Annotated in this window: 52 protein-coding genes and 1 tRNA gene (2 of these 53 only partly in view); 27 read left to right on the top strand and 26 right to left on the bottom strand. The window is 62.8% G+C overall.

The window, feature by feature from the left end; translation table 11 throughout:
* The 4 genes from AC5J09_RS25875 to ftsE form a co-directional block, all read right to left on the bottom strand.
* Positions 1–717, bottom strand: partial view of a lysophospholipid acyltransferase family protein gene (locus AC5J09_RS25875; RefSeq protein WP_494298856.1) — the 5' portion only. The gene continues 66 nt to the left of window position 1, outside the view; 717 of the gene's 783 nt are visible here — the first part of the coding sequence; it begins with the start codon at positions 715–717; its stop codon lies off the left edge, out of view.
* 102 nt (positions 718–819) lie between these two features.
* Positions 820–1,518: a YdcF family protein gene (locus tag AC5J09_RS25870; protein ID WP_018096913.1), complete on the bottom strand. Its 699-nt coding sequence runs from the start codon at positions 1,516–1,518 to the stop codon at positions 820–822.
* A gap of 105 nt (positions 1,519–1,623) precedes the next feature.
* Positions 1,624–2,640: a cell division protein FtsX gene (locus AC5J09_RS25865; protein WP_100674184.1), complete on the bottom strand. Its 1,017-nt coding sequence runs from the start codon at positions 2,638–2,640 to the stop codon at positions 1,624–1,626.
* Positions 2,633–3,256 carry a cell division ATP-binding protein FtsE gene (gene ftsE / locus AC5J09_RS25860; protein WP_234704940.1) on the bottom strand — a complete coding sequence of 208 codons (624 nt, stop codon included), beginning with the start codon at positions 3,254–3,256 and terminating at the stop codon, positions 2,633–2,635. The genes AC5J09_RS25865 and ftsE overlap by 8 nt, the downstream gene beginning before the upstream one ends.
* Positions 3,257–3,681: 425 nt before the next feature.
* Between ftsE and AC5J09_RS25855 the strand changes: the two genes are divergently transcribed.
* The 3 genes from AC5J09_RS25855 to AC5J09_RS25845 all read left to right on the top strand — a co-directional run bounded on the left by AC5J09_RS25855 (position 3,682) and on the right by AC5J09_RS25845 (position 5,284).
* Positions 3,682–4,092, top strand: a complete 411-nt coding sequence (locus tag AC5J09_RS25855; RefSeq protein ID WP_494298855.1) for a hypothetical protein — start codon at positions 3,682–3,684, stop codon at positions 4,090–4,092.
* Between the two features lie 63 nt (positions 4,093–4,155).
* Positions 4,156–4,701, top strand: a complete 546-nt coding sequence (gene hpt / locus AC5J09_RS25850; protein WP_100674186.1) for a hypoxanthine phosphoribosyltransferase — start codon at positions 4,156–4,158, stop codon at positions 4,699–4,701.
* Between the two features lie 223 nt (positions 4,702–4,924).
* Positions 4,925–5,284 (top strand): response regulator, encoded by a 360-nt coding sequence (locus AC5J09_RS25845; protein ID WP_026168803.1) that lies wholly within the window; start codon positions 4,925–4,927, stop codon positions 5,282–5,284.
* An 80-nt stretch (positions 5,285–5,364) separates the two neighbouring features.
* On the opposite strand, the gene AC5J09_RS25840 is transcribed toward AC5J09_RS25845, so the two are convergent.
* The 4 genes from AC5J09_RS25840 to argH all read right to left on the bottom strand — a co-directional run bounded on the left by AC5J09_RS25840 (position 5,365) and on the right by argH (position 11,237).
* The gene (locus AC5J09_RS25840; protein WP_494298854.1) at positions 5,365–8,013 is read right to left on the bottom strand and encodes a TIGR02302 family protein; all 2,649 of its coding nucleotides are present in this window, start codon (positions 8,011–8,013) and stop codon (positions 5,365–5,367) included.
* A gap of 141 nt (positions 8,014–8,154) precedes the next feature.
* Positions 8,155–9,423: a diaminopimelate decarboxylase gene (gene lysA, locus AC5J09_RS25835; protein WP_324762259.1), complete on the bottom strand. Its 1,269-nt coding sequence runs from the start codon at positions 9,421–9,423 to the stop codon at positions 8,155–8,157.
* Positions 9,424–9,437: 14 nt separating this feature from the next.
* Positions 9,438–9,638 carry an LPS translocon maturation chaperone LptM gene (gene lptM, locus AC5J09_RS25830; RefSeq protein ID WP_198516870.1) on the bottom strand — a complete coding sequence of 67 codons (201 nt, stop codon included), beginning with the start codon at positions 9,636–9,638 and terminating at the stop codon, positions 9,438–9,440.
* A 195-nt stretch (positions 9,639–9,833) separates the two neighbouring features.
* Entirely contained in the window at positions 9,834–11,237 is a 1,404-nt protein-coding gene (gene argH, locus AC5J09_RS25825) for an argininosuccinate lyase (RefSeq protein ID WP_379938032.1), read from the bottom strand.
* A 25-nt stretch (positions 11,238–11,262) separates the two neighbouring features.
* Here argH and tlpA point away from each other — a divergent pair, with 25 nt between their 5' ends.
* On the top strand, positions 11,263–11,937 hold the full coding sequence (gene tlpA / locus AC5J09_RS25820; protein WP_275597417.1) for a thiol:disulfide interchange protein TlpA: 675 nt from the start codon (positions 11,263–11,265) through the stop codon (positions 11,935–11,937).
* 37 nt (positions 11,938–11,974) lie between these two features.
* Here tlpA and AC5J09_RS25815 read toward each other — a convergent pair whose 3' ends face one another.
* From AC5J09_RS25815 to AC5J09_RS25785, 7 genes are all read right to left on the bottom strand, one after another.
* Positions 11,975–12,847, bottom strand: a complete 873-nt coding sequence (locus AC5J09_RS25815) for a 3-hydroxybutyryl-CoA dehydrogenase (protein WP_010970098.1) — start codon at positions 12,845–12,847, stop codon at positions 11,975–11,977.
* A gap of 143 nt (positions 12,848–12,990) precedes the next feature.
* Positions 12,991–13,932, bottom strand: coding sequence for an electron transfer flavoprotein subunit alpha/FixB family protein (locus AC5J09_RS25810; protein ID WP_127708909.1), 942 nt, complete (start codon positions 13,930–13,932; stop codon positions 12,991–12,993).
* A gap of 116 nt (positions 13,933–14,048) precedes the next feature.
* The gene (locus AC5J09_RS25805) at positions 14,049–14,798 is read right to left on the bottom strand and encodes an electron transfer flavoprotein subunit beta/FixA family protein (protein WP_494298853.1); all 750 of its coding nucleotides are present in this window, start codon (positions 14,796–14,798) and stop codon (positions 14,049–14,051) included.
* A gap of 300 nt (positions 14,799–15,098) precedes the next feature.
* A complete protein-coding gene (locus tag AC5J09_RS25800) occupies positions 15,099–15,890 on the bottom strand; it encodes a rhomboid family intramembrane serine protease (RefSeq protein ID WP_494298852.1) in 792 nt (263 codons plus the stop codon).
* A gap of 38 nt (positions 15,891–15,928) precedes the next feature.
* Positions 15,929–16,507 carry a cob(I)yrinic acid a,c-diamide adenosyltransferase gene (locus tag AC5J09_RS25795; RefSeq protein ID WP_018096927.1) on the bottom strand — a complete coding sequence of 193 codons (579 nt, stop codon included), beginning with the start codon at positions 16,505–16,507 and terminating at the stop codon, positions 15,929–15,931.
* 17 nt (positions 16,508–16,524) lie between these two features.
* Positions 16,525–16,728, bottom strand: coding sequence for a twin transmembrane helix small protein (locus AC5J09_RS25790; RefSeq protein ID WP_018096928.1), 204 nt, complete (start codon positions 16,726–16,728; stop codon positions 16,525–16,527).
* A 22-nt stretch (positions 16,729–16,750) separates the two neighbouring features.
* Positions 16,751–17,584 carry an SDR family oxidoreductase gene (locus AC5J09_RS25785; protein WP_494298851.1) on the bottom strand — a complete coding sequence of 278 codons (834 nt, stop codon included), beginning with the start codon at positions 17,582–17,584 and terminating at the stop codon, positions 16,751–16,753.
* Between the two features lie 170 nt (positions 17,585–17,754).
* Here AC5J09_RS25785 and AC5J09_RS25780 point away from each other — a divergent pair, with 170 nt between their 5' ends.
* A complete protein-coding gene (locus AC5J09_RS25780; protein ID WP_018096930.1) occupies positions 17,755–18,630 on the top strand; it encodes a YihY/virulence factor BrkB family protein in 876 nt (291 codons plus the stop codon).
* Between the two features lie 18 nt (positions 18,631–18,648).
* Here the strand turns inward: AC5J09_RS25780 and gluQRS are convergent, their stop codons facing one another.
* Complete coding sequence (gene gluQRS / locus AC5J09_RS25775; protein ID WP_324762252.1) at positions 18,649–19,542, bottom strand: tRNA glutamyl-Q(34) synthetase GluQRS; 894 nt, start codon at positions 19,540–19,542, stop codon at positions 18,649–18,651.
* A 154-nt stretch (positions 19,543–19,696) separates the two neighbouring features.
* Between gluQRS and AC5J09_RS25770 the strand changes: the two genes are divergently transcribed.
* Together AC5J09_RS25770 and AC5J09_RS25765 are read left to right on the top strand one after the other, a co-directional pair.
* Positions 19,697–20,344 carry a DNA-3-methyladenine glycosylase family protein gene (locus tag AC5J09_RS25770; RefSeq protein WP_018096932.1) on the top strand — a complete coding sequence of 216 codons (648 nt, stop codon included), beginning with the start codon at positions 19,697–19,699 and terminating at the stop codon, positions 20,342–20,344.
* Positions 20,345–20,450: 106 nt separating this feature from the next.
* Positions 20,451–21,008: an HNH endonuclease gene (locus tag AC5J09_RS25765; RefSeq protein WP_003533486.1), complete on the top strand. Its 558-nt coding sequence runs from the start codon at positions 20,451–20,453 to the stop codon at positions 21,006–21,008.
* Positions 21,009–21,010: 2 nt separating this feature from the next.
* On the opposite strand, the gene AC5J09_RS25760 is transcribed toward AC5J09_RS25765, so the two are convergent.
* Entirely contained in the window at positions 21,011–21,541 is a 531-nt protein-coding gene (locus tag AC5J09_RS25760) for a disulfide bond formation protein B (RefSeq protein ID WP_275597423.1), read from the bottom strand.
* A gap of 260 nt (positions 21,542–21,801) precedes the next feature.
* On the opposite strand from AC5J09_RS25760, the gene AC5J09_RS25755 reads away from it, so the two are divergent.
* The 3 genes from AC5J09_RS25755 (at position 21,802) to AC5J09_RS25745 (ending at position 25,708) form a co-directional block, all read left to right on the top strand.
* Positions 21,802–21,886, top strand: a tRNA-Leu gene (locus AC5J09_RS25755).
* Positions 21,887–22,296: 410 nt separating this feature from the next.
* Positions 22,297–23,913: an arylsulfatase gene (locus AC5J09_RS25750; protein WP_494298850.1), complete on the top strand. Its 1,617-nt coding sequence runs from the start codon at positions 22,297–22,299 to the stop codon at positions 23,911–23,913.
* Between the two features lie 148 nt (positions 23,914–24,061).
* Complete coding sequence (locus AC5J09_RS25745) at positions 24,062–25,708, top strand: AMP-binding protein (RefSeq protein ID WP_494298849.1); 1,647 nt, start codon at positions 24,062–24,064, stop codon at positions 25,706–25,708.
* 15 nt (positions 25,709–25,723) lie between these two features.
* Here the strand turns inward: AC5J09_RS25745 and AC5J09_RS25740 are convergent, their stop codons facing one another.
* The 4 genes from AC5J09_RS25740 to secA form a co-directional block, all read right to left on the bottom strand.
* Complete coding sequence (locus AC5J09_RS25740; RefSeq protein WP_494298848.1) at positions 25,724–26,995, bottom strand: GNAT family N-acetyltransferase; 1,272 nt, start codon at positions 26,993–26,995, stop codon at positions 25,724–25,726.
* Between the two features lie 3 nt (positions 26,996–26,998).
* Positions 26,999–28,387 (bottom strand): lipopolysaccharide biosynthesis protein, encoded by a 1,389-nt coding sequence (locus tag AC5J09_RS25735; RefSeq protein WP_494298847.1) that lies wholly within the window; start codon positions 28,385–28,387, stop codon positions 26,999–27,001.
* A 153-nt stretch (positions 28,388–28,540) separates the two neighbouring features.
* A complete protein-coding gene (gene cml / locus AC5J09_RS25730; RefSeq protein ID WP_494298846.1) occupies positions 28,541–29,740 on the bottom strand; it encodes a CmlA/FloR family chloramphenicol efflux MFS transporter in 1,200 nt (399 codons plus the stop codon).
* Positions 29,741–29,978: 238 nt separating this feature from the next.
* On the bottom strand, positions 29,979–32,690 hold the full coding sequence (gene secA / locus AC5J09_RS25725; RefSeq protein ID WP_494298845.1) for a preprotein translocase subunit SecA: 2,712 nt from the start codon (positions 32,688–32,690) through the stop codon (positions 29,979–29,981).
* Positions 32,691–32,933: 243 nt separating this feature from the next.
* On the opposite strand from secA, the gene AC5J09_RS25720 reads away from it, so the two are divergent.
* From AC5J09_RS25720 to AC5J09_RS25695, 6 genes are all read left to right on the top strand, one after another.
* Positions 32,934–33,788 (top strand): peptidylprolyl isomerase, encoded by an 855-nt coding sequence (locus AC5J09_RS25720; RefSeq protein ID WP_100674204.1) that lies wholly within the window; start codon positions 32,934–32,936, stop codon positions 33,786–33,788.
* A gap of 160 nt (positions 33,789–33,948) precedes the next feature.
* Positions 33,949–35,190 carry a bifunctional glutamate N-acetyltransferase/amino-acid acetyltransferase ArgJ gene (argJ, locus tag AC5J09_RS25715; protein WP_494298844.1) on the top strand — a complete coding sequence of 414 codons (1,242 nt, stop codon included), beginning with the start codon at positions 33,949–33,951 and terminating at the stop codon, positions 35,188–35,190.
* A gap of 73 nt (positions 35,191–35,263) precedes the next feature.
* Positions 35,264–36,082 (top strand): GNAT family N-acetyltransferase, encoded by an 819-nt coding sequence (locus AC5J09_RS25710; RefSeq protein WP_275597429.1) that lies wholly within the window; start codon positions 35,264–35,266, stop codon positions 36,080–36,082.
* Positions 36,083–36,087: 5 nt separating this feature from the next.
* Positions 36,088–36,495, top strand: coding sequence for an 8-oxo-dGTP diphosphatase MutT (gene mutT, locus AC5J09_RS25705; protein WP_100674206.1), 408 nt, complete (start codon positions 36,088–36,090; stop codon positions 36,493–36,495).
* Between the two features lie 263 nt (positions 36,496–36,758).
* Positions 36,759–37,079, top strand: coding sequence for a hypothetical protein (locus AC5J09_RS25700; RefSeq protein WP_275597430.1), 321 nt, complete (start codon positions 36,759–36,761; stop codon positions 37,077–37,079).
* A gap of 186 nt (positions 37,080–37,265) precedes the next feature.
* Positions 37,266–37,439 carry a Flp family type IVb pilin gene (locus AC5J09_RS25695; protein WP_127708887.1) on the top strand — a complete coding sequence of 58 codons (174 nt, stop codon included), beginning with the start codon at positions 37,266–37,268 and terminating at the stop codon, positions 37,437–37,439.
* Between the two features lie 111 nt (positions 37,440–37,550).
* On the opposite strand, the gene AC5J09_RS25690 is transcribed toward AC5J09_RS25695, so the two are convergent.
* Positions 37,551–38,447, bottom strand: coding sequence for a methyltransferase domain-containing protein (locus AC5J09_RS25690; RefSeq protein WP_018096958.1), 897 nt, complete (start codon positions 38,445–38,447; stop codon positions 37,551–37,553).
* 194 nt (positions 38,448–38,641) lie between these two features.
* Between AC5J09_RS25690 and AC5J09_RS25685 the strand changes: the two genes are divergently transcribed.
* The 4 genes from AC5J09_RS25685 (at position 38,642) to AC5J09_RS25670 (ending at position 41,074) form a co-directional block, all read left to right on the top strand.
* A complete protein-coding gene (locus AC5J09_RS25685) occupies positions 38,642–39,388 on the top strand; it encodes a ComF family protein (protein ID WP_018096959.1) in 747 nt (248 codons plus the stop codon).
* A gap of 20 nt (positions 39,389–39,408) precedes the next feature.
* The gene (gene grxC, locus AC5J09_RS25680; protein ID WP_026168806.1) at positions 39,409–39,693 is read left to right on the top strand and encodes a glutaredoxin 3; all 285 of its coding nucleotides are present in this window, start codon (positions 39,409–39,411) and stop codon (positions 39,691–39,693) included.
* Between the two features lie 98 nt (positions 39,694–39,791).
* Positions 39,792–40,649, top strand: a complete 858-nt coding sequence (locus tag AC5J09_RS25675; protein WP_324762239.1) for a carbon-nitrogen hydrolase family protein — start codon at positions 39,792–39,794, stop codon at positions 40,647–40,649.
* Positions 40,646–41,074: a DUF1178 family protein gene (locus AC5J09_RS25670; protein ID WP_018096962.1), complete on the top strand. Its 429-nt coding sequence runs from the start codon at positions 40,646–40,648 to the stop codon at positions 41,072–41,074. The genes AC5J09_RS25675 and AC5J09_RS25670 overlap by 4 nt, the downstream gene beginning before the upstream one ends.
* Positions 41,075–41,086: 12 nt before the next feature.
* Here AC5J09_RS25670 and ubiG read toward each other — a convergent pair whose 3' ends face one another.
* The 3 genes from ubiG to AC5J09_RS25655 all read right to left on the bottom strand — a co-directional run bounded on the left by ubiG (position 41,087) and on the right by AC5J09_RS25655 (position 42,912).
* Entirely contained in the window at positions 41,087–41,833 is a 747-nt protein-coding gene (ubiG, locus tag AC5J09_RS25665; protein WP_494298843.1) for a bifunctional 2-polyprenyl-6-hydroxyphenol methylase/3-demethylubiquinol 3-O-methyltransferase UbiG, read from the bottom strand.
* Positions 41,834–41,940: 107 nt separating this feature from the next.
* The gene (locus AC5J09_RS25660) at positions 41,941–42,348 is read right to left on the bottom strand and encodes a DoxX family protein (RefSeq protein WP_411921858.1); all 408 of its coding nucleotides are present in this window, start codon (positions 42,346–42,348) and stop codon (positions 41,941–41,943) included.
* Positions 42,349–42,366: 18 nt separating this feature from the next.
* Positions 42,367–42,912 (bottom strand): dihydrofolate reductase family protein, encoded by a 546-nt coding sequence (locus AC5J09_RS25655; RefSeq protein ID WP_494298842.1) that lies wholly within the window; start codon positions 42,910–42,912, stop codon positions 42,367–42,369.
* 355 nt (positions 42,913–43,267) lie between these two features.
* Between AC5J09_RS25655 and AC5J09_RS25650 the strand changes: the two genes are divergently transcribed.
* The 7 genes from AC5J09_RS25650 (at position 43,268) to clpB (ending at position 54,320) form a co-directional block, all read left to right on the top strand.
* Positions 43,268–44,542, top strand: a complete 1,275-nt coding sequence (locus AC5J09_RS25650) for an aspartate kinase (RefSeq protein ID WP_003533520.1) — start codon at positions 43,268–43,270, stop codon at positions 44,540–44,542.
* A 190-nt stretch (positions 44,543–44,732) separates the two neighbouring features.
* Entirely contained in the window at positions 44,733–47,000 is a 2,268-nt protein-coding gene (gene ptsP / locus AC5J09_RS25645) for a phosphoenolpyruvate--protein phosphotransferase (protein WP_018096966.1), read from the top strand.
* Positions 47,001–47,069: 69 nt separating this feature from the next.
* Entirely contained in the window at positions 47,070–48,152 is a 1,083-nt protein-coding gene (gene prfA / locus AC5J09_RS25640; RefSeq protein ID WP_018096967.1) for a peptide chain release factor 1, read from the top strand.
* 6 nt (positions 48,153–48,158) lie between these two features.
* Positions 48,159–49,040, top strand: coding sequence for a peptide chain release factor N(5)-glutamine methyltransferase (gene prmC, locus AC5J09_RS25635; RefSeq protein ID WP_494298841.1), 882 nt, complete (start codon positions 48,159–48,161; stop codon positions 49,038–49,040).
* 333 nt (positions 49,041–49,373) lie between these two features.
* Positions 49,374–50,018 carry a DUF4167 domain-containing protein gene (locus AC5J09_RS25630; protein ID WP_324762233.1) on the top strand — a complete coding sequence of 215 codons (645 nt, stop codon included), beginning with the start codon at positions 49,374–49,376 and terminating at the stop codon, positions 50,016–50,018.
* Positions 50,019–50,101: 83 nt separating this feature from the next.
* A protein-coding gene (locus tag AC5J09_RS25625) for an IS3 family transposase (protein ID WP_494298142.1) occupies positions 50,102–51,459 on the top strand; the annotation gives its coding sequence in 2 pieces (ribosomal slippage) (positions 50,102–50,606 and positions 50,606–51,459; 1,359 coding nt in all).
* A 254-nt stretch (positions 51,460–51,713) separates the two neighbouring features.
* Complete coding sequence (gene clpB, locus AC5J09_RS25620; RefSeq protein ID WP_494298840.1) at positions 51,714–54,320, top strand: ATP-dependent chaperone ClpB; 2,607 nt, start codon at positions 51,714–51,716, stop codon at positions 54,318–54,320.
* 78 nt (positions 54,321–54,398) lie between these two features.
* On the opposite strand, the gene AC5J09_RS25615 is transcribed toward clpB, so the two are convergent.
* Positions 54,399–56,197, bottom strand: the 3' portion of a protein-coding gene (locus AC5J09_RS25615) for a M23 family metallopeptidase (protein WP_018096972.1). The gene runs 142 nt beyond the window's last position; the window shows 1,799 of its 1,941 coding nt (coding positions 143–1,941); its start codon lies off the right edge, out of view; it ends in the stop codon at positions 54,399–54,401.

Genomic DNA, 56,197 nt, shown 5'->3' with positions numbered 1-56,197 from the left:
CCGCACGGTTTCGATGAGGAGGTCGTCGCTCGCAGCCTCGGTAACTTCCACCAGCTTCGCCAGGAATGCGTCCGGAGCCAGCCCGGCCTCGATCGGCGGGAGGACACGCACCTTGAAGTGGCCAGGGAAACGGAGGAACTTGCGCCGCGGCCAGAACAGCCCCGGATGCATCGCGACGGGAACCACCGGCACCTGGAGATCCCGATAGAGCCGGGCAATGCCGTATTTGTACTCCGGCGGTGCGCCGGGCGGGCGGCGCGTCCCCTCGGGATAGATGATCAACTGACGCCCGGTCGCCATCTCGTTTTTCGTGCGGTCCATGACCTCTGTCATCGCCTTGCCGCGCGCGGCGCGGTTCACCGGAACCATGCGCTGCTTGACGATGTACCAGCCGAACAGCGGTATCCAGGTGAGTTCCCGTTTGAGAATATAGAAGGGATCGTCGAGCCAGGGCAGGAGCGCATAGGCATCCCAGAAGGACTGATGCTTCGGCGCGAAGATGTAGGCGCCCTTCGGAATGTTCTCGAGGCCCTCGATCTCGAAGGTCGTACCGACGATCTTCGCGAGCAGCCAATGGTTGCTGCGCGCCCAGTTCTTGGGCACGAACCAGGCCTTCTTGCGGGGCACAAGGAAATAGAACGGCGTCAGCACGATCATCTGCACGATCAGGTTAACGTAGAAGACCAGATTGAAGAGGATCGAACGCAGGATGATCATCAGGCAGACTCTCGGGTGCGGATGCGGGTGCGCCACGCTGCCTACACGAATATGCGGCGGAGGAAAACAGCCTCGCGACGGGAGCGCCTTTCTCCGGCGGCGCTATTGCCCGGCCGGCGCAACAGGCAAGGGCTCCGTCCTGAGGCCGTTCGTCCAGCGCGCGCCCATCACATCGCGCAGCGAGGCGACGGAGTATTTGCCGTATTCGAGCAGAATGGCCTTCAGCACGAGCGGATTGCGCAGCCAGTTGGTCGTCTTGAGATCCGAATTGACGACCGGGTAGGCAATGAATTCGGTTTCGGGCCTGGCGCGGCGCAGTTCGAGCAGGCTGCGCGGCATGTGGTAATTGTTCGTCACTACGAGGATCGTCCGATAACCTCGGTTGCGGATCCACTGCGAGGTTTCGGTGGCGTTGCCGATCGTATCGATCGCCGCACGACCGATATCGACGCAGCACTTGAACAGGTCGGCCGAACTCTGCGTATTGCGCCGGATCTGGCTTCGTGTCGTCGACGGATGAACACCGGAAATCAAGAGCCGCTTTCCGGCGCCGAGTTTCAGGAGATCGACAGCCTGGTCTATTCGCTGGAAGCCGCCGGTCAGCACGACGATCGCATCCGCTTTCGGAGTGGCAGGCGGTTGCAGCGAGGCGACGGTGTCGGCGAATTGCAGGAAGCCGGCGATGAATATGGTGAGAAAGGCGAGCAGCACGAAGAAGCCGCGGCGCAGCACTTTGCGCAACAGGCTGCGGGACTGGCGACGGCGCGCGGCCCTCTCCAGCCATTTGCCCCTTTCGGCCATCCCGCTCCCGCGTAGTTCTCCCGCCTTCATGATTCTCATCACATAGCCGCAGATTGCGGCAGGGAATAGATCGATTGCGGGCAATTCATGGTCTTCCGGCCGATTTCAACCCTGAAAGGTGTCGGTCCGGCCCGGATCGGATCGAATAAGATCGATTTCGTAGATCGTCCGCATGACTGTAAGGCGCGCCGTCAAGGTCGTCAGCAGGGCAATCACGACGATAATGGCGAAGATGCCGAGATAGCCGGTGTAACCGATGGCGAAGGTACCGAACAGAGCGGTCGCCTGATCCGTTTCAGGGGTTGCAAGCGTCTGCGACTGCCAGAAGCTCGCCAGCGCAAAGGACAGCGCAGCGAGAAGGCCGCCGGCGCCGGCGCCCTTCAGACTGATTCGGAGAAAGTGCTTCTGGAATTCGGCGGCGACGAAACTCGCTTCCGCCCCGACGAAATGCAGGACCTCGACGATATGACGGTTGCCGGAAAGGGCGCCGCGGGTGGCGAAAACCACCGTCAGCACCATTGCGGAGAAGACCAGTACCAGGACGCCGGTGCCGATCATCGTGGTCGTGCTCGCCATCGCAACCAGGCGATCGACCCAGGTGCGGTGATCATCGAGAAAGGCCTGCGGGATCGTTTCGGTGAGCGCCTTTCGCATCGCGGCGAAATCGGGGGGATTGCTCTCGTCGATCGTGATGACGACGAGCCGCGGCACGGGCAGTTCGTTCAGGTCGAGTCCACCACCGAGCCACGGTTCGAGGAGGCGCGCGGTCGCAGCGCGGTCGATGATCGTGCCGCCTGTCGTGCCGTTGAAGGTCAGGGCCAGATCACGGGCGTCGGCGAGCGCCCTCTCCATGTCGAGGTTGTCGTCCGGCTTGATCTGGATGGTGATCTCGCGGGAGATCTGTGATTGCCAGCTCTGGGCGGTCGCGCGCACCATGCTGACGCCGCCGAGGGTCAGGCAGGCCAGAAAGGACATGATGGCGATGACGCACATGAGCGCGTGGCCGGAAACGTTGGCCGAAGGCACGATCGGCCCGGTCGGGCGCACGCGCATCTCGCTGCGACGCTGCTGTTGTTGCGGCGGAGGGGTAGGCTCGCTGCGGGCAACGCGGTTCTCATTCATAGATGTCGAGCCGTCCCTGTGACAGGATCATGCGCCGGGCCTCGACCTGATCCATCAAGGACAGGTCGTGCGTGGCGATCACCACCGCGGTCCCGAGCCGATTAAGTTCCATGAAGAGATTGAGCAATCGGCGCGCCATAGGCGGATCGACGTTGCCGGTCGGCTCGTCGGCAAGCAGGATCTCCGGCCGGTCGATCAGCGCCCGTGCGATGGCGGCGCGCTGCTTCTCGCCGCCGGAGAGCACGGGCGGCAGCACGTTGATGCGCTCGCCGAGTCCGACCCATTTAAGGAGTTCGAGCACGTCGGAACGGTAGCTCGACTCCTCCTTGCCGCGGACCCGGAGCGGCAGGGCGACGTTTTCATAGGTCGTCAGGTGGTCGAGCAGGCGAAAGTCCTGGAAGACGATGCCGACCCGACGGCGCAGCATCGGAAACTCCTCACGGGGAATGGAGGAAATGTTGCGGTCGAACATGCGGATGAGGCCGCGCGTCGGCTTGAGCGACAGGAAGAGGAGGCGGAGCAGCGTCGTCTTGCCGGCGCCTGACGGACCGGTGAGGAATTGGAAGGAACGGCGCGGGATATCGAATGTCAGGTCCCGGAGGATCTCCGGTCCCATGCCATAGCGCAAGCCGACGTTTTCAAAATGAATCAATGGGACAGCCCAGTCTCTCGTCACGACCCTCGCCAAATCCGCCGAAGGCCGGATTATCGCAGCTCCACCCGTCTATCAGATGCGCGACGGCCGGTGAAGCACTTGAAGCACCGCATGTCTGCCTGCACCGGCTCCGAATTCAGGAACATGCAGTAGGACGGCGCTTCTGCCAAGGCAAAACCGTGCGTGACACCATGGTTAAGCAAGGGTTAACGTTCCATGAAAAGACGCCGCTTTCGCGGCCTCGTTTTCAAAGGATTAACCATTTCGGTTTACGTCTCGTCAGGATTCGAAGCAATGCCTTGCATCCATCGCGGATGGCATGTGCATCGAGCGAAGACGTACGGCGCTGCAGGCAAGACGTCCGGCGCCGCGTTCGGGGAGCGCCCATGCAGGCATTTCGCGCAAAGACCGCGGGCATCGACCTCATTCCACCGGAGCGCGCCTCGCGTTCGAGCGCCGCTCAGCCGAGGCGGCTCGACTATATCGATGTCGAGTTCGAGACGGTTGCGCCGACCGCACGGCGCAGCCCGTATCCGGTGTTCAACGACAAGCGCCGGGCCAGCGCCCGGCCGAAGGCCGGCGCGGCGGCCGCTCCGGGAATGCGGAGTGCAGCACGGCGGATCCTGGTCACGGCCGGGACCAGGCTCGATGCGATGTCGCCCCGGCGCTTTGCCGGCCTGGCGGCCTTTCTCGGACTTACGGTTTTCCTCCTGATCGCCGGTTTCGGCGGCGACGGACGGGCCGACATGCACCCGCTGCCGATGGAGGGCGGAAAAGGCGGTGCTTCCGATCGCTGAATGTGCTAAGCGCGGCTGAAGAAGGGAAGGCCGGTGTTCTTCCTTGCGAATGGAGAAACCCTTATGCCCGTCGTCCGCGGCAAGAATATCGAAGTCCTCTACAGCGCCGAAACCATTGCGGCGAGAAATCAGGAAATGGCCGGCGATATCGTTCGCGGGCCGCACAAGGATCTCCTGGTCATCTCGATCCTGAAGGGCTCCTTCATCTTCGCGGCCGATCTGATCCGCGCCATGCATGCGGCAGGCCTTGCTCCGGAGGTCGAGTTCATCACGCTTTCGAGCTACGGAACCGGGACCGAATCCAAGGGCGTCAAGATCACCAAGGATATCGACAGCGACGTGCGTGACCGCGACGTGCTCCTCATCGACGACATTTTGGAGTCCGGCCGCACCCTGCGTTTCGCCAAGGAACTGCTCCTGGAGCGCGGCGCACGAAACGTCACGATCGCTGTATTGCTCGACAAGCGGGTGAAGCGCCGCGTCGATCTCGAAGCGGATTATGTCGGCTTCGAATGCCCGGATCATTTCGTGGTCGGCTACGGAATGGATGTGGCCTACGCGTTCCGCGAACTGCCGTTCGTCGGGGTTGTGACCGGCGACGCGACGTAACCGGACGCGCCGTTTCTATCGTGGCCCCGTCACGGGGGATCGTTCCGGCGCGCTGAATGATTAAAATGCCTCCTAACGCGTTTACCGGAATCAAACGAAAAGCTGTTTGTTTGGAAGACGTATCGCGGCCGCATGAGGCGGCGGACGATACGCAGATCCAACGGAGCGTCCATGGCATCCAATCGCCGCGCCGCTCCCCGCAGAAATAATACGGGAGGCCATGATGGCGAAAATCCTGATCACCGAGGATGAAGACGGCCTGCGCTCGTTCGTCGCACGCGCGTTGCGGCTCGACGGGCACGAAACGGTTGAAGCCGGGGACGGAGCCGATGGGCTTGCCTGCCTTCGCGATCAGCCGTTCGATCTCTTGCTATCCGATATCCGGATGCCGGTCATGGACGGCATCGAGCTTGCGCATCAGGCGTCCGCCGCCTTTCCGGCATTGAAAATCCTGTTGATGACCGGCTACGCCGAGCAACGCGAGCGTGCCGACGACCTCTCCGGCAAGGTCGTCGACGTCATCGAGAAGCCATTTTCACTGCCCGACATTCGCAAGGCCGTCGCGCTCGCGCTGGCCGCCTGACGCCGATCGTAAACCTTTGATGCGGGACGCGGGAAGAGGGGCTTCGGAGAGGCCGCCCGACCCCTCGTCCCGCAGACCCATCACCGCATGTCGAGCAGCCGCTCGAGATACTGCCGCTCCAGTTCCGGCGACAGGCTGTCACCCAACTTGCGACGGATCTCTTCGAGGATCTGCCGGGCGCGCTGCGTGTCGATCTCGTCGGGCACCTTGACCTGATCGCCGAAATCGGGGCCGGCGTTCTGCTGCCGGCGGCCGAGAGGGTCACGCCCGTTCTGGCCATATTGCGGAACGCCTTGTCCGGGACCTTGTCCCTGTCCCTGGGCTTGCATCTGGTTCATCATGTCCTGCGCTCCCTCGCGCAGGGCCTGCAGAGCCCGGCCCTGGCTGCCGACCGCCTGCTCGCCCTGGCCCTTCCCGAGAGCGCCGGCGGCACCTTCCATCTCGCGCTGCGCCTGACCGAAGCCCTTGCCGGGCTTGATGCCCAAATTCTCGAGACCCTTCTGCAGGTCGCCGAGTTGCTTGCCGAGCGATTCCTGCTGCTCTCTCAATTGCTTGAGAGCTTCCTTCAATTGCTCGGCGGTCATGTCGTCCATGGGGTTGGGTTGGCCGTTGGGGTCACTCCGCTGCCCCGGATCCTGGGGCATGTCCTGTCCGAAAAGTTCCTCGTCCTCGCCTTCGAGCGGATCGCCGCGCTGCATCCGGTCGCGCAGTGCCTGGTCCAGTTTGAAAGTTTCGTCCATCAGCTGCTGTTGCCGCTGCATAAGCTCGCCGAGCTTATCCATCTGCTGCCGCATGGCGTTGTTCTGCTCGCCCATCTGCTGCTGCATGCGTCCGGCCTGGAGATTGTTCATCATTCTCTGCAGTTCGGAGAGCATCTGCCGCGCCTGATCGCGCGCGCCGGAGCGGGCCAGATTTTCGATCTGGTCCATCATCTTCTGCAGATCCTGCTGGCGCAGCACGTTGTTCATCTCGGGATTGGCGGCGACGGCGGGGTTCTTCGCGGCCTGCTCGGCGAGCGCCTGCATATATTCCTGCATCGCCTGGCGAAGCTCGTCCATCAGCCGGGCGATTTCCTCGTCCGAGGCGTTACGTTCGAGCGCGTCCGACAGCGCCTGCTGCGCGTCGCGCAGCCGCCGGTCAGCGAGCGACAGGTCACCGTCCTCGATGCCGAGCGCGATTTCCCACAGGTGGTCGGCGGCATCGCGCAGCATGTCGTCGTTCCGGGCGAGCTGCATGCGCGTGCGTGCCGATTTCAGCAGCAGGAAGTGGGTGGCGTTGGGAATCGTCTCCTCGGGATAAAGCGTCAGCGCATCGTTGAGATCGATCGCGCGCGGCAACTGGTTGGCGTCGAGCGCGAAGACCTGGCGCTGTTCTGCGACGGCAGCGGCGAGGGGTTCGAAGAAACGGCGCGCCGGCAGAACGATCTCCTGCGGCACGCTTCGTCCCTCCTGGCCGGCTGCATCACGAGCGACGAGCGTGATGCTCACGCGCTTTCCGGCAAGCGGATGCTCACTCAGATTGCGGCTCGTGGTACCCTTTGCTTCACGGGCATTGCGCCGCGGCAGATCGAGGCGATATTCAGGAGGGCCGTAGAGCGGATGGGCGTCCTTCGCGGGCTCCTCGATGGGCTTTATCTCGGCCCAGGCCTGCGCGATGCCGTAATCGTCATGGGCCAGGTAGCTGATGTCGAGCGCCGCATTGACCGTTGGACGCGGTTCGCCGTCGAAAGCGATGTCGGGCACGCTGTCCGGCGTGATCTTGAAGCTCCAGCTCTGGCCGCCGACGGAGAGCGTTCCGTCCTTGGCGATCTTGTAAACATGATTGCGGACCGCATTCGGAGTTGCCTGAGGGGTTTCCGGTTGGGCTTGCTCCGGCCTGGATGTCGTCTCCGCCTTGGCGTCCGACTGAGGGATAACCATGGGTGCATCGCCCGCGGCTGCGTAGCTGACCGGTTCCTCGGCCCCGGCGCCGGTTATCCGGACCGTCAGATCGCTGAACTGAGGTATCGTGATCTGAGGCCTCTCCTGCGGATCCTGCCCATTGTCCTCGGCCGGGGCCGTCGCGTCCTGTCGACCCGTAAGAAAGATCGGCGCGCGGCCGGTATAGGCGGGCGGTGTAACCCATGCATCGATACGGATGTCGGCCGTCGCTGCCTCTTGCTCGGGCAGGCGGAAGGCATCCGAAACCAGTCCGGCGCGATTCGAATAGGAATAGGCGAAGGCGACGCAGGCAAGGAGGACAGGGACGGCCCTCAGCGCCCACGGGTCATGCCGTGCGATATCGGGGCGCGGCAGACCGGTATCGAGTTCCCTGACCATACGCGCCATACGCGCCTGATGTTCGCGCCAGAGTGCGGCGCCGAAAGCGCCCTCCGTCGCGGGCGCATCTTCCTGCACGCGGATCGCCTGATGCGGCAGCCGGTTGCGCTCCTCCAGCATCCGGTCCGCCTCGGGCGTTTCGGGCCAGCGAATGCGGGTCAGCGGCAACAGGGAGATGAACAGCCCTATGACGAAGGCAAGTAGAAGGGCGGCATGCAGCCAGAACGGCGCAGCGCGAAAGAGGCCGACCCAGCCGGCGGAGAGAAACAGAAGAACGAGCGAGGCGGGGACGAGCATGCGCGGCAGCAGCTCTTCGGCCAGAAGAACAAAACGGGCGAGGAATCGCTTCGCCGCCAGCATCCTGGCGAACGACTGCGGTTTTGGCGTTTCATCCTGCCGGAATTGCGTCATCCGCCGAAACTTCCTTTCGATCCTTCGACCGCAGGCGGTCAATGGTCAGGATAACATTGTTTGTGGCGAAGACGAGGGCGGCCCGTAAAACAATGCGTGATCGCCGCCGGCAACCCCAATCGTGACAGCGTCCGCTCGAGGTCAGTCGAGCCAGTCCGGCACCGAGTCGAGGCCGATCAGCTCGTCGTAGCCCCGGCGCGGGCGGATCACGTGGAAACGATCGCCCTTGACGAGCACCTCGGGCACCAGCAGGCGGCTGTTATAGGTTCCCGCCTGTACGGCACCGTAGGCGCCCGCCGAGCCGATCGCGAAAAGATCGCCGGGCTTCGGCATCGCCATCTCCCGGTCGAGCGCCAGATAGTCGCCGGTCTCGCAGACCGGCCCGACGACATCGGCCTTGATGCGCGGTGCGCTGGCCGCGGAAATCCTCACCGGGCGTAACTCGTGATAGGCCTCGTAGAGCGTCGGGCGGATGAGATCGTTCATCGCTCCATCGACGATGACAAAGGTCTTGTCGCCGCCGTCCTTCACATAGACCACTTCGGTCACGAGAATGCCGGCATTGCCGACGATCAGCCGGCCCGGTTCGGTGACGATCTTGCAGTCGAGGCCCTTGAGCTGGTTCTTGACGATATCGGCATAGGCGTCCGGCAAGGGCGGCGGGTTGTTGTCTTCACGGTAGGGAATGCCGAGACCGCCGCCGATATCGACGTGCTCGATGACATGCCCGTCGGAACGCAGCGTATCGACCAGTTCGCGCAACAGCTTGAAGGCGTCATCGAAAGGCTGCAGCTCAGTGATCTGGCTGCCGATATGCATGTCGATCCCGGTCACTTCGATGCCGGGAAGCTCGGCGGCGTGAGCGTAGACGCTCCGGGCCCGCTCCCAGGAAATGCCGAACTTGTTTTCCTTCTTCCCGGTCGAGATCTTTGCATGTGTGCGGGCATCGACGTCGGGATTGATGCGGAAGGAAACCGGCGCTCGTCTGCCGGCGCGTACGGCCCTCTGGTTCAGGACCTCCAATTCCGGCTCGGATTCGACATTGAAGCAATAGATGCCTGCCTCGAGAGCAAAATCCATCTCGCGCGCGGTCTTGCCGACGCCCGAGAACATGATCCGGCTTGCCGGAACGCCCGCTGCAAGCGCGCGGCGCAGTTCACCCTCGGACACCACGTCCACGCCTGCGCCGAGACGGCCGAGCGTTTTCAGCACGGCCTGGTTCGAATTGGCCTTCATCGCATAGCAGACCATGGCGTCCACATCGGCAAAGGCTTGCGAAAAGACCCTGTAATGGCGCTCCAGCGTCGCGGTGGAATAACAGTAGAACGGCGTGCCGACGGCGCGGGCGATCTCCGTCAGGGGCACGTCTTCGGCGTAAAGAATTCCGTCGCGGTATTGGAAATGATTCACGGTCTTTCCTCGGCTCAGAGGAGGGGGTCAAGCAGGAATGGGCGGTCGTCGACGGTTTGCTTCGGCGCGACAGTACCGGCGGGCGTTTTCGTATTGATCGGTGCGGTGGCCCCCGGCCGGTCGAGGTCGCCCTTACGCCCGCAGCCGGCGAGAACCAGCCCCGGGATTGCCAGAAGAAGCGCGATTCGGGCGGCCTTCCTGAATGTCATCGTCATTTCCCTTTGCCGAAGCTGAGAGCCGATTGATCTTGGGAGCGCAGGGGCGGCAGGAACATGTTCCCTGCGCCGCTCCGGTGCGATGTCTTACCGATTTTTCAGCGCCTTGTGCACCCTGTTTCTGCGCAGGAGAGAGCAGCAGTGGAGCCGACGCATTCTGCAACGGAAACCGTTACACACTTTTCCTGAAGCGCTCTAGTTGCGCGCCCGCCACCAGGAGATCTGCTTGCGGACTTCGGAGGGCGCAGTGCCGCCGAAACTGGTGCGGCTTGCCACGGAGGCCTCGACCGTCAGGACGCCGTAGACCTTGTCCGTTATCGCGGAATTGATCGCCTGCAGCTCGGCGAGCGGGAGGTCGGCGAGGTCGCATCCTTTCTGTTCCGCAAGCGCGACGACGCGGCCGGTCACATGGTGGGCGTCGCGGAAGGGCAGGCCTGCCTCGCGCACCAGCCAGTCGGCGAGATCGGTGGCGGTCGAGTAGCCGGAGCCGGCTGCAGCCTTCATCCGGTCGGCGCGTATCGTCACGTCGCGGATCATGCCGGTCATGGCCGCGATTGCGAGTTCGAGGCTCTCGGCCGCATCGAAGACCTGTTCCTTGTCTTCCTGCATGTCCTTGGAATAGGCGAGGGGAAGACCCTTCATCACAGTGAGCAGCGCAACCAGCGAGCCGTTGACGCGCCCGGTCTTGGCGCGCACGAGCTCGGCCGCATCGGGATTCTTCTTCTGCGGCATGATCGACGAACCGGTCGAAAAGGCGTCCGACAGGCGGATGAAGCCGAATTGCGGCGTGGACCAGATGACGATTTCTTCCGCGAGCCGCGACAGGTGGGTCGCCGCGATCGCGGCGATCGACAGGAATTCGAGCGCGAAGTCGCGGTCGGAGACGGTATCGATGGAATTGCGCGTCGGTTCGCGGAAGCCTAGCGCCTTGGCGGTCATGTGCCGATCGATGGGGAAGCCGGTGCCGGCAAGCGCGGCTGCGCCGATCGGGCTTTCGTCCATGTGCTCGATCGCGTGGCGAACGCGCGCCCGGTCGCGGCCGAACATTTCCACATAGGCCATGCAGTGATGTCCGAAGGTGACCGGCTGCGCCGTTTGCAAATGGGTGAAGCCGGGCATCACCGTGTCGGCATGCTCTTCGGCGCGGTCGAGAAAGGCAGCGATGAGACCGGTCAGCGCCTTCTCGGTCTTCTGAAGCTCCTCTTTCACCCACAGGCGGAAATCGAGCGCCACCTGGTCGTTGCGCGAGCGCGCCGTGTGGAGGCGCCCGGCGGCCGGGCCGATCAGCGCCGCCAGCCGCGCCTCGATGTTCATGTGGATGTCTTCCAGGCGGCGCGAGAATTCGAATGCGCCGCTGTCGATCTCTGACAGGATCGTGTCGAGGCCGTGAACGATCTTGTCTTTGTCTTCGGCGGAAATGATGCCTTGATGCGCCAGCATCGTCGCATGCGCTATTGAGCCGCGGATGTCCTGGGCATAGAGCTTCTTGTCGAAGCCGATCGAGGCATTTATCTCCTCCATGATCGCGTCCGGGCCCGAGGCGAAGCGACCGCCCCACATCTGGTTGGAGGATTTCGTCTCGGAACTGCCGTCAGCCATCAGGATGCCCGCCTTGGAGAATGAAATGCCAGACCAGAAGAAACGCCCTCCGGCCCTTAAATTGTTCGCGCTCGCCGCCCTTCTGGGCGTGATCGCCGGTGCGGCTGCGGTATACGTGAAGGAGACGGGGTCTGGCAATGGCGGCGTCACGCCGACGGCGGATGCGAGCTGCCCGCTGGCCGGGCAAAAAGTGGCTTCGCTCACCCCGCTGATGCGCGGCCAGGTCGCGGCGATGACGCCGGCGGACAACGCGCGCCCGATCGGCGGCCTCGATTTCGCAGGTCCAGATGGCAAGCCGCTGACGCTTGCCGCCTTTGCCGGCAAGACAGTCCTGGTCAACCTCTGGGCCACCTGGTGCGTGCCTTGCCGGGAGGAGATGCCGGCGCTCAACGCCCTGCAACAGGCGCTCGGCGGCGACCGTTTCGAGGTGGTCGCAATCAACATCGACACCGGTGCCGACGACAAGCCGAAGGCATTCCTCGACGAGGTCGGCGTTCATGCGCTCGGCTACTACCGCGATGCCTCGATGGGAGTTTTCAACACGCTCAAGAAGGAGGGGCTCGCCTTCGGCCTTCCCGCTACCTTGCTTCTCGACGAAAAGGGCTGCCTTCTGGGGTCGATGAACGGGCCGGCCGTATGGGACAGCGATGACGCGAAGAACCTCATCGAAGCGGCGCTGGCTCCGCCTGCAGGAAGTTGAGCGGTCGCCGCAGGAGCCTTCCGCCTGACCTGAAAGGTCAGCGCGTCGGTACGGGCACCTCGCCCCGGTAATCGTAGAAGCCGCGGCCGGATTTGCGGCCGAGCCAACCGGCCTCGACATATTTCACCAGCAGCGGGCAGGGGCGATACTTCGAATCCGCCAGGCCGTCATGCAGCACCTGCATGATCGACAGACAGGTGTCGAGGCCGATGAAATCGGCGAGCTGCAACGGACCCATCGGATGGTTGGCGCCGAGCTTCATGGCCGTGTCGATGGCATCGACGGTGCCGACGCCTTCATAGAGCGTGTAGATAGCCTCGTTGATCATCGGCAACAGGATGCGATTGACGATGAAGGCGGGAAAATCTTCGGCGACGGTGACGGTCTTGTCGAGATGCGCGACAAATTCCTTTGCCGCCTTGAAGGTCTCTTCCTCCGTGGCGATACCGCGTACGAGCTCCACCAGCTTCATGACCGGGACCGGGTTCATGAAGTGGATGCCCATGAACCGTTCGGGACGATCGGTCGCGGAGGCGAGCCGGGTTATGGACAGGGACGATGTGTTGGTCGCCAGGATGGCATCCGGCCTCATGACCGGGCAGACCTGACCGTAGATCTTGCGCTTGACGGTTTCGTCTTCGGTGACCGCCTCGATGACGAGATCGGCCTGCGCGAGGTCGTTGATGTCGCCTGAGCCCTTGATCAGGGAAAGCGCCCGCTTGCGGTCCTCGTCGCTCATCTTGCCGGAGGAGACCTGCCGGGCAAGATTGCCGTTGATGGTGGCAAGCCCCGCCTCGATTCGGTCCGCGGCGATATCGTAGAGCTGAACCTTATATCCGGCGGCTGCCGAAACATGGGCAATGCCGCAGCCCATCTGTCCTGCGCCGATAATTCCCACCGTCTTGATCATTGAAGCGAACACCCATGTTCAACAGGTTGCGGCAATGACGCTGCCGCAAATGCAAAATTACCGGGCCGGCAGGGCCGGCCCGGTATGATTGTTAATGCCATGTCGGCGCTTTTTCCAGCTTTTTCGTGCCGGTGGCCGGTGCGTCAAAGCGCCTTCTCGAGTTCCGGCAGGACATCGAAGAGATCGGCGACGAGGCCGTAGTCGGCGACCTGGAAGATCGGCGCTTCCTCGTCCTTGTTGATGGCGACGATCACCTTGCTGTCCTTCATGCCGGCGAGGTGCTGGATCGCACCGGAAATGCCGCAGGCGATGTAGAGGTCGGGGGCGACCACCTTGCCGGTCTGGCCGACCTGCCAGTCGTTCGGCGCATAGCCGGCATCGACGGCGGCGCGCGAGGCGCCGACGGCGGCGCCGAGCTTGTCGGCAACCGGGAGGATGACTTCCTTGAACTTCTCCGAGGAGCCGAGCGCCCGGCCGCCGGAGATGATGATCTTCGCCGAGGTCAGTTCCGGCCGGTCGGAGGACGACAGCGCATCGGAAACATGGGCGGAAAGGCCGGGATTTGCCGCGGCGGCAACCGTCTCGACCGGGGCCGAGCCGCCGTCTTGAGCAGCGGCAAAGGAGGCGGTGCGCACGGTGATCACCTTCTTCGGCTCGCTCGTCTGCACCGTCTGGATGGCGTTGCCGGCATAGATCGGCCGTTTGAAGGTATCAGGCGAGACGACCTCGATGATCTCCGAAACCTGGGCGACGTCGAGAAGGGCTGCGACCCGCGGCATGACGTTCTTGCCGACCGAGGTGGCGGCGGCAACGACGGTGTCGTAATTGCCGGCGAGCGAAACGATCAGCGCGGCCAGCGGCTCGGCGAGATTGTTGGCGAGCGAGGCGTCCTCGGCGACCAGCACCTTGGCGACGCCCGAAAGCTTGGAGGCTTGCTCGGCAATCCCTTTGACGTTCTGACCGGCAACCAGCACATGCACGTCGGTTCCGGTCCCACTGGCGATCTTCGTTGCCGCCGTCAGCGCCTTCGCCGTCTGGTCGGAAAGGTGGCTGTTGTCGTGGTCAGCCAGAAGCAGAATGGCCATGGTAGAATTCTCCCTTTCGATCGAGCTCAACGATCCGTTCCGGATCGGAGCTCATGAGTCTGAAGTGGTTCATGCGTTTGCCCGGAAGCCGGTGTTCGCTTTCCGGACGCATGAACTTAAAGCACGCCGGCTTCGGTCTTGAGCTTCTCGACGAGCTCGGCGACCGTCTTCACCTTGACGCCGGCCTTGCGGCCGGAGGGCTCTTCGGTCTTCAACACCTTCAGCCGCGGGCTGGTGTCGACGCCGAAATCGGCCGGGCTCTTCTTGTCGAGCGGCTTCTTCTTCGCCTTCATGATGTTCGGCAGAGAGGCATAGCGCGGCTCGTTGAGGCGCAGATCGGTGGTGACGACCGCCGGCAGCTTCAGTTCGACCGTCTGCAGGCCGCCGTCGACCTCGCGGGTGACGTTGATCTTGCCGTCGCCGATCTCGACCTTGGAGGCAAAGGTGCCCTGGGCCCAGCCGAGCAAGGCCGACAGCATCTGGCCGGTCTGGTTGGAATCGTCGTCGATCGCCTGCTTGCCGACGATGATCAGCCCCGGCTGTTCGGCCTCGGCGACTTGCCTGACGATCTTGGCCACAGCGAGCGGCTCGACCTGGTCTTCGGTCTCGACCAGGATCGCCCGGTCGGCGCCCATGGCGAGCGCGGTCCTGAGCGTCTCTTCCGCCTTGGCCGGGCCGATCGACACGACCACCACTTCACTCGCCTTGCCGGCTTCCTTCAGCCGCAGCGCCTCTTCGACCGAGATCTCGTCGAAGGGGTTCATCGACATCTTCACATTGGCAAGCTCGACGCCCGTTCCATCCGCTTTGACCCGGATCTTGACGTTGTAGTCGACGACCCGTTTCACCGTCACAAGTATTTTCATGGATTCTTTCCCTCCAAGAACGTTCGCAGGAAAATGCGCCTTAACAAGGCGGCCTGATTGTCGGTTGGCGACATCGATACGCGTTTTTGCTCCATAGACAAGCCGTTCTTGACGCTAAATCGCGATGAACCAACGCCAATTCGATATGACCGGGCTTATTCATACTTACGTTTACGTACAGGTAAAAAAATCCGCTGGCAAGCGGAGCCGCAAGGCCGGCTTCTATCGGGCATCACCCCAAACGCAGGGCATGCAATCCCTTGAAAACTCGACCTTTATTTCTCGGGCTCCCCTCGAAAATCAACCCGGCCGGCCCCATTGCGGAGCGGGCTTCGAAGCGCCGGCGGCTGCCGGCAACGTTTCATCGGGCGCTCTCGCCCTGTGCTCCACGGCGCGTGGAGTGACGATGGTCCGATCGAACAGCGGCACACCGCGGCGTCGCAAAACGACAACGAGCAGGAGACCCGCGACGATGCCGCCGACATGCGCACTCCAGGAAACGCCGCCGCCGGGATCGGCCACGAACATGAAGAACTGCTGGCCGATCCAGAAGGCGAGCGGAATGGCGGCGGGGAGCGGCAGGGGGATGCGGAAGAGCACGAGCACCCAGACCCGCACCTTGGGGTGCAGGAGGAAATAGGCGGCAACGACGCCGGATATGGCGCCGGAAGCGCCGATCAGCGGCGCCTCCGAGGCCGGATCGAGGAGCCCATGGGCCAGCGCTCCGGCCGCCGCGCACAGAAGATAGAAAACGAGAAATCGGAAATGCCCGAGCGCGTCCTCGACATTGTCGCCGAAGACCCAGAGGAAAAGCATGTTCATGGCGAGGTGCATGAAGTCGCCATGCAGAAACGAGTAGGTGACGAAGGTGAATTCGTCCGGAACGATCACCAGCGAGGGATCGAGGGCGGCATACTCGAAGATGATCGCGGGGATATAGCCTAGCCCGAGGATCGCAGCATTGGCGAAATCCTCGGTTGCGACGGGTCCGGTAGCGAGCCAGGCAACGAAATTGATGACGATCAGCGTGATCGTCACATACTGCATTCTTATGTGCTTCAGCTCGTTCCTGTCATGCAGCGGTATGAACATGCGATCCCCGAGACGACCCGCGCCGAAACAAAAATACGTTATCTGTTGTTGCCGGGGACCCAAAGGACATCGGCGCGCCCCTTGTCATTTGCCCAGCGGGCCGCGACGAACAGGAAATCCGAAAGGCGGTTGACATAGGCAATCGCCTCCGCGCTGACGGCCTCGCCTTCCATCGATGCGAGTGCGACCATTTGCCTCTCGCCGCGCCGCGCTACGGTACGGGCCACATGGAGCGCGGCCGAAGCGGCGCTGCCGGCCGGCAGGACGAAGGAGCGCAGCGGTTCGAGGTCGGCATTCAGCCGGTCGATCTCCCGTTCGAGGCGCTCGACCTGGGCGGCGACGATGCGAAGCGGCTCGTATTCGGGCTTCTCGCCCGTATCCGGTGTGGCGAGATCGGCGCCAAGATCGAAGAGATCGTTCTGGACGCGCATGAGCATCGCGTCGAGATCTGGGATCGCATGCGTGTGCTGGCGGGCGAGGCCGACAAAGGCATTCGTCTCGTCAATGGCGCCATAGGCCTCGACCCTGAGGTCGCTTTTCAGGCGGCGCGGGCCGGAGACGAGGCCGGTGGTGCCGTTGTCGCCTGTCCGGGTGTAGATCTTGTTCAATTTCACCATGATGCTGTCGCTTTACCTCAGCTCGGACGGCCGCCGCCGGTCACCCAGAGCGTCAGCATGATCAGCACGATGGCGATGGCCTGGAACAGCACGCGGGCCTGCATGAGTTTGTTGGAGGTGTTGCCGCTGCCGCCCCTGGCCATGTTGAGCAGGCCGCGGATCAGCACGATCGCTACCAGGCCCATGACGAGCAGGGTCAGACCGGTAAGGAAGCTGTTCATGGCGTAAATCCTTGTGGTTCGGTCAGCCGAGACGACCGATGATGCGGTAGAACAGTGCCGCCGGCAGGAGCTTTTTGAGAAGCACTCCCTGCCTGGCCGGCCTTGTCACTATATAATGCGGCCTCGGACGGCGTGCCGTCAAAGCGTGTTTCAGTACGGCATAAACGGCGTCGGGCCCGAGCTTGCCGGGTGCCGGTTTGCTCTCGCCGCGCAGGCGCCGCATCTGCCGCTCGTATTCCGCACGATGGACGGAATTCTCAAGATCGATGAACCGCTCGATATAGGCGATCGCATTGGTCGTGAATTTCGAGGCGATCGGGCCGGGCTCGATCAGGCTCACGCCGATGCCGCTGCCGGCGAGCTCCATCCTCAATGTGAGCGAGAGCGCCTCGAGCGCGGACTTCGAGGCATTGTAGGCGCCGCGCCAGCGATAGGGCACGAGGCCGAGAATGGACGAGCACTGGACGATGCGGCCATGCCCGCGGGCGCGCATCGCCGGGATGACGCGCCGCGTCAGGTCGTGCCAGCCGATGACGTTGGTTTCGAGCTGGAGCCGCAAGGCCTCCGTCGGCAGATCCTCCACCGCGCCGGCCTGGCCATAGGCGCCATTGTTGAAAAGCGCATCGATTCGTCCGCCGCTCAGCGCCATCACGGCTTCCACCAGCGCGGCAATCGTCTCCGGCCGGGTATAGTCCATGATGAAGGTCTCGATGCCTTCGGCCTCCAGCGGCGCCTGATCCTCCGGCCGGCGCACGGTCGCGAAGACCCGCCAGCCGTCCCGCTGCAGCGCCCGGGCGCAATAGGCCCCGATGCCTGACGAGCAACCGGTGACGATGATTGTGGGGCGATCCGGCATCCACGCGATTCCTGTAGAAATCCAAGCCCCATTTCCCATATTCATCGTTGGGATACAATTGAATTGCAAAGGCGATGGCTGGGACCGGAACGTGACGTCAAGGCCGTTCGCAGGTACTGCGCCGGCTGGTCCTCATCAGGAGCGGGATTGGTGAAAGAGTGGGAGACGGAATGCCGGCATTCGTTCGCATCATCTGGAAGGTCGTGTTCGATGCGCTCTGGCATTTCAGCGAGGACGATGGCTGGGCGATGGCCAGTCACGTGGCGCTTTCTTCCCTTATGGCCGTCTTTCCCTTTCTGATCTTCGGCACCGCGCTCGCCAGTTTTCTGGGCGCCGATCAGTTCGCGCAGACGGCAGTCCATCTGATCTTCGACACCTGGCCGGAATCGATCGCCAAGCCGGTCGCCGACGAAGTCGTGCGCGTATTGACCATCCCGCGCGGCAGCCTGCTTACGATCTCCGTTCTTGCTGCAGCCTATTTCGCGTCGAACGGCGTCGAAGCATTGAGGATCGCGCTCAATCGCGCCTATAGGGTTGCCGAAAGCCGCTACTGGTATGTGACGCGGCTCGCGAGCCTCGGCTTCGTGCTCGGCGCCGTGCTCATTCTCGCCGCCCTCAGTCTTCTTCTGGTCGCGGTGCCTCTGGCGGTCCGCAATGCGGATCAGTGGTTCCCCTGGCTGGATACGCTGATGGCGGCGGTGGACGATTGGGGCTTGCCCCTGACGCTGACCATGCTGACGGCAGGCTTGCTCGTCGCGCATCTGTGGCTGCCGGCCGGCCACCGCAACGTCGTCGACGTCCTGCCCGGCATCTTCCTCACGCTCGTGCTGTGGTCCGTCGGCGGCTACGCCTTCGCCTCCTACATCGCCAATTTTTCCAACTACGTGACGACCTATGCCGGGCTTGCTTCCATCATGATCGTCCTGGTCTTCCTCTACATGCTTGGCGCGATCTTCATCATCGGCGCGGAAATCAACGCTGCCATTCTGAAATACAAGGTGAAGCTCATGGTCAGGCGCAGTTTCCAGGGGGGTCGAGGAGAGTAAGGCTGCGAATTTCTCTCCTCATCGTTCGCCGAGAACCATGGCCCTGACATCCGCAGGCCTGTGCCCCGAAGCCCTGAAGGAGGCGATTCCGGTGTCGCTGTTGCTTTTCGACAGTTTCCGTCCGTCCGGCCCGAGAACGAGGCGATGATGGTGATAGACCGGCTGCGGCAGGCCGAGAAGGCTTTGCAGCAGGCGATGCACCGATGTCGCGTGGTAGAGGTCGCGCCCGCGCACGACATGGGTGATCCCCTGCAGGGCATCGTCGACCACGACCGAGAGATGATAGCTCGACGGCGCATCCGAACGCGACAGGATGACGTCACCCCAGGCGGCCGGATCGGCGCCGACCGAGGCCGCTTCGCCCGAGCTCAACCCCGTTTCTCGCCAGGTGAGTGGCCCGCCGGCCCGCCGCAGGGCCTCTCCCATGTCGAGACGCCAGGCATAGGGGCGGCCGCTCGCCAGGAGAGCCGCCTGCTCGTCCGGCGTGAAGCCGCGCTCGCGGCCGGGATATAGCGGTGTCCCGTCCGGATCGCGCGGCCACGCTTGCCCCTTCGCCTCTGCCGCGGCCACCGCCGCCCTTATTTCACCGCGCGTCATCACGGCGGGATAGACGAGGCCCATCGCGTTCAAGCGCTCGAGCGCAGCGGCATAGACGCCGAGATGTTCGGATTGGCGCCGCACCGGCTCTTCCCAATCGAGACCGAGCCAGGCGAGGTCCTCGAAGATCGCCGCCTCGAATTCCGGCCGGCAGCGCGTCCGATCGATATCTTCGATCCTCAGCAGGAAACGGCCGCCCATGGCTTCCGCCATGTCGTGATTGAGGATCGCCGACAGGGCGTGGCCGAGATGCAGGAGACCGTTGGGACTCGGCGCGAAACGAAAAACCGGTTGTTCTGGTCGTGAAATCGGCATTCTTTTCCTTTGCCATGGAAGCGTTGTAAAGATCACCCGCTTTCTACAGGGCCGTGCGTCTTCCTGCGCACCAAGGGATCTGTAGCACTTTGAATTCCTGCATGCTTCGTCCGTAAATCGGAGACGATCCCGGACACATGCAGTGGGAGGATGCATGCGGATCATCCGGACGCACGAGGATATAGAGGCCGGTCTTGCCGGTCTGGTGATGCTCGATGCCCGGCTCGAACACGTCATCGACAAGGCGGGGCCGGTACCCTTGAGGCGCACCGACCCCGGTTACCGCGGCCTCGCCAACATAATCGTCTCCCAGATGGTCTCGAAGGCGAGCGCGGCGGCGATCTGGAACCGGATGGAGGCCTCGCTCGGCGAGATCACCGCAGACGCGGTGCTTGCGCTCGACGACGAAGATTGCCGACGCTTCGGCTTGTCCCGGGCCAAGGCCGATACGCTGAGAAGGGTCGCCGCTGCCGCGACCGCGGGCGAGATCGATCTCGACGCCATCTGCAACGCCGAAGCGGTGAAGGCAATTCACGAACTGACGGCGATCAAGGGCATAGGCCGTTGGACCGCCGAGGTCTATCTGCTCTTCTGCGCCGGCCATCCGGATGTGTTCCCGGCCGGCGATGTCGCCCTGCAGAATGCCATAGGCCATGCGCTGGGGCTCGAACTGCGACCGACGGCAAGCGAGGTCGATTCGCTCGCGGGCGGCTGGTCGCCATGGCGCAGTGTCGCCGCGCGGCTTTTTTGGGCCTATTATGCGCAGGAGATGCGCCGCGATGCGCTTCCCGTGACGCCTTGAAGAAAAAAAGCGGATCCTTTGCTCCCTTTTCTTTGTGGCTTCACAATCCTGTCGCAACGCGCCTAATATAGAAGAGGCAGATGCCGAATCGCTCAGGAGAATACGCTTGACGATTGCAGTCTCACCTCAGGCCCTGCCGGCGCTCGTGTTGAACGCCGACTATAGGCCGCTGAGTTATTATCCCTTGTCGCTCTGGTCCTGGCAGGACGCGATCAAGGCGGTCTTTCTCGACCGTGTGACTATCCTCGCCGAATACGAACACTCCGTCTCGTCGCCGAGTTTCTCGATGCGGCTGCCGAGCGTCGTCTGTCTCAAGAGCTATGTCCAGCCGTCACGCCACCCGGCCTTCACCCGGTTCAACGTATTCCTGCGGGACAAATTCGAGTGCCAGTATTGCGGCTCGCCGGACGACCTGACCTTCGACCACGTGGTCCCGCGTGCGCATGGCGGCCAGACCACCTGGGAAAACGTCGTCGCCGCCTGTTCTCCCTGCAACTTGCGCAAGGGCAGCAAGCTGCCGAAGCAGGCCGGCATGTTCCCGCACCAGAAGCCATATCACCCGACGGTTCAGGATCTGCACAATAACGGCCGGCTTTTCCCGCCCAACCACCTGCATGACAGCTGGATGGATTATCTCTACTGGGATGTCGAGCTGCAGCCGTAAGGTTAAGACGCCCGACCCTGAGCTGACGCCTTCAAGGCACCACGCAGAGCGATCGCCGCGAGGATCAGGCTCGCGATGACGTTCCAGCCTGCGAAAGAAAGCCCGAGCACGCGCAGCGCCGCATCCGTGCAGGAGGGTGCGTGCTTCGCATCCAGATCGCCGAGCAGGTCGCCGACATCGGAAGAAATGCCTTGCGCCGTGGTGGCGCAGGTCGAGGGGCCTTCCCAGAAGTGCCACTCGGCGCCCGCATGGTACACACCGAGGCCCGCACCGACCAGCATCAGTATGCCGACGCCGAGGAGCAGCGTGCGGGTGGTCCAGCCGGGCAGCTTCAGCACGCTGGTTGCGATGGCGAGAATTCCGAGCGGAATGCCGTAATAATAGGGATCGCGCTGAAGCAGGCACAGCGCGCAGGGGATGTAGCCCCCGATATGCTCGAAGCCGAGCGCACCGCCGACGGTCGCCGCCATGCCGATGGTGACGAGTACGGCACAAATGAGTTGCCGGCGCTGAGCGAACGAATCTGCAAACATGCACACCCCTCGGCGCACGGAGCGGCGAACATGCCGCCCGGGCGCCAGTGAAATCGAACGCCGCCTTCTTAGGCAGGATCGCCGGCTCTGTAAATCGGGTCGCATGTCCGGCCGCCTGCACGCTTTTGTGATCGTACGGAGCAGCTGGCGTGGGAGCACCCGGCCAAATTCACACGATCGGCGAAATTCGCAACTTCGCGGTTGACCGGCCCGAAATCGATCGTGTAAATCGCAAGCGCTGATATCACGCAAAGCCTCTAGCCCCATTGGCGGAATTGGTAGACGCGCTCGACTCAAAATCGAGTTCCGAAAGGAGTGCTGGTTCGACTCCGGCATGGGGCACCACAACTACTTTATAGTGTTGGTTTCATTGCGCTTTTATCTTCTGGCGTCTGATAGTCCTCGCGCCATTCGCAAAACTTCATCTTATTCTGATCTGTTTTCCGTATATTCCACCGGGATAGTCCTCGGCTCTCGACGCGACCAATAGCTGCGCCGGCGGGCCTGTATGTCTGCGATACTTTTGAAAACAGTCGAAGAGGCACCCGCACGAGGGTTGCGAATACTAACTTCGGTTGTATTTTTACGATCAACCTCCACCTCGAGCACACGCGGCGGAGGGGCTTATCCGGGTCGCAGTTTCACGTCTCCCGGTACTCGGTCCGGGTACTGCGTCGGCGTCTCACGGCGCGTAAATACCGGGCAAGCGCAAGTCGGACATCAGCAAGCCTAGAGCTTCATATCGAGGAAGTGTCATGACTAGATCGCTACTTGATCGACTTTTTTCAGCTGCAGCCGGCATCACAGTGGGACTGACGGTTATCTCCGTCGCCCATGCGCAGCAAGCGACACCCGCTACCCCACCAGACAGGCCAAATATTTTGGTAATCTTCGGAGACGACATCGGTTTGACGAACATCAGCGCCTATGCGGATGGCATCGTGGGCTACAGGACACCGAATATCGACCGCATTGCTGAGGAAGGCCTGCGCTTCACCGATTACTACGGCGAGAATAGCTGCACGGCGGGCCGGTCGACCTTCATTACCGGCCAGGCCTGCCTGCGCACGGGTCTCTGCAAGGTCGGTGCACCCGGAGCGCCCGTAGGGCTCCAGGCCGGTGACATCACCATAGCCCAGGCCTTGAAGCCGCTGGGTTATTCGACCGGCCAGTTTGGCAAAAACCACTTGGGCGACAGGGACGAGTTCCTGCCGACGAACCATGGCTTCGATGAATTTTTCGGTAATCTCTACCACCTCAATGCGGAAGAGGAGCCGGAAGCAGCAGCGTGGCCGAAGGACGATGAAGAATTCCTGAAGGTGTACAATCCCCGCGGCGTGGTGAAATCGTCGGCCGACGGGAAGATCGAAGACACCGGCGCGCTCAATCGCAAGCGCATGGAAACCATCGACGACGAAACGACCGCCGCCGCGATCGATTTCATCCGGAGGCAGGTCAAGCAAGGCAAGCCCTTCTTCACCTGGATGAACACGACACGCATGCATGCCTTCACCCATGTCCGCGAATCCATGCGCGGCCAGAGCGGCATGCCCGGCAATGAATATGCCGACGGGATGATCGAGCATGACGGCGACGTCGGCGATCTGCTCAAGGCCTTGGACGATCTCGGCGTCACGGACAACACGATCGTCGTCTACACGACCGATAATGGTCCGAACCAATGGTCATGGCCAGATGCCGCATCGACCCCGTTCCGCAGCGAGAAAGACACAAACTGGGAAGGTGCCTTCCGGGTACCGGCAATGGTCCGCTGGCCCGGGAAGATCAAGGCAGGTCAGGTCTCCAATCAGATCGTCTCCGGCCTGGACTGGTTCCCGACGCTTTTGGCGGCGGCGGGTGACCCAGACATCAAGACCCGTCTGCTGAACGGCTGGAAGCCCGAGGGGAGCACGACGACGTTCAAGAACCATCTCGATGGCTACAACCAGCTGGACTACCTTACCGGCAAGTCGGACAAGAGTGCCCGTTCCGAATTTTTCTATTTCGATGACGACGCCAACCTGGTGGCCACACGCTACGACGATTGGAAGGTGGTCTTTCATGATCAAACTGCCGGCGGAGGATTCGCTGTCTGGCAAACGCCGCTTGTGACCTGGCGCGTGCCCAAGCTGTTCAACCTGCGGATGGACCCCTATGAGCGTGCGGACCTGGTGTCCGATCAGTACAACGACTGGCTTGTAAGAAACGATTTCCTGCTGGTGAAGGGTCAATTGAAGGCTGCAGCGTTCCTGGAGAGCTTCATCAAATATCCGCCTAGCCAACGCGGAGCCAGCTTCAACCTCGAAGGTGTGCGGGCCAAAGTGGATAAGGCGATCGATCAATCGTTCAAAGACCGCGGCATCGAGCAATAACGTCGATAACCATCGAACCGGAAAGAACGCACCGACCCCGGTGCGTTCGCTTCTCCTCGAAATCCGCGCCCACGGTCGGCACCACCATTGAATTCCCCCGCGCTCAAATGCTAGCTGCATTGCAGCAAAACTCAGCTGCAGCAAGCTCATGCTCCCGAAGATCGAAGACTATGACGAACTCTACGGCGATTTCCGCTGGCGGATACCCGATACCTTCAACATCGGCGTAGCCGTCAGCGACGCCTGGGGCGCGCGGGAGCCGGAGCGCGTCTGTCTCCAGCATTTCAGCTCGGACGGCGCGCATCTTGCGTTGACCTATGGCGCCTTTGCCGCCCGTTCGTCCGCTTTTGCCGGCGGACTTGCCGCACATGGGGTGAAGCCCGGCGATCGCGTTGCCATCCTGCTGCCGCAGGGGTTCGAGGCGGCGATAGCCCATGCGGCAATCTACAAGCTGGGTGGTATCGCGCTGCCGCTTGCTCTGCTTTTCGGCGCCGAGGCGCTGGCCTACCGGCTGAAGGATGCGGGTGCGGCAGCGATCGTCACCAATCGCTTCGGCCATGAGCGGCTAACGGCGATCCGGGAAGAGCTGCCGGATTTGCGCCTGGTGGTGCTTGCCGAAGAACAGCACGAATCCGGCACCGTGCGGTTCGGTGAACTCGTGGCCCGGGAGGGCCGATTCGATCCCGCGGAAACGAAGCCGGACGATCCCGCTCTGATGATCTACACTTCGGGGACCACCGGGCCGCCGAAGGGAGCCCTGCATGGCCATCGCGTGCTGCTCGGCCATTTGCCGGGGTTCCAGTTCCATCACCACTTCCTGCCGCAGCCTGGCGACCGGATGTGGACGCCTGCCGACTGGGCCTGGGCGGGCGGTCTCCTGAACGCTCTGCTGCCGTCGCTTTTCTTCGGCGTGCCCGTGGTGTCCTCGCCGGCGCAGAAATTCGATGCGCATACCGCGTTCCGGATCATGGAGGAAATGGATGTGCGCAACGCCTTCATCCCGCCGACGGCGCTCAGGCTCCTCAAATCCGTCGAGCGGCCGCGCGATCGCTACGCGCTCAAGCTGCGCACCGTCGGTTCGGCCGGAGAGGCGCTCGGGCGGGAGACCTTCGAATGGGCAAGGGCGGCACTCGGCGTCGAGGTGAGCGAATTCTACGGCCAGACGGAATGCAATATCGTCATCTCCTCTGCGACCGATCTCGGCGTGGCGAAGCCCGGCTCCATGGGCAAGGCGGCACCGGGTCATCAGGTCGCGATCATCGACGGCGAGGGGCGGGTTCTGCCGCCCGGCGCGGTCGGGCAGGTGGCGATCAGGCGTCCCGATCCGGTGATGTTCCTCGGCTACTGGCGCAACGAAGAGGCGACCGAGTCCAAGTTCATCGGCGACTGGATGACGACCGGGGACCAGGGCGCCTTGGACGAAGAGGGCTATTTCACCTTTTTCGGACGTGACGACGACGTCATCACGTCGTCGGGCTATCGCATCGGCCCGGGCGAGATCGAGGATTGTCTCGCCGGGCACCCGGACGTGCAGCTCGCCGCGGCCGTCGGCAAACCGGACCCGCTCCGGACCGAGATCGTCAAGGCCTATGTCGTGCTGAAACCCGGCGTCTCTGCCGGCGACGAGACCGCGGCAGGGATCCGCGACTGGGTGAAGAACAGGCTGTCGATGCATGAATATCCGCGCGAGATCGCTTTCGTCGACAGCCTGCCTTTGACCACCTCGGGCAAGGTGATCCGCCGGCTTCTGCGCGAGAAGGCGGCGGCAGAGGCGCTCGCCGCGTCCGGCGGCTGATGTTCGGCTGAAAGATCAGCGGCCTGCCAACGCCCGGATCTTTTCACGCAGCAGCCGGGCCATGTTTCGGGTATTGCGATAAAGGTGGAGCTGCGCGGCGACCTGGCGCACGTCGCGGTCGCGGTTCTGTGCCAGCCCGATCACGAGCGTGCCCATTTCCTCTCGCTCCTGCCACAGGCGGCTCATCACCGGATGATCGGGCACGGCACAGGAGTCGGAGCGGATGATATTGGCATCGTCGAGATGCCACTCCGTGAGCTCCGCGACAAGCAGCTTGCCCGGAGAGTATTTCGCATAGCGCTCGTCATAAGCGGTCTTCCAGGCATAGGCTTCGCCGGCCATCAGCAGAACGACGATGGTCGCGATCGCCTTGCCGTCAAGATCGAGCGTGTGAATGCGGACGCTGTCGGCCTCGGCCAGATTGTTTACCGCTTCCCTTGCGAAAGCGGCGCGGAACCGGTCCATGATCATGGCGCTGCGTTCGCGGCCTTTCCAGCCGGACGCTTCGAGGACCAGGAACTCCTCCATGCGCAGGCGGATCTCATCGGGTTGGCGCGCGACATTGTAGGCCAGCGATCCCTGCTTCGCGAGATTGTTCCACTGCCGCTTCAGCTCCCTCAGGCGCTGGGGGCCCGCGGCCTCGCGCAAATAGGTGGGGCCGTCCAGCAGGCTTTCGAGCATCGGCCGGCTGAATGTATCCGTCACCGTCAGCGGCAGGTTTTCGCCGATCGCGACGGCACGGGCAAGCTGCGCAAATTTGCCGTTCAACCTGATGTCCGGAAGCACGAGCACCGGCGGCAGGCCGGCGGAAGGCGCGGCCAGCGCTTCGTAAAGATTGCTGATCGTCTCGGCCGCGTCTTCGGCATCGAGGAGGGGCGTGCCCAGCGGCCCGAATGGATTGGACCAGGCGCGAATAATGGTCGCGCCGATCGAAAAACCCGGCTTCTCTATCGAGAACGGCATGAGAAAGCGGATGCGGCTTCTCTGCTCGCTTTGGTCGCGGATGACCGCAAGCCGGATTACCCGGTCCTCGAGGCGCGGCATGGCCGGCGCGAGAAAGCGCCCGGTAAAGAAGACGTTCTGCTCGATGGCGCGATTGGAGAGAAAGTCGAGCTCCCGCTGCAGGTCGTATCCCGCTCTAGCGGGATAGACCGCGAGGTGCCGTCCGGGCCTTCCGACCATCAGTGTCCGCTCGGAACGGAACGTATCGGGCCCGGATTGCGCGAGGCTGCCAAGCAGGCGGTTGGCGCTGCCGTTCACGTCTGCGGGAAGGACATTGCCGATCATGGCTCAAATCGCCTCGTTCTTGTTGTTCATGCTCCCCGCGCCGGCAACGGCCAGCAGGGGAAAGCCGAAAGTGCGCCTTACGGCGAAATGCAGGATGGCTGCCTCCACGAACATCGCGCCGGCAGTGGCGGCAGCTGCGCCCGTCAGGCCGAAGACCGGGATGAGTGTCACGTTCAAGGCGATGTTGACTCCGAGCGCTGCCGCATAGAGCAGGACGCAGAGCTTTTGCCGCCCCGCCATCGTGAGCAGCGTTTCGGCGGGTCCGACGAAGGCCTTGGCGAGAATTCCCGTCAGCAGGATCGTCATCAAGGGGGCGCCCGCCGTGAAGGCCGGGCCAAACAGCGAAAGCAGGATGTTGCCGGCTGCGAGTACGCAGCCGCCGATCGCCAGGGACGGCCAGAAGGACCAGCGCGCGCTTTCGACGGCGATTTCAGCCAGCTGCCGGCGATCGCCTGCGGCCATTGCCGCAGAGAAACGCGGACCTGCTGCCGCCTTGACGGCGAACATCACGAAATGGACGAGTGCCATGGTCTTGGCCGCCGCAAAATAAACCGCCACATCGTCGGGATTGAGATAGAGGCCCACGATGACGACGTCGGAATTGGTGAGCAGGAACCCGAAACCGTCGACCAGAAAAATGGGAAGGGAGACGCTGAGCCACCGCCCGAGCTCGATCTTCATCGGCCCGCGCACGTAATGGCGGCCGAGCCGCCATGCCATCGTCACGAATTGTCCGAGTGTGGTGACATAGGCCGCCGCCAGCGCAGCGCCCATGGCTGTCGTCGCATCGCGCGGAAGCCCGGCAGCGATCGCGATGACCATGAAACCGAGGATCAGCAGCGGCCGCACGAGATAGGTCGGGCTCATCGCGACGATGGGCCAGCTATGCGCCCGCGCGGTGCCATCCAGTACGTCGCCGAGCGCGATCATCGGCAGAGTGAACAGGCCGAGATAGAGGGGAATCACATAGTAACTTTCGATGGCGGAGCCGAAGAGCCAGAGGCCGGCTCCGCCGACTGCGGCGAGAACGGTCGCGGAAAGCATCGCAAAGACGCGCGCCGTCGTGGTCAGACCGCGGATGTTCGCGAGCGCGGCGGTGGTATGGTATTCCGGCAGGAAGCGGATCACGGTCGCATGGAAACCGAGGCAGGACAGGTTTCCGAAGAGGACGACCAGCACCCAGACGAAAATGAAGATGCCGTATTCGAACTCGCCGACGAGGCGCGCAAGGACGATTTGCGAGACGAAGGCGATGGCTGCGCTGACGATACGGATCAGAAAGGCGATGAGCGCCACGCGCTGTGCACGGTTCCTGGGATCGTCCCCCGCAAGAAGCGACGCGAGGCCATGCAAGAGAAGAGGCAGGCGATATCTCAGCGCCGACGGCAGCATTCGTCCGGCCGATTGACATACCGCCATGAACACGAGGACACCCTGACATTACGCAATACTGGGCTTCACTTCTGTCAGATCAGCGTTAACAAAGGGTTCAGCACCCTCGCTTGAGGGCGAGGAAGCCGGGCTTTTGCCCGACTTCCTCCTCAATCATGCCTGGGCGTGCCTTCTGGACTGCAACTGCCGGCGCGCGATCAGCACGACACCGGCCATTGTCGAGGCATAGACCACGAGCGGCCATGCGCTGTCGCCGGGCAGTCCGATCACGAGCAGTGTCCCCGCCGTCCCGACGATGAGGCTTTGGACGCAGAAATAGACTGCGACCGCCGAACCCGCCATGTATCCGAACTCTTCGAGCGCGCCGTTTGCAGTTACCGATACGGCGAAGACGATGCCGACCGCCATGACCCACATCGACGCGACGAACGTCCAGGACGAAGGGGTGCCGAAGCTTTGCCCGGCGGCCAGGAGCGCCGCCCCGAGAAGCAACATGCACATGCCCCGCAGGAGGCTGCCCAAAGTTCCCCATCGGGAGACGAACCGCCTGGCAAAGCGCGCCGTGATGATCATCACGATCGCTACAGTTGCAAAGGCGAGGCTGAACTGCAGCTCCGAATATCCCGCCCTGTCGATCAGAACGCGCGGAGAGGTGGAAAAGAACACGAAAAACGTGCCCATGGCGGCGCTGAAGCCGAGGGTATAGGTCCAGAAAGCGAGGCTGCGGAAAAGGGGCCCGAATGCGCGCCGCGGCAGCGCTGCCGCCGAAGGGCGGGTTTCATGCCAGCGAGGCAGTGCCTGCACCAGCGCGATTACGGCAAATGCACCCAGCATAACGAAGATCGAGCGCCATCCGAACCTCTCCGCCAGCATGGCGCCGGCTATCGGTCCCAGAGCGGGAACGAATGCCAGAATGGAACTGAACAGGCTGTAGATAACCGTGCTTTCCGGGCGGTCGGCATAGACGTCCCGGATTGTCGCAAAGGTGGCCACCAGGGCCGCAGATGCGCCAACCGCCTGCAGGAAGCGGAAGGCGACGAATGGTATGGCGCTGGAGGATGCCGCAAGGCAGAACGACGCCGCGGCGAACAGCATCGCTCCGCCGATCAGCACAGGTCGTCGTCCGATGCGATCGGAGACGGGCCCGAAGACGATCTGGCCGAGGCCGAGCATCACCATATAGAGGCTCAGCGTGAGCTGGACCACGGCAGGACTGGTCCCGAGAATACCTGGCATCGCCGGAACGATCGGGAGATATATATCCATGGCCAGGGAGGCGAGGATATCGAAGGGCGCCATCAGCAGCAGCGCTGCCGGCAGCGAATAGCGCCAGACATGGGGCTTTGTAGGCATGGAAAGACATCCGCTCAAATGAGGAACATTCGGCGGCGGCCTGCCTTCGGCACGGGGGTCGGTTCGACAGACGCCGCAACAACAAGGAAAAGGCGTTGTTGCGGCTTACTTGTCCGAGGACTTTTGAGCTCCCATGCTACGGCTCCATGCGCATCTAGAGGTGAGGTAAGTTGCCTGCCATGTCAGTGGCAGGCAGACAATCGTTCGCGCGCCCGACCGGACGCGCAGCACCGCGCGGTCAGGCTTCGTAAATGCCGTGGCAATGCTTGTATTTCTTGCCCGAGCCGCACGGGCAGGCTTCGTTGCGTGCCACTTTGCCCCAGGTTGAAGGGTCGGCCGGATCGCGGTTCGCGGGGGCGACCGCCAGCAGCGTCTCCCCGGCCTGCGCGAAGTCGTCCTCGCCGGTCAGCGGATCGATGTGGTGCGCCTGCATCGGTGGCAGCGGCTGCGGTTCCTCGGGCGCCTCGCGGACCAGCTCGACGCGCATCAGCTGTGCCGTGACCGCCTGACGCAGATTGCCGAGCAGGGCCTGGAACAGCTCGAAAGCCTCGGACTTGTATTCCTGCAGCGGATCGCGCTGGGCGTAGCCGCGGAAGCCGATGACCGACCGCAGGTGGTCGAGGTTGACGATATGCTCGCGCCAGAGATGGTCGAGCGTCTGGAGGACGACGGAGCGCTCGACATATTGCATGATTTCGGGGCCGAAACGCTCGGCGCGCTCGGCAGCCGCCTTGTCCACTGCGGCAGTGATGCGCTCGCGGATATCGTCCTCGGCGATGCCTTCTTCGGCGACCCATTCGGCGATCGGCAGGTCGAGATTGAAATATTGCTGGACGTCTGCTTTCAGCCCCTCGGCATCCCATTTTTCGGCATAGGCCCGCTCCGGAATGCGTTTGGCAACGATTTCCTCGATCACTTCGTTGCGCATGTCGGTCACCGTATCGGTGACGCTCTCCGCGTCCATCAGTTCGATGCGCTGCTCGAAAATGACCTTGCGCTGGTCGTTGAGCACATCGTCGTATTTCAGGAGATTCTTGCGGATGTCGAAGTTGCGCGCCTCGACCTTCTTCTGGGCGCGTTCGAGCGCCTTGTTGATCCAGGGATGGACGATTGCCTCGCCTTCCTTCAGGCCGAGCTTCTGCAGCATTCCGTCCATGCGGTCGGATCCGAAGATGCGCATCAGATCGTCCTGAAGCGACAGGTAGAACTTGGAGCGGCCCGGGTCGCCCTGGCGGCCCGAGCGGCCACGCAGCTGGTTGTCGATGCGGCGGCTTTCGTGCCGTTCGGTGGCAAGAACGTAGAGCCCGCCGGCGGCGAGCGCCTTTTCCTTGAGCTTCTGAACCTCTTCCCGGATCGCCTTTTCGCGCACTTCGCGCTCCGGGCCGGGCTCGACATCGGCCAGCTCCTGCTGGATGCGCATATCGGGGTTGCCGCCGAGCTGGATGTCGGTGCCGCGGCCGGCCATGTTGGTGGCGATCGTGACCGCGCCGGGGACGCCGGCCTGCGCGACGATATAGGCTTCCTGCTCGTGGTAGCGGGCGTTCAGCACCTGGAACTTGGAGAAGCCGCTCTTCTTCAGCATATCGGCGAGAAGTTCGGATTTCTCGATGGAGGTGGTGCCGACGAGCATCGGCTGGCCGCGCTCATGTGCGGATTTGATCTCGTCGATGATCGCCTTGAATTTTTCGCCGACGGTACGATAGACCTCGTCATCCTCGTCGACGCGCTTGATCGGCAGGTTGGTCGGCACCTCGAGAACTTCGAGGCCGTAGATGTTGCCGAATTCCTCCGCTTCCGTCGCAGCCGTACCGGTCATGCCGGCAAGCTTGTCGTACATGCGGAAATAGTTCTGGAAGGTGATCGAGGCGAGCGTCTGGTTCTCGGGCTGGATCTGCACCTTCTCCTTGGCTTCGAGCGCCTGGTGCTGGCCCTCGGAGTAGCGGCGACCGGGCATCATGCGGCCGGTAAACTCGTCGATGATGACGATCTCGCCGTTGCGTACGATGTAATCCTTGTCGCGGGTGAAGAGCTTGTGGGCCTTGAGCGCGTTGTTGACGTGGTGAACGATCGCCACGTTCTCGATGTCGTAGAGCGACTCGCCCTTCAGCAGACCGGCTTCACGCAGCATGTTCTCGAGCTTCTCGGTGCCTTCCTCCGAAAAATTGGCCGAGCGCTGCTTCTCGTCGATTTCATAGTCTTCCGGCGACAGGCGCGGAATGAACTCATTGATGGTGTTGTAGAGATCGGAGCGGTCGTCGAGCGGGCCGGAGATGATGAGCGGCGTGCGCGCCTCGTCCACCAGGATCGAGTCGACCTCGTCGACGATGGCGAAGAAGTGGCCGCGCTGCACCATCTGGGAGCGCTCGTACTTCATGTTGTCGCGCAGATAGTCGAAGCCGAGCTCGTTGTTCGTCGCATAGGTGACGTCGCAGGCATAGGCGTCGCGGCGCTGTTCGTCGGAGAGACCGTGGACGATGACGCCGGTGGTCATGCCGAGGAAGCCGTAGATGCGGCCCATCATGCCCGCGTCGCGCTGGGCGAGGTAGTCGTTGACGGTGACCACATGCACGCCCTTGCCGGCGAGTGCGTTGAGATAGACCGGCAGGGTGGCGACGAGCGTCTTGCCTTCGCCGGTCTTCATTTCCGCGATGGCCCGCTCATGCAGGATCATGCCGCCGATCAGCTGGACGTCGAAGGGGCGCAGCCCGAGGACGCGGAGCGCAGCCTCGCGCACGACCGCAAAGGCCGGCACGAGAATGTCGTCCAGGGTCTTGCCGCCGGCGAGCTCACGGCGAAATTCCGCCGTCTTCGCCGCCAGGGCCTCGTCGCTCAGCGCCTTCATTTCGGCTTCGAGAGCATTGATGGCGTCCACCCGGCCCTTGTAGCCGCGGACGCGGCGATCGTTGGCGGAACCAAACAACTTGCGGGCAAAGCCGCCGAGACTGACCATGCAAATGGTCCTTTCCTTATTTGTCGCCTGGGTTTCAGGCGCGCGGTCGAAAAACCGCGTCACGCCGCGAAACGCCCGGAAACTGTTCTGGACGCGAGGTTGCGTGACAGATAAGAGGGGGGTCGGATTATGTCAACGCACTTGCACGGCCGGACGGCTACAGAACCGCCACATTCTGGTTGTTGTGCAGCCCTTGGGGCCGGAGGCAATCGCGCTGGCGGCCAATGGTGAAAGGTTAGAAACATGTCTAGATACAAGACCCTTGCGGCCGCGGCACTGGTCGCGGTGATCGCGGCGGGTGTCGCCCGCGCCGAAGGGACCGACCCGGTCATTGCCAAAGTCGGGGACCAGGAAATCCACCAGTCGGAACTTGATCTCGCAATCACGAGCCTCGATCCGCAGCTCCAGCGGATGCCTGACGAGCAGAAGCGCGCAGCAGCACTTTCGGCCGTCATCGACGTGAAGCTTCTTTTGAAGGACGCCGAGAAGGAAGGGCTTCAGAACGACGAAGCGTTCAAGCAGCGCGTCGCATTCCTGACCGAACGCGAGTTGCACAACGCCTTCTTCAAGAAGCACGTGGTCGATGCCGTAACGGCGGAAGATGTGAAGGCGCGCTACGACAAGGAAGTCGCAGCGATTCCGCCGCAGGAAGAGGTCAAGGCCCGCCATATCCTCGTCAAGACCGAAGACGAGGCGAAGGACGTCATCAAGGAACTCGACGCGGGCAAGAACTTCGCCGACCTTGCCAAGGCCAAGTCCACCGACCCGAACAAGGAAGAGGGCGGCGATCTCGGCTACTTCACCAAGGGCCGCATGGTACCTGAATTCGAGACGGCCGCCTTCGCGCTGGAAAAGGGCGCCTATACGAAGACACCGGTGAAGACGCAGTTCGGCTTCCATGTGATCCTCATCGAGGACAAGCGTCCCCAGGCTCCGCCGACGCTCGAACAGGTCGAGCCGCAGGTTCGCCAGCTCGTCATGCGTGACAAGTACCTCGAGCTTCTGAATTCCGCCAAGGAGAGCACTGCCGTCGAAATCTCCGATCCGGCGCTCAAGAAGGCCTATGACGAGGCCGGCAAGCCGCAGGAAACCAAGTAATTACGGCCGGGCGGCCTCTTAGGGAGGCGCGCCCCCGCGCGGAGGCTGAGGTCGCTCGCATTTGCTCCGCTCCGCCTTCAAAGATCCGGATGCCCGACGGCTGAATGCCGTTCGGGCATTTCGCACAACGTTCGAGGCTTCTGAAAAGCAGGTTCAATCCATGTCCGGTTCCGTCTCTCCGCTTGCTCCGAAAACCTTTGCCGAAATGCCGGCCCTTCGCGGCGTACGCATGGCGACCGCTGCCGCAGGGATCAAGTACAAGAACCGGACCGACGTGCTGATGATGCTCTTCGACCGGCCGGCATCCGTGGCGGGCGTGTTCACGCGGTCGAAGTGCCCCTCAGCTCCGGTCGACCATTGCCGGCAGAACCTGCCGGGCGGCATTGCGCGCGCCGTGGTCGTGAACTCGGGCAATGCCAACGCGTTCACCGGCAAGAAGGGCCGGGAGGCGACCAGGCTCACGGCCGAGGCAGCGGCAAAGGCCGTCGGCTGCAGCGAGGCGGAGGTCTTCCTGGCGTCGACGGGCGTCATCGGCGAGCCGCTCGACGCCACCAAGTTCGCCGGTGTTCTGGATAAACTTGCCTCGTCCGCCACCCAGGACTTCTGGTTCGAAGCGGCCAAAGCGATCATGACGACCGATACCTATCCGAAGGTTGCCACCCGCAGCGCCGAGATCGGCGGTGTCAGGGTCACGATCAACGGGATCGCCAAGGGCGCCGGGATGATCGCGCCCGACATGGCAACCATGCTCTCCTTCGTCGTCACCGATGCGGACATTGCGCCGGCGGCACTTCAGGCACTGCTTCAGGCAGGCGTCGAACCCACCTTCAATTCGGTGACGGTCGACAGCGACACGTCCACCTCCGACACGCTGATGATGTTTGCGACCGGTGCGGCGGCGGACGACGGCCAGGCTAAGGTCGAGGACGCGGCCGACCCGCGTCTCGACGGGTTCCGTGCCGCGCTCGACGATCTGCTGCGTGATCTGGCGTTGCAGGTCGTGCGCGACGGCGAGGGCGCGCGCAAGATGGTCGAGGTGACGGTCGAGGGCGCGGAAAACGATGCCGCCGCCAAACGCATCGCGCTTTCGATAGCCAATTCGCCGCTCGTCAAAACGGCGGTTGCGGGCGAGGACGCCAATTGGGGACGCGTCGTCATGGCGGTCGGCAAGTCGGGAGAGATGGCCGAGCGCGACCGGCTGGCGATCTGGTTCGGCGATATCCGAGTCGCAGTCGAGGGCGAGCGCGATCCGGCCTATTCGGAAGCGGCCGCGACTGCGGTCATGCAGGGCGAGACCATTCCGATCCGCGTCGATATCGGTCTGGGTTCGGGCCGCGCCACGGTCTATACCTGCGACCTGACCAAGGAATATGTCGAAATCAACGGCGATTACAGAAGCTGACACGGTTGAGGCGTTGAGAGCGGTTGCGACCGGACGGCCGCGCGCTCTTCCCGGCCCCGCAGCATTCAAGGCTATGGACATGACAACGAACGGCAGAGAGCCGCCCGGCAACGGGGCGGGGAACGGGGAAACGGTCGCGGTCGATTTACCGAGCGTGCGGCGTCTGGAGGCCGTCGGTTTTCGCGCCTGGCCGGCCTCGTCGGTGCAATATGACGGCAGCTGGCTTATCCGTCTGACGGCGGGGCACCCTTCCAAGCGCCTGAATTCCGTCAACCCGCTGGATCCGTCCGACTATCGCGACATAGCCATCCGCCTGGAGAAGGCGCGCCGGCTTTTTGCGCAATCCGGGCGCACCCTTACGGTTCGTCAGACGCCGCTGACGCCGCCGAAGATGATCGACCATATGGATGGCGAGGGCTGGACGTCGTTCGCGCACAGCCTGGTCCTGACGCTCGACCTGGCGGATCGCGATTTCAGCGAAGGCATCGACCACCTTCCGATCAAGGATATCGGCCGTTTCGTGGACGCCCGCATCCTGATCGGCGGGGATCCTCCGGAAGCCAAGCAGGCGCTGACCGGGATCATCAACGCCATCAAGCCCGAGTGCGGCCTGTTCCTGTTCGAGGACCGTAAGACCGGGCCGACGGCGGTGTCGCTCGTCGTCCACGACAATGATCTTGCCGGGATCATGCAGTTCGCGGTTTCCGAAGCGGTGCGCCGACGCGGCGTCGGCAGTGCTCTCCTCGACGCCTCGCTCCGTTGGGCACGTCTCAAGGGCGCAAAGAAGGCCTGGTTGCAGGTGGAGGCCGACAACCAGGCTGCGATCGAGCTCTATCGCAAGGCCGGTTTCACCGAGGTCTACCGCTATCTCTATCGAACGCCGAAGGTCTGACGGACATGCAGGGTAGGAAGATCGTGCTCGTTGCCGCCTGCGCGCTCGTCGATTCCGATGGACGCGTTCTGCTGGCGCAACGCCCGGAAGGCAAGCCTCTGGCGGGCCTGTGGGAGTTCCCGGGCGGTAAGGTCGAGAGTGGCGAGACCCCGGAGGAGACGTTGATCCGCGAGCTCGAAGAGGAGCTCGGCATCCGCACCAAAGTCGCCTGCCTCGCGCCGCTCACATTCGCGAGCCACGGCTACGACGACTTTCACCTCCTGATGCCGCTTTACATCTGCCGCCGCTACGAGGGGTTTGCCGAAGGCCGCGAAGGCCAGGCTATCAAGTGGGTGCGCCCGAAGGCGTTGCGCGACTACGCCATGCCGCCCGCCGACGAGCCGCTGATCCCGTTCCTGATGGATTTGCTCTAAGCGCACTTGCGGGAAAAGTGTGTAACGGCTTTCCGTGCGGACGTGCGTAGCTTCGAAGTTGGAGCGTCAAGAACCGCGCTGGTGGCGCGCAATCCCGCTAAATTCGATAATTCGTTAATCGAACGTTTATCACCCTTGGGCAAGATGGGGTCAGTTCCGGCGCGCGTCACCTCGACGGCGCCGTTTTCGGGCAGGTGTGGTCAGGACGAGGCTTTGGGAAGGGTGCTTCGCCCGCCGCTCTTTACGTGTTGCATGAGGCTGGGATGGTGGACGAGGATTTCTGGAGGACGGTTCAGGACAAGGATATGGTGACGAGCCAGTCCCGCCGGACAGGCGTGCTCAATCTGTCGCTGCTGTTCGGCACGGCGGTCATCGCGTTGACGCTCATCCTGACGCCGATGCTGTCGTCCAAGGGCGACAAGCGAATGCTTGCGAACACGCCGATCGACTACGACAACATCTCGACGGGCTCCATACCCTCGGGCGGTACGGCCAAGCGCTACACCGTTCGGCGCAGCGTGCTTCAGGAGATGCCGGGTGCCGTCTGCATCATCGACGCCGATGGCAGCAGGAGTGGATGCTGATCGCTGCGGAGCGCCGAAAGGCGCCGCTTGCGGTTGACCTGTGACGAGGCGACGCCTCGTTTGCCGTTGAAACGTTGCGTGCTTGCGTTGAAGCGCCGAAACGCCTCGACCTTTTGAAACGACGCACTTCCGGACGGAAACCGGTATACGCTTTTCCGGCAAGTGCTCTGAGCGGCTGGAGGACCAATGGAGACGCTGAGACGCCTGTTTCGAGACCACGACGGCGCTACGGCGGTGGAATACGGACTCCTGGCCGCGCTGATCTCGGTCGGCCTTCTCATCGGCCTGCAGAATTTCTCCGGCGCACTGCTCGGCATGCTGACCTTCGTCACCAACACGATCGAGGCGGCCTGGACCTAGAGCATTTCAACGTGTTCATAGAAACACTGAATGCTCCAACCATTTGATCCAACGCACTTCCGGACGGAAAACCGTTACACACTTTTCCTGGAAGTGCTCTAAGAGCTCAGATCACGGCTCGCCGTCATCCTTGAGTTTGTGCTCGCTCGCGCCAAGTGCGTCGGACAATCTCTGCTTCGCCGAGCCGGGTTTGAGCGGCTTCTGCTGACTCTCGTGCGGCGCCCAGCCCGAAAGATAAATGATCGAGAAGGTCGCGCGGATGCGCCCGTCCGGATCGGAGAAGCGCTGCGCGTAGATTTCTGCGGCTCTGAGAAAGAAGCGCCGCGGCATCGGCTTGCGGTTGCGCGAAGCCAGCGGGTTCGTCATGCCCATTGCGCGCAAGTCGCGGATGAGGCCGAAGAGCGAATCGTAGCGGACGGTGTACGTCTCGGTATCCGCCACCGGCAGGGCAAAGCCCGCCCGCTGCAGAAGGGCTCCCATGTCGCGCACGTCGGCGAAGGGGATTACCCGTGGGCTCGCCCCGCCCGTCAGTTCCGCCTCGGCTGCGAGAAGCGCCTCGCGCAGTTCCTGCAGCGTGCCGCTGCCGGGTATTGCGGCAAGGAACAACCCGTCGGGCTTCAGCACGCGGCGCGCCTGGATGAAGACGCCGGGCGTATCATTGGTAAGATGGAGCGACAGTGGCGACACGAGGAGACTGAGCGACGCCGGGTCGGCCGGGATACGCTCCAGAGGTGCTTCCGTCACCGGCTCGTCGGCCGAACCGAAGGCGCTGTCGGTTTCGACCCGCTCGATCGCGCCGACCTTGCCGGTCGTGGAAAGGCTGCGCGCGGCGGCACCCGTATAGCCGTGCAGCTCCATGGCCGTTTCGAACTGCCGTTCGACGACGCTTACGCGCTCGGCAAGTTCCTGTGCGACGATGTCGAGCAGGAAGCCTGCCTTCTCGTCGGCCTGGCGCAGTGCGCGCCGGCGGTGCGCCTCGACGAGGCTCTGGTCAAAGATGATTTCCACGACAGTCTCTCCGAAATCGCGGGGTGCGACAGAAACCCTACAGCGCCGCGTGTCTTGTCGGACGCGCAGAGGCCGCTGCAGCGCTTTAAAACTTGCTGCACCCTTCGTCCTCTGCTCAGTTAGGGTCTAACGCGACAGACAGCAACACGAATCAAGTCAAGCGCATGAAACGGGGCGGGCAGGAAAACCGGGCGATGGATTGGGCGGGCATGCTCCGCCGGATTGCGGCCCAGGCGGTCGATCTCGTCTTTCCGCCCGTCTGCTCGGGATGCGGCCGGCTGACCGGCCATGCCCATGCCGTCTGCGCTTCCTGCTGGGCAGGCATGCCGCTCATCGAGCGGCCCTATTGCGAGGTTCTGGGCTTGCCCTTCGCCTATGATCCTGGCGAGGGCGCGGTTTCGCCCGAGGCCATCGCCAATCCTCCGGTCTTCGACAGGCTGCGCTCGGTGGCCATTCACGAAGGAATCGTCCGCGATCTCGTGCATGGCTTGAAATACCGTGATCGCACCGACCTTGCACCCATGATGGCCGAGTGGATGATCCGCGCCGGCGACGGTGCCGTGGCAGCGGCGGACATGATCGTGCCGGTTCCGCTCCATGCGCTCCGCCTCTGGAGGCGCAAGTTCAATCAGGCGGCGGAGCTTGCACGCGTCATTGCCGAACGTTCCGCAAGAGCCTATCGACCGGATGTCCTTCGCCGCATCAAGCGCACGAGCCGCCAGGTCGGACTTGGCGCCAGGGCACGCGAGGAGAATGTCCGCGGCGCCTTCGCAGTCCCCGAAGGCGCGAAGCGGGAACTCGCGGGCAAGCGCATCGTTCTCGTAGACGACGTCTATACGACCGGAGCGACCGTTGCCGCTGCGACACGGGCGCTGAAGCGTGCGGGCGCCGGAGACGTCACGGTTTTGACCTTTGCAAGGGCCATGTCCGGTCCTATATGACAAGAAATGTCCGGCGATCGATGCCGGTGAAGGAGCAGTTGGAGACCATGGCTTCGGTCGTCATTTATACGCGTCAGTTCTGCGGCTATTGCACGAGGGCGAAGAAACTTCTGGAAAGCAAAGGCGTCGACTTCACCGAGTATGATGCCACTTATGCACCTGAACTTCGCCAGGAGATGATGGAAAAATCCAGGGGCGGCAGGACCTTCCCGCAAATCATCATCAATGATGTTCCCGTCGGCGGCTGCGACGAGCTGCATGCGCTCGATCGCGCCGGCAAGCTCGACGATATGCTCGCGGCCTGAAGTGGAATGTCACGACTGTCCTGCCCATCCGAAAAAGAGATGAGTGCTGCGATGCCGGATCGTTCTGATCCAGAGTTCCGCTTGGGAGAAAGAAAGCGATGACCTTCAAGGCTGCCGCCGTCCAGATGTGCTCCGGTGTCGATCCCGCAAGAAATGCGGAGACGATGGCGAAGCTGGTGCGCGAAGCCGCTTCGCGGGGTGCAACCTATGTCCAGACGCCGGAGATGACCGGAGCGGTCCAGCGCGACCGGACGGGTTTGCGGTCAGTGTTGAAGGATGGGGAGAACGACGTCGTCATTCGCGAGGCATCCCGACTTGCCCGCGAGCTCGGCCTCTACCTGCATGTCGGCTCGACGCCGATCGCGCGCGCGGATGGAAAGATTGCCAATCGCGGCTTCCTGTTCGGGCCTGACGGCGCGAAGATCTGTGACTACGACAAGATCCACATGTTCGACGTGGATCTGGAGAATGGCGAGAGCTGGCGCGAGAGCGCCGCCTACCATCCGGGTCATACCGCGCGTATCGCGGATCTCCCCTTCGGCAAACTCGGCTTTTCGATCTGCTACGATATCCGTTTCCCCGAGCTGTTTCGTCAGCAGGCCGTGGCCGGAGCCGAGATCATGACGGTGCCGGCTGCGTTCACGCGCCAGACCGGCGAAGCGCATTGGGAAATCCTGTTGCGCGCTCGGGCCATCGAAAACGGGCTCTTCGTTATTGCCGCCGCTCAAGCGGGCACGCACGAGGATGGCCGGGAAACCTTCGGCCACTCGATGATCATCGATCCCTGGGGCAGGGTGTTGGCCGAAGCCGCTCCGACCGGCGAGGAGATCATCGTCGCCGAGATCGATGTGGCGGCGGTGCACGCGGCGCGCGAGAAGATTCCCAACCTCAGGAACGCGCGCAGCTTCGTGTTGGATGAGGTGGTTCCGGCGGGAAAAGGAGGCGCTGCAGCGTGATCCACTACAATCTTGCCTGTGACGAAGGCCACGACTTCGAAGGCTGGTTCTCCTCGAGCGACGATTTCGACCGTCAGGTCGAGCGGCGCCTGGTCGCCTGCCCCAGTTGCGGTTCCGTTTCCGTCAGCAAGAAACTGATGGCGCCCGCCGTTTCCACGGCGCGCAAGAAGGAGGCGCGCCGCGAACTGGTGATGGATCAGGCGCAGAAGGAAGCAGTCGCCAAGCTCAAGGAACTGGTGAAATCGATCCGCGAGAACGCGGAAGACGTCGGTGAGCGCTTCCCGGACGAGGCGCGCAAGATTCATTACGGCGAAGCCGACCAGCGCGGGCTGATCGGCAAGGCGACGGCGGAAGAGGCGATTGCCCTGATAGAGGAGGGAATCGAGATCGCCCCACTGCCGGTGCTGCCGGACGACACGAACTGACGATAACAGGGCTCAGATCGGCCGTTTCGCCACGATCATGTAATTGACGTCCATATCCCTCGACAGGTTCCACTGGTTGGCCAGCGGATTGAAGAAGACGCCGGTGCGGTCGGCAATCTCCATGCCGCTTGCGGCGAGAGGCTTTTCGAGCTCCTCCGGCCGCACGAGCTTTTCATATTGGTGGGTACCGCGCGGCAGCCAGCGCAACACGTTTTCGGCCGCGAAGATCGCGAGTGCTGCCGCTTTCAGCGTGCGGTTGATGGTTGCGACGAACATCAGGCCGCCCGGGCGCACCATATGCGCGCAGGTGGTCATGAAGAATTCGACGTCCGCGACATGCTCGACCACCTCCATGTTCAAAACGACGTCGAAGCTCTCGCCGGCTTCGGCAAGGGCCTCCGCCGTTACGGCGCGATAATCGACGCTGACGCCGCTGCCGGCCGCATGCGTTTTGGCGATGCCTATGTTCTTTTCCGAGGCGTCGGCCCCCACGACGTCCGCTCCCATCCGGGCCATCGGCTCGGAAAGAAGCCCGCCGCCGCAGCCGATATCGAGGACTCGCAGCCCTTCGAGCGGCTGCCGGCTCTTCGGATCGCGGCCGAAATGCTCCGAGACCTTGTCACGGATATAGGCGAGGCGCACGGGATTGAATTTGTGCAGCGGGCGGAACTTGCCGGTCGGATCCCACCATTCGGCCGCCATGGCCGAGAAGCGGTCCACCTCGCTCTGGTCGATCGTCGTGCGCGCCGTCTCGCTCATGAGAGCCTCCTTGCCTCGTTCTTCGGTGCCGCGCGTCCTCATCGGGCGCGCAAAGCTCGCTGTAGCTCATCGATCCGATGCTGAAGTCGGACGATCGGCGGGGGATGTCAAGGGCCTGAGGCTCGCACCCGGCGAGCGTCGAGACTCCAGGCGCCTGCGCCGGCGAAAACGAGATAGAGATAGATGAAGCTGAAGAGAATTGCGGCGCTGCCCATATTGTTGGCGGGCCACATGTTCATCGGCGCATGAAAGCCCCAATAGGCGACGGCCATCATGCCCGACAGGATGAAGGCCGCCGCGCGGGTGAAGAGCCCGACGAGCACCAAAGCGCCGCCGGCGAGTTCCAGGATGCCGGCCACCAGGAGGATCGGCTTCATTTCCGGCGGCGGCAACGGATGGGTCGATGCCGGAACGTTGAAGAGCAGCACCATGCCGGCATGAACGAAGAGCAGAGCGGTCACGATCCTGAGCAGGGCGAGCGCCTGCGGCGCATAGATGGAAAGACGGTTCTCCATAGCCTCCTCCTTCGCCGATCACGCCAATTCCGGCCGGTAATGCAGGATGACGACACCGGACTTCAGAGGACGGACATGAGTAAGCTCGAGCTTCGTCCGCTCGGCAACGTTTTGAAAGAGGGGTGTGCCTTTGCCGAGCAGCACCGGATTGATGCCGAGACGGTATTCATCGACGAGCCCTTGAGCGATCAGCGTCGAAGCGAAATCGGCGCTGCCGAAGATGAAGATTGCGCCGCCTTCGCGTTCTTTCAGGCGCCTGACCTCGTCGGCGGCCTCGCCGGAAACAAGGGTCGTGTTGTTCCAGTCGGCACTTCTGAGCGTCCTGGAGAAGACGTATTTCTCGACGCCGTTCATGAAGGCGGCGATATGATCCTCCGACGAGGGCCAATAGGCGGCCATGAGTTCGTAGGTGGTGCGGCCGAAGAGCAGCGTGCCGGCCTCGAACTGCGTCTCGCGGATATAGGCGTCGAGTTCGTCTTCGAAAACGAACCAGCCGATGTCATGCCCCGGCGCCTCGAAAAACCCGTCGACACTGACCATGTCCCACATGATGACTTTGCGCATTGTCCTTCCTCCCATTGGGCGGCCACCGCCCTGCGTCTGAAGTGAGATTGACAGAACCAGTATCGAAATGCAAGTGGTTTTGAATCGACATCGGTTCCGCCTGGCCGAGAGTCATGCTCTTGGCCACCGCTTTGACGGCCATTGCACGCAGCCCGCTGATCCGCTAAGAGACGCCGCGACTTTCCGCTCCCCGAGGCGGTGACTGGCCGATGTCCGAGAAGTCTCCTTCAAGCTTTTTGATCGTCAGGCGCCGGCGGGGGCGTTTTCCTGTCGCGTCTACGGCGACGCGCGTCTTCTTGGACGCTCCAAGGTCGCCGCATCGGGCGCGCAAACATGGTGGTACGGTAGAGGCGAAATGGCACGCATCGTGATGAAATTCGGCGGGACCTCCGTCGCAGATTTGAACCGCATCCACAATGTCGCCCGCCATGTGAAACGCGAGGTCGATGCCGGCCACGAGGTTGCCGTCGTCGTTTCCGCCATGTCCGGCAAGACCAACGAGCTGGTCGGCTGGGTCGAAAACATGCCGAAGGTCGCGGGCTCGAACGCCCCGTTCTACGATGCGCGCGAATATGACGCGGTCGTCGCCTCAGGCGAACAGGTGACCTCCGGCCTGCTTGCGATCGCGCTGCAGTCGATGGGCATCAACGCCCGCTCGTGGCAGGGCTGGCAGTTGCCGATCAAGACCGACAACGCCCATGGTGCGGCCCGCATTCTCGAAATCGACGGCGCCGACGTCATCCGACGCATGGGCGAGGGTCAGGTGGCGGTCGTCGCCGGCTTCCAGGGCCTCGGCCCGGACAACCGCCTGGCGACGCTCGGCCGCGGCGGCTCGGACACCTCCGCCGTCGCGATCGCAGCCGCCGTCAAGGCCGATCGCTGCGACATCTACACCGACGTCGACGGCGTCTACACGACGGACCCGCGCATCGAGCCGAAGGCCCGGCGTTTGAAGAAGATCGCTTTCGAGGAAATGCTGGAAATGGCGTCTCTCGGCGCCAAGGTGCTGCAGGTACGCTCGGTCGAGCTCGCCATGGTGCACAAGGTACGCACATTCGTGCGTTCTTCTTTCGAAGACCCCGATGCGCCGGGCATGGGTGATCTCATGAACCCGCCCGGAACGCTGATTTGTGATGAGGATGAGATCGTGGAACAGGAAGTCGTAACCGGCATCGCCTATGCCAAGGATGAAGCACAGATCTCGCTGCGCCGCCTGGCCGACCGGCCGGGCGTTTCCGCCGCGATCTTCGGGCCGCTTGCGGAAGCCCATATCAATGTCGACATGATTGTCCAGAACATTTCGGAAGACGGCTCGAAGACCGACATGACCTTCACCGTGCCGTCCGGCGACGTCGACAAGGCCCTCAGGGTTCTGGGGGATAACAAGGAAAAGATCGGCTATGACGTCATTCAGTCGGAGTCGGGCCTCGTCAAGGTCTCGGTGATCGGCATCGGCATGCGCAGCCATGCGGGCGTCGCCGCTTCCGCGTTTCGGGCACTTGCCGACAAGGGGATCAACATCAAGGCGATCACCACCTCCGAAATCAAGATCTCCATCCTGATCGACGGACCTTACGCCGAATTGGCCGTTCGCACTTTGCATTCCGTCTACGGTCTGGATAAGAGTTAAACGGCAGGCATTTGATTTGGGATTCGCGACCCGGCGCCGCGCGTCTGAAAAGACACGGAAGACGTCGCTGTAGTGATTGGAACTGCTGCATGATCTTGTCCCCGGATCGATTTCGCTTCGAGGATGCATGCAGAGGCCGCGGCGTCCCGCATGGGCCCGGCGTTTATTCTTATTCAGGAGACCCCACGCGATGAGAGACCTTTCCGCAGGTCCGCGCGTTCTCCTCAAGCGGTTGCGCGAGCTCATGGCGGAACCGCTCGAGCCGCAGGAGCGCCTTGACCGGATCGTGCGCCAGATAGCGCAGAACATGGTTGCGGAAGTGTGCTCGGTTTACGTGCTGCGCTCCGATGGCGTGCTCGAACTTTACGCGACCGAAGGTCTGAACAAGACGGCGGTGCACCTGGCGCAACTGAAGATGGGACAGGGTCTCGTCGGCACGATCGCGGCTTCGGCGCGGCCGCTCAATCTCTCCGATGCCCAGTCGCACCCGGCCTTCACCTACCTGCCCGAGACGGGCGAAGAGATTTATCACTCTTTCCTCGGCGTTCCGATCCTGCGCACCGGCCGCGCGCTCGGCGTCCTCGTCGTGCAGAACAAGGCGCAGCGCAACTATCGCGAGGACGAGGTCGAGGCGCTGGAAACGACCGCCATGGTGCTCGCCGAGATGGTTGCGACTGGCGAGCTCAAGAAGATCACCAAGCCCGGGCTCGAGCTCGATCTGTCCCGCCCGGTGACGATCGAGGGCAACAGCTACGGCGAAGGCATAGGGCTCGGATATGTCGTCCTGCATGAGCCTCGCATCGTCGTCACGAATCTGCTTAACGAGGACACGGAGCAGGAACTGCAGCGGCTTGCGGAAGCGCTCGGGTCGCTGCGCATCTCCATCGACGACATGCTGTCGCGCCGCGACGTCTCGATGGAGGGCGAGCACCGCGCGGTTCTCGAGACCTACCGCATGTTCGCCCACGACCGCGGCTGGGTGAGAAAGCTCGAGGAGGCGATCCGCAACGGCCTGACGGCGGAAGCGGCGGTGGAGCGGGTGCAGAGCGAGACCAAGGCGCGGATGATCCGGCTGACCGATCCGTATCTGCGCGAGCGGATGCACGATTTCGACGATCTTGCGAACCGGCTGTTGCGCCAGCTTTCGGGTTATGGCGCCAAGCTTTCGGCTGCCGATTTCCCGAATGACGCGATCGTCGTCGCGCGCGCCATGGGCGCTGCGGAGTTGCTCGACTATCCGCGCGAGAACGTGCGCGGCCTCGTGCTGGAGGAGGGGGCGGTCACCAGCCATGTGGTCATCGTCGCCCGCGCCATGGGCATTCCGGTGGTCGGCCAGGCGGCAGGGGCAGTGGCGCTCGCCGAAAACCGCGATGCGATCATCGTCGACGGTGACGATGCGAAGGTGCATCTGCGGCCGATGGCCGATCTGCAGCGCGCTTACGAGGAGAAAGTGCGCTTCCGTGCGCGCAGGCAGGCGCAGTTCCGCGCTCTCCGGGATGTCGAGCCTCTGACGAAGGACGGCAAGCGCATTACGTTGCAGATGAATGCCGGGCTGCTGGTCGACTTGCCCCATCTGAACGAGGCTGGTGCCGAAGGTATCGGTCTCTTCCGGACCGAACTGCAATTCATGATCGCTTCGACCATGCCCAAGGCCGAGGAGCAGGAAGCTTTCTACCGCAATGTCATGAAGCAGACGGCGGGGAAGCCGGTCACCTTCCGGACGCTCGATATCGGCGGCGACAAGGTCGTTCCCTATTTCCGTGCCGCGGAAGAGGAGAACCCGGCGCTCGGCTGGCGCGCCATCAGGCTGTCGCTCGATCGGCCGGGTCTCCTGCGTACCCAGTTCCGGGCAATGCTGAGAGCGACGGTCGGCGCCGAGCTCAAGATGATGCTGCCGATGGTAACGGAAGTCGCGGAGCTGAAGAGCGCGCGAGAACTCCTGCAGAAGGAGATCGAGCGCCAATCGAAGCTCGGCGAACAACTGCCGCGCAAGCTGCAGTTCGGGGCGATGCTGGAAGTGCCGGCGCTGCTTTGGCAGCTCGACGAACTGATGGCCGAAGTCGATTTCGTTTCGGTCGGCTCTAACGATCTCTTCCAGTTCGCCATGGCGGTCGACCGTGGTAATGCCCGTGTTTCCGAACGTTTCGACATTCTCGGCCGGCCGTTCCTGCGGATTCTCCGGGAGATCGTGCGGGCCGGCGAGCGCAACAACACGCCCGTGACGCTTTGCGGCGAGATGGCAAGCAAACCGCTTTCGGCCATGGCGCTGCTCGGGCTCGGCTTCCGGTCGGTTTCGATGTCGCCGACGGCTGTCGGGCCGGTCAAGGCAATGCTCCTGGCGCTGGATGCCGGCAGGCTCAACGAACTCCTTGAGGCGGCGCTCGACGACGTCAAGTCCGACACGTCGATCCGCCAGCTCCTGGTCGATTTCGCTGCGGCGAACGGCATACCGGTTTAGATTGAACAAGAGGGCTCTCGTCTCCGTCCGGACGCGGTCCGGGCGAGGCGAGTGCATTTGGAGTGAGATTTGGCAAAGCTTCCCGTTGAAAAGATGCGCGAACTGGAGCGGCGGTTCGGCGAAATCGAGGCGCGCATGTCCGCCGGCCCGTCGGCCGACGTTTACGTGAAGCTGGCCTCGGAATATTCCGAGCTGCAGCCGGTCGTGTCGAAGATTCGCGCCTATGAAAAGGCGACCGCCGAGCTTGCCGATATCGCAGCGATGCTTGCCGACCGGGCGACCGACAAGGAGATGCGCGACCTCGCGGAGATGGAAAAGCCCGAAGTCGAAGAGAAGATCGAAGCGCTCGAGCAGGAAATCCAGATCCTGCTCCTGCCGAAGGATGCGGCCGACGAAAAGAGCGCGATCCTCGAAATCCGGGCCGGTACGGGTGGCTCGGAAGCCGCCCTCTTCGCCGGCGATCTCTTCCGCATGTACGAGCGATACGCGGCGGGCAAGGGCTGGCGAGTCGAAGTGCTGTCCGCGAGCGAGGGCGAGGCCGGCGGCTACAAGGAAATCATCGCAACGGTATCGGGACGCGGTGTCTTCTCGCGGTTGAAATTCGAGTCCGGCGTCCACCGGGTGCAGCGCGTCCCGGAGACGGAAGCCAGCGGCCGGATCCATACGTCGGCCGCGACGGTCGCGGTGTTGCCGGAGGCCGAAGAGATCGACATCGAGGTCCGCCCGGAGGATATCCGCGTCGATACGATGCGTTCCTCGGGAGCAGGCGGACAGCACGTCAACACGACCGATTCGGCCGTGCGCATAACCCATATTCCGACCGGCATCGTCGTCACCAGTTCGGAAAAGTCGCAGCATCAGAACCGTGCCAAGGCGATGCAGGTGCTGCGCTCCCGGCTCTATGACATGGAACGGCAGCGCGCCGACAGCGAGCGTTCGGCCGACCGCAGGAGCCAGGTAGGTTCCGGCGATCGTTCCGAGCGCATACGCACCTACAATTTCCCGCAGGGACGCCTGACCGACCACCGCATCAATCTCACGCTCTACAAGCTCGACCGAATGATGGAAGGTGAGATCGACGACGTGGTGGATGCGCTGCTCGCCGACCATCAGGCAAGCCAGCTCGCGCTGCTCGGCGAAAGACAGAACTGAGTTTCAATGGTCCAAACCCTCGACAGCCTCCTAGCCGAGAGCCGCGACAGGCTGAAGGCCGCCGGCCTCGAATCGGCGGGGCTCGATGCACGCCACCTGATCTCCGGCCTGCTCGACCTTGCGCTAGCCGCGCTCCTGACGCGCGGAAGGGAACCCGTCAGTGACGAGGATGCGGCTCGCATTCGTGCCGCAGTCGAGCGCCGCGCGGCGCATGAGCCGGTCTACCGGATTCTCGGCGAGCGGGAATTCTTCGGCATGAAGCTCAAGCTCTCGAAAGAGACGCTGGAGCCGCGTCCTGACACCGAGACCCTGGTCGACTGCCTGGTTCCCCATGCGCGGCGAATCGCTTCAAGCAAGGGGAGTTGTCGCATCGTCGACCTTGGAACGGGCACGGGTGCGATTTGTCTCGCTCTTCTCGCAGCGGTACTTGACGCGCACGGTCTCGGTACCGATATATCGGAAGACGCTCTGGCGACAGCACTTGAAAATGCGCGCGGGAATGGCTTGGCGGCACGCTTCGGAGCCGTTCGGAGCAATTGGTTCGAGGCGGTGGATGGGCGGTTCGATATCATCGTCTCAAATCCGCCTTATATCCGGTCCAATGTAATACCGGAGCTTGAACCGGAAGTGCGATACCACGATCCGGTCGCCGCACTTGATGGCGGAGAGGATGGGCTTGATGCCTATCGTGCCATTGCTTCTCACGCTGGTCGCCATCTCGAAACAGACGGCGTAATAGGCTTGGAAATCGGTTTCGATCAAAAACGAGCGGTAACGGCGCTATTCGAAGCGCAGGGCTTTCGTTTGCTCTCTGCCGCGAAGGACCTCGGCGGCAACGATCGGGTCCTGATGTTCCAGCAGGATATTGAGCGCAGCAATAACCGTTGAAAAAATGCTGCACTCGCACTTCTCTTTTCCGGAAGAGCAAAGAAAGGGCTTGGAATCCCGAAGGAAGCGGGCTAGTTTCACCCCGCGCACTGGGCAGAAGGTCATGGACCAAGGATTCGTTCCAGTATGACCTGGCCACGGGGATTGCTCTCAAGAAAGAGTTGCTAGGGTTCGACAGTGCCTTGTGCGGGTACCTGTTAATTTAACGTTGACCGGCGCCGAGATCGCGAAGAGGCGATCTGTCATGGCGCATGTTTTCTCAGGTGCGGACTTTCCGCACCGAGAGCGGAACCACATGATCATCATTATCAAGAAAATTCAGGTGAATGGACTATGAGGCCAGGACAGCAAAACAAGCGCGGCCGTGGGCGGAATAACAACAACAGCGGAAACAACAACAACAACAATCGCAAGGGATCCAATCCCTTGACGCGGACCTACGACAGCTCCGGCCCGGATGTGAAGATTCGTGGTACCGCACAGCACATCGCCGAAAAATATGCGGCCCTTGCTCGCGACGCGCAGAGCTCCGGCGACCGCGTGATCGCTGAGAACTATCTGCAGCATGCCGAGCATTACAACCGCATCATCGCGGCTGCGCAGGCTCAGATGCAGGACCGGTTCCAGCGCGACGAACGCCAGGACTATCAGGAACGTGACTCTTCCGATCGCGATCAGGACGATCTGGATCAGGGCTATGCAGAGGAAATGCCGGCCGCTCCGGCGGCCGCAGCGGCTCCGGCCAACGAGCCTCAGCCGGTCATCGACGGTTCGGGTCCTCAGCCGGTGATCGAGGGCATGCCCGCCGAAGTCGCCATGGAAGAGGAAGCGCAGGGATCGGCCGGTCGCTCGGCCTCCCGTCGCCGCAGCACGAGCCGGCCTCGCCGGCAGCCGCGCCGCGGCGCGCAGGAAGAGGCAGGGGGCGATGCGCAACCCGAAACCGACGGCAGCACCCCGGCGCTCGCCGCCTCGGAATAACCCTTCCGCAGCGATTCTCTTAAAGGCCCAGCCCGAATTGAACTGACCCCCGAAAGTTGGACATCCACTTTCGGGGGTTTTGCATGTCCAAGTACAGCGAGTGTCTGAAGCGAGCGATTGTCGAGCGATGCCTGAACGGCGAGGAGAGTTATAGCAGCGCTGGCCGGCCTTATGGCATTGATCATTCGACGGTCCGCAAATGGGTGGCGAGCTACGAGGCACATGGAGCTGCGGGGCTTGCCAAGAAGTTCGGCCGCTATGATGCAGCGTTCAAGCTATCGGTTCTCGAACGGATGTGGGAGGATGGGCTTTCCTACCGCCAGACGGCGGCGTTGTTCAACATCCGCAATGCGGGTTGCCTTCCGGATTGGGAGCGGCGCTACGAGACTGGCGGGCTTGATGCCCTGGCCCCGCGCCGCAGAGGAAGGCCCCGATCGATGCCCGAGCCGCCGGTGCGCAAGCAGCCGCAAGCGCCGCAGAACGATGAGACGAAGAGCCGCGAAGAGTTGCTGGCGGAACTGAACCATCTGCGCATGGAGAACGCCTATCTAAAAAAACTGGAGGCCTTAACGCGGGACCAGGCGGCGCCGAGAAAGCGCAAGTCGTCCAGGCGTTAAGGCCGTTTTATCCGCTTGCCGCGCTGCTGAAGCTGGCGGGGCTCTCGCGCAGTACGTTCTATTATCGACTGAAGCTGGCGTCGCTTGCCGACAGGCATGCCGTGCTCAGGGAGCGGATCAAGGCGATCTTCGCCCTGCACAAGGGCCGCTACGGCTACCGTCGGGTGACGGCGGCGATCCGCCAGCCCGGGCAGAAGATCAATCACAAGACGGTCCAGCGCCTGATGGTCGAGATGGGATTGAAATCGCTGGTGCGGCCGAAGAAGTACCGCTCCTACAGGGGCGACGCCGGGCGGGTGGCGCCCGACCTCCTCAAACGCCAGTTCCAGGCCGAGGGGCCGAATCAGAAATGGGTGACGGACATCACCGAGTTCAATGTGGCCGGCGAGAAGCTCTATCTCTCACCGGTCATGGACCTGTTCAACGGTGAGATCATCGCTTATGAAACCGCCAGACGTCCGGTCTTCAAGCTGGTCGAGGGCATGCTCAACAAGGCAATGGAGAGGCTCAAGGGCAAAGACAGACCGATCCTGCATTCCGATCAGGGATGGCACTATCAGATGCCGGCCTATCGGCGCCGGCTGCAGGCGCGCGGCATCGCCCAGAGCATGTCGCGCAAAGGCAACTGTCTCGACAACGCCGCCATGGAGAGCTTCTTTGCCGTGCTCAAATCCGAGTTCTTCCACCCCAACCGGTTCAACAGCATCCAGAGCCTGAAGGACGGCATCGCCGACTACATCACCTATTACAATCATCAGCGCATCAAGCTGAAACTGAAAGGACTGAGCCCTGTGCAATACAGAACCCAGTCCCTCGTAACGTAGCCCAGCAACCGTCCAACCTTTTGGGGTCAGTTCATAACGGCTGGGCTTTTTGCTTTCGCAGGATCTCGACGCGTGCCGCATCCACTGCGAGCACATTCGCACGCGATTGTCTCTGCTGCCTCCATTTGCCGCCCTTTAATTCCGAAGAACGCTGCACCATATTTCGCTTCGAAGGCTTGCCGAATGCGGGAGCCTGATCCTGAAACGCCGGCCAGTGCCACGATGATGGGCTCGCCGGGCTATGGAGGTAGAGAATGGATATCGAAAAATATTCGGAACGCGTCCGCGGTTTCCTGCAGTCGGCGCAGACCTATGCACTGGCGGAAGGGCACCAGCAATTCACGCCGGAGCACGTCCTCAAAGTATTGCTCGACGACGATCAGGGCATGACGGCTTCGCTTATCGAGCGCGCCGGCGGCAATGCGCGCGAAGCCAAGGTTGGTACGGCCGCAGCTTTGGCGAAGCTTCCGAAGGTGACCGGCGGCAACGGCTCCGTCTATCTGTCGCAGCCGCTCGCCAAGGTGTTCACCGCAGCGGAAGAGGCCGCCAAGAAGGCCGGCGACAGCTTCGTAACCGTCGAACGCCTGCTTCTGGCACTGGCGATCGAAAGCTCGGCCGCGACGGCGTCGATCCTCTCCAAGGCCGGCGTCACGCCGACGAAGCTCAACCAGGTCATCAACGAAATCCGCAAGGGCCGCACCGCCGACAGCGCCAATGCCGAACAGGGTTTCGATTCGCTCAAGAAGTACGCGCGAGATCTGACCGCCGAGGCGAGGGAAGGCAAGCTCGATCCGGTGATCGGCCGGGACGACGAGATCCGCCGAACGATCCAGGTGCTCTCGCGCCGGACGAAGAACAATCCCGTGCTGATCGGCGAGCCGGGCGTCGGCAAGACCGCGATCGCGGAAGGCCTGGCGCTGAGAATCGTCAACGGCGATGTGCCTGAAAGCCTGAAGGACAAGCGCCTGATGGCGCTCGACATGGGCGCGTTGATCGCCGGTGCGAAGTTCCGCGGTGAATTCGAAGAGCGGCTCAAGGCCGTGCTGAACGAAGTGCGCTCGGAAGGTGGCGAGATCATCCTCTTCATCGATGAAATGCACACGCTGGTCGGTGCAGGCAAGGCGGACGGGGCTATGGATGCCTCAAACCTCCTGAAGCCCGCGCTCGCCCGCGGCGAGCTGCACTGCGTCGGCGCGACGACGCTCGACGAATACCGCAAGCATGTCGAGAAGGACGCGGCCCTTGCCCGCCGGTTCCAGCCGGTCATGGTCGAGGAGCCGACGGTCGAGGATACGATCTCGATCCTGCGCGGCCTGAAGGAAAAATACGAGCAGCATCACAAGGTGCGGATCTCCGATTCCGCGCTGGTTGCGGCCGCGGCCCTTTCCAACCGCTACATCACCGATCGTTTCCTTCCCGACAAGGCGATCGACCTCATGGACGAGGCAGCCTCGCGTCTCAGGATGCAGGTCGATTCGAAGCCTGAGGAACTCGACGAACTCGACAGACGCGTCATTCAGCTGAAGATCGAACGGGAAGCCTTGAAAAAGGAGACCGACGTTTCTTCCAAGGATCGCCTTGCCAAGCTCGAACTCGATCTGTCTTCGCTCGAAGAGGAGGCAGCCGCATTGACGGCGCGCTGGCAGGCCGAGAAGCAGAAGCTCGGGCAGGCAGCCGATCTCAAGAAGCAGCTCGACGAAGCGCGCAACGAGCTGCAGATCGCGCAGCGCAACGGCGAGTTCCAGCGGGCAGGGGAGCTTGCCTACGGCGTGATCCCGAATCTCGAAAAGGAACTGACGGAAGCGGAAAGCCAGGATGGCGCCAGCGCCAACCCGATGGTCCAGGAAGTCGTGACCCCCGACAACATCGCCCACATCGTATCTCGATGGACCGGCATTCCGGTCGACAAGATGCTGGAAGGCGAGCGCGACAAGCTGCTCAGGATGGAAGACGAGCTGGCGAAATGGGTCGTCGGTCAGGGTGATGCCGTGCAGGCCGTCTCGCGGGCGGTTCGCCGTTCGCGCGCAGGGCTTCAGGATCCGAACCGGCCGATCGGCTCCTTCATCTTCCTGGGTCCGACCGGGGTCGGCAAGACGGAGCTCACCAAGGCGCTTGCCCGCTTCCTCTTCGACGACGAGACCGCGCTGATGCGGATCGACATGTCCGAGTATATGGAGAAGCATTCGGTCGCCCGCCTGATCGGCGCGCCTCCCGGCTATGTCGGTTATGAGGAGGGTGGGGCGCTGACGGAATCCGTCCGCCGCCGGCCCTATCAGGTCGTGCTGTTCGACGAGATCGAGAAAGCGCATCCGGATGTCTTCAACGTTCTGCTGCAGGTGCTTGACGATGGGCGTCTGACCGACGGTCAGGGGCGCACGGTCGACTTCAAGAACACGATGATCATCATGACCTCGAACCTCGGTGCGGAATACCTGACCGCACTCGGCGAAAACGAGGACAGCGATGCGGTTCGCGATCAGGTCATGGAAGTGGTGAGAGCCGCTTTCCGTCCGGAATTCCTGAACCGCGTCGACGAGATCATCCTGTTCCACCGGCTGCGCCGTTCGGAAATGGGCGCGATCGTCGACATTCAGCTCGAAAGGCTGCGCAAGCTCCTCGCGGATCGCAAGATCACGCTCGAGCTCGAGGACGATGCACGCGTTTTCCTGGCGGACAGGGGCTACGATCCGGCCTACGGCGCTCGCCCCCTGAAGCGGGCGATCCAGAAATACGTGCAGGATCCGCTGGCCGAAAAAGTGCTGCAGGGCGAGTTCCCGGATGGCTCGGTTATCAAGGTCGTTGCCGGTTCAGACCGTCTGAACTTCAAACGCGGGGCGGGGGCGAACCAGGAAGCCGCGTAAGCCTCGCATTCCGACAGCCCAAAAGGCCGTCCTCCGGGCGGCCTTTGTTGCGAGTTCGCGATACCGTCGATGGGTCGGCTACTTGCTTGCGACCTCTTTCGCATCGTCGCCGAGAAGCTCGTCGATGCGTTCGCGTTCCTTCTCGAACTTCGCCAGCGCCTCGCCCCCGAGCGATTTTCCTCCCGGCAGCCGGATACGCAATGGATCCACCTTGTTGCCGTTGACGATCAGTTCGTAGTGGAGGTGCGGGCCGGTGGAGAGGCCGGTCGTACCGACCCAGCCGATCACCTGACCCTGGACGACCTTCGTTCCCGGCTTGACGCTTTTGGCGATCGCGCTCTGGTGATTGTAGGACGACACATAGCCGTTGGCGTGGCGGATCAGCGTCTGGTTGCCGTAGCCGCCGGAGTCCCAGCCGGCCTTCTGCACGACGCCGTTTCCGGCCGCGATGATCGGAGTGCCGCGCGGAGCGGACCAGTCGACGCCGGTGTGCATGCGCGAGAAGCCGAGGATCGGGTGGCGGCGCATGCCGAAGCCGGAGCGGAAATGGCCGTTCGGAACGGGATTGCGCAGCAGGAACTGGCGGATGCTCTTGCCGTCCTTGTCGAAATAATCGATCGAGTTGTCGTCCGGATCCTGGAAGCGGTAGAACCGCGTCTCGGCGTCGCCGAATTTGGCGTTGACGTAGAGCAGTTCCGAATCTTCCGTTGCCCTGCCGCTTTCATCGGCGACCGAGAAGAAGGCTTCGAGCGAATCCGTCGGCTTCAGCTGAGCCTGGAAGTCGACATTGCTCGCCAAAAGCTTGACGACCAGCGCGATCATGTCGGCGTTCATGCCGTAGGAAAGGGCCGCACGGTAGATGCCGTCGTAGACCCTCGGCAGGTCGTGACCGCTGGAAATCACCGGCCTGCCGGTGTCGTCGAAGGCAGCCGCTACCGCTTCGAGCTTCGCCGGCTCGGCGCCGGGAATGAAACGGCCGCGGTCGTCCACTGCCATGGTCAGCACGTGCCGGCTATGGGAATAGATCGTGGCACGGACGATCTTTGCTTCTTCGCCCTTCTGAATAATGCCGATGCGCAGCACGTCGCCGGGGCCGAGTTCCTTGGCGCCGAGCGCCTTTTCGAGATAGCCGGCCGCGTCTTCGGCCTGGGCCTTGGCATAGCCCGCATTGATCATCGCCGTCGCAATGGGTATGGCGCGGCGCACCGGTATGATGTCGTCGGCGTATTCGACGCTTTGCTTCGTGATGTTCTCATAGGAGGAAACGCTCATGTTCTCCTCGACGACGCGCGCGGCGAGGCCCTGCATCAGGTCGAGGTTGTCGGCGTCGGAAGCGAAGCGTTGCGGGTCGACATAGAAGAGCGAGGCGACCTGGGTATTGCCTTCGGTCAGCACCGAGCCGTTGGTGCGGACGTTTTCCTCGACCTCGTCGAGCGACATCGAGGGCCCGAGTGCGAAGCCGCCGCCATTCAGCGGAAAATCCACGGTCTTCAATGCCACCTCGGACTCGACGTCGGAGCCGTAGATCGTTCCGGTCTTCACCGGCGGCGCTTCGGCGTCCGCCTCATCCGTGGAGAAGATCGCCAGCGGGTCGAAGTCGGGATAGGATTCGGAAGTCTGGTGGTTGGCTGCAAGCGCCATCTTGACATGCACGAAGGGCTGGCGGCGCACCACCTCCTTCTCCCCGTCATGGATCATGGTCGAGACTTCCATCACGGTCTTGTCGGCTGGCTTGGCAACGATGTTGGGAGAAAGAACGCGATCTCCCCGTTTGGCGGCGCCGACCGGCGCCGACGGATCGAGCGCGGCAAAGGCTTCCGCCGGAATCGCCAGTTGCTGCCGCCCGTCGAGGGCCGCAAAGAGCGCCACGCCCATAA

Source organism: Sinorhizobium sp. (assembly GCF_059070375.1).
The sequence above is the reverse complement of the archived record's forward strand: the minus strand, read 5'-3'. Positions and strand labels throughout refer to the sequence as shown.

What these genes read in the sequence shown, in the direction of transcription:
- AC5J09_RS25800 (WP_494298852.1), bottom strand. Translation starts at nt 15,890, where the DNA reads ATGTTCATACCGCTGCATGACAGGAACGAGCTGAAGCACATAAGAATG.
- AC5J09_RS25685 (WP_018096959.1), top strand. Translation starts at nt 38,642, where the DNA reads ATGGATTGGGCGGGCATGCTCCGCCGGATTGCGGCCCAGGCGGTCGAT.
- cml (WP_494298846.1), bottom strand. Translation starts at nt 29,740, where the DNA reads ATGCCTACAAAGCCCCATGTCTGGCGCTATTCGCTGCCGGCAGCGCTG.
- AC5J09_RS25805 (WP_494298853.1), bottom strand. Translation starts at nt 14,798, where the DNA reads ATGAAAATACTTGTGACGGTGAAACGGGTCGTCGACTACAACGTCAAG.
- gluQRS (WP_324762252.1), bottom strand. Translation starts at nt 19,542, where the DNA reads ATGCCGATTTCACGACCAGAACAACCGGTTTTTCGTTTCGCGCCGAGT.
- AC5J09_RS25865 (WP_100674184.1), bottom strand. Translation starts at nt 2,640, where the DNA reads ATGAATGAGAACCGCGTTGCCCGCAGCGAGCCTACCCCTCCGCCGCAA.
- AC5J09_RS25870 (WP_018096913.1), bottom strand. Translation starts at nt 1,518, where the DNA reads ATGGCCGAAAGGGGCAAATGGCTGGAGAGGGCCGCGCGCCGTCGCCAG.
- AC5J09_RS25795 (WP_018096927.1), bottom strand. Translation starts at nt 16,507, where the DNA reads ATGGTGAAATTGAACAAGATCTACACCCGGACAGGCGACAACGGCACC.
- AC5J09_RS25660 (WP_411921858.1), bottom strand. Translation starts at nt 42,348, where the DNA reads ATGGAGAACCGTCTTTCCATCTATGCGCCGCAGGCGCTCGCCCTGCTC.
- AC5J09_RS25740 (WP_494298848.1), bottom strand. Translation starts at nt 26,995, where the DNA reads ATGATCGGCAATGTCCTTCCCGCAGACGTGAACGGCAGCGCCAACCGC.
- tlpA (WP_275597417.1), top strand. Translation starts at nt 11,263, where the DNA reads ATGCCAGACCAGAAGAAACGCCCTCCGGCCCTTAAATTGTTCGCGCTC.
- argJ (WP_494298844.1), top strand. Translation starts at nt 33,949, where the DNA reads ATGTCCGGTTCCGTCTCTCCGCTTGCTCCGAAAACCTTTGCCGAAATG.
- ptsP (WP_018096966.1), top strand. Translation starts at nt 44,733, where the DNA reads ATGAGAGACCTTTCCGCAGGTCCGCGCGTTCTCCTCAAGCGGTTGCGC.
- AC5J09_RS25845 (WP_026168803.1), top strand. Translation starts at nt 4,925, where the DNA reads ATGGCGAAAATCCTGATCACCGAGGATGAAGACGGCCTGCGCTCGTTC.
- ftsE (WP_234704940.1), bottom strand. Translation starts at nt 3,256, where the DNA reads ATGGGACCGGAGATCCTCCGGGACCTGACATTCGATATCCCGCGCCGT.
- AC5J09_RS25780 (WP_018096930.1), top strand. Translation starts at nt 17,755, where the DNA reads ATGCCGGCATTCGTTCGCATCATCTGGAAGGTCGTGTTCGATGCGCTC.
- AC5J09_RS25630 (WP_324762233.1), top strand. Translation starts at nt 49,374, where the DNA reads ATGAGGCCAGGACAGCAAAACAAGCGCGGCCGTGGGCGGAATAACAAC.
- AC5J09_RS25650 (WP_003533520.1), top strand. Translation starts at nt 43,268, where the DNA reads ATGGCACGCATCGTGATGAAATTCGGCGGGACCTCCGTCGCAGATTTG.
- AC5J09_RS25840 (WP_494298854.1), bottom strand. Translation starts at nt 8,013, where the DNA reads ATGACGCAATTCCGGCAGGATGAAACGCCAAAACCGCAGTCGTTCGCC.
- AC5J09_RS25700 (WP_275597430.1), top strand. Translation starts at nt 36,759, where the DNA reads ATGGTGGACGAGGATTTCTGGAGGACGGTTCAGGACAAGGATATGGTG.
- clpB (WP_494298840.1), top strand. Translation starts at nt 51,714, where the DNA reads ATGGATATCGAAAAATATTCGGAACGCGTCCGCGGTTTCCTGCAGTCG.
- AC5J09_RS25815 (WP_010970098.1), bottom strand. Translation starts at nt 12,847, where the DNA reads ATGATCAAGACGGTGGGAATTATCGGCGCAGGACAGATGGGCTGCGGC.
- AC5J09_RS25770 (WP_018096932.1), top strand. Translation starts at nt 19,697, where the DNA reads ATGCGGATCATCCGGACGCACGAGGATATAGAGGCCGGTCTTGCCGGT.
- AC5J09_RS25810 (WP_127708909.1), bottom strand. Translation starts at nt 13,932, where the DNA reads ATGGCCATTCTGCTTCTGGCTGACCACGACAACAGCCACCTTTCCGAC.
- hpt (WP_100674186.1), top strand. Translation starts at nt 4,156, where the DNA reads ATGCCCGTCGTCCGCGGCAAGAATATCGAAGTCCTCTACAGCGCCGAA.
- AC5J09_RS25675 (WP_324762239.1), top strand. Translation starts at nt 39,792, where the DNA reads ATGACCTTCAAGGCTGCCGCCGTCCAGATGTGCTCCGGTGTCGATCCC.
- prmC (WP_494298841.1), top strand. Translation starts at nt 48,159, where the DNA reads ATGGTCCAAACCCTCGACAGCCTCCTAGCCGAGAGCCGCGACAGGCTG.
- AC5J09_RS25745 (WP_494298849.1), top strand. Translation starts at nt 24,062, where the DNA reads ATGCTCCCGAAGATCGAAGACTATGACGAACTCTACGGCGATTTCCGC.
- ubiG (WP_494298843.1), bottom strand. Translation starts at nt 41,833, where the DNA reads ATGAGCGAGACGGCGCGCACGACGATCGACCAGAGCGAGGTGGACCGC.
- secA (WP_494298845.1), bottom strand. Translation starts at nt 32,690, where the DNA reads ATGGTCAGTCTCGGCGGCTTTGCCCGCAAGTTGTTTGGTTCCGCCAAC.
- argH (WP_379938032.1), bottom strand. Translation starts at nt 11,237, where the DNA reads ATGGCTGACGGCAGTTCCGAGACGAAATCCTCCAACCAGATGTGGGGC.
- AC5J09_RS25750 (WP_494298850.1), top strand. Translation starts at nt 22,297, where the DNA reads ATGACTAGATCGCTACTTGATCGACTTTTTTCAGCTGCAGCCGGCATC.
- AC5J09_RS25710 (WP_275597429.1), top strand. Translation starts at nt 35,264, where the DNA reads ATGGACATGACAACGAACGGCAGAGAGCCGCCCGGCAACGGGGCGGGG.
- grxC (WP_026168806.1), top strand. Translation starts at nt 39,409, where the DNA reads ATGCCGGTGAAGGAGCAGTTGGAGACCATGGCTTCGGTCGTCATTTAT.
- AC5J09_RS25760 (WP_275597423.1), bottom strand. Translation starts at nt 21,541, where the DNA reads ATGTTTGCAGATTCGTTCGCTCAGCGCCGGCAACTCATTTGTGCCGTA.
- AC5J09_RS25655 (WP_494298842.1), bottom strand. Translation starts at nt 42,912, where the DNA reads ATGCGCAAAGTCATCATGTGGGACATGGTCAGTGTCGACGGGTTTTTC.
- AC5J09_RS25735 (WP_494298847.1), bottom strand. Translation starts at nt 28,387, where the DNA reads ATGCTGCCGTCGGCGCTGAGATATCGCCTGCCTCTTCTCTTGCATGGC.
- AC5J09_RS25695 (WP_127708887.1), top strand. Translation starts at nt 37,266, where the DNA reads ATGGAGACGCTGAGACGCCTGTTTCGAGACCACGACGGCGCTACGGCG.
- AC5J09_RS25785 (WP_494298851.1), bottom strand. Translation starts at nt 17,584, where the DNA reads ATGCCGGATCGCCCCACAATCATCGTCACCGGTTGCTCGTCAGGCATC.
- AC5J09_RS25720 (WP_100674204.1), top strand. Translation starts at nt 32,934, where the DNA reads ATGTCTAGATACAAGACCCTTGCGGCCGCGGCACTGGTCGCGGTGATC.
- AC5J09_RS25855 (WP_494298855.1), top strand. Translation starts at nt 3,682, where the DNA reads ATGCAGGCATTTCGCGCAAAGACCGCGGGCATCGACCTCATTCCACCG.
- AC5J09_RS25790 (WP_018096928.1), bottom strand. Translation starts at nt 16,728, where the DNA reads ATGAACAGCTTCCTTACCGGTCTGACCCTGCTCGTCATGGGCCTGGTA.
- lptM (WP_198516870.1), bottom strand. Translation starts at nt 9,638, where the DNA reads ATGACGATGACATTCAGGAAGGCCGCCCGAATCGCGCTTCTTCTGGCA.
- mutT (WP_100674206.1), top strand. Translation starts at nt 36,088, where the DNA reads ATGCAGGGTAGGAAGATCGTGCTCGTTGCCGCCTGCGCGCTCGTCGAT.